Raw genomic sequence first — 56,299 nt, forward strand, 5'->3', positions numbered from 1 at the left:
TTGGTCAACTGGTTGACTGGAGTACCAAGAGCAAAAACTCGGGTTTCTCGTTTCGCGGCTCTAGCGCCAGATTAAGGAAGGCGTGATCCCAGTCAGGGTTCGCCAACAGTATCGGTAGTTGTTCCTCACCCATCACCATGTCTAGCCCCGCGCAAGTGTTTATCTGCTACGCGCACAAAGTCAGCTATTCCTCGATCGCCTGCTGATGCACCTGGCACCGCTGGAGGAGGAGATTAGCGTTTGGTCAGATCAGAGATTGGAGATTTTTCAAGAGGGAGGGGACAAGCTCTACTTCAACACCTCGCTCTGCGAGTCTTTAACTCAGTAGCGATCGCATTCCCCATACACAGATCACTCCAGTTGCCATTGCCAAGAGCGAAACGCGGGTTTTCCAGGCAACGAGAATGGTGGCGATCGCTGCCACCACTTCTGGCAGTCCACCTCCGACAATATTGGGCGCAACGATAGAAACCAGTACCGTTCCAGGAATGTATTCTGACCAGATTTTTACTTTTTCGGATAGGGTAAAACGCTGCACAATCCACAGTCCGCCTGCTCTGGTGGCATAGGTGACGACTGCCATTCCCAAAATCACCCAAAACGCTTCAGGACTAATCTGCATGGCGTAAAGCTCCTACAAAACTGCCGATGATTCCGCCGATGAGGATGTACCAGTTGCCCGGAAGCCAATGAGAAGTGGCGATCGCGGCGATCGCAGCAACCAACCACGGCAAAAAGTCAGACTTGCCCCGCCACAGTGTCACCAACAGTGCAATAAATACAGCCGTGAACGCAAAATCCAAACCCCATTGGGCAGGATCATCCAGGGCTGCACCGACGGTTTGTCCTAACAGCGTTGAACCTGTCCACGCAATGAAAGCAACAATTCCGCTGCCGATCAGAAATGCACCGTTGAGATTTCCCTTAGAAAACTCACCCATCGTCAATGCCCAGCTCTCATCAGATAAGAAAAACAGCGCTCCATAGGCTTGCCAGGGACGAAGGCGCAAGAACCAGGGACTTAGCGCCGCGCCCATCAGGATGTGTCGCAGGTTAATCACCAAAGTGGTGAAAATGATAGTGATAGCAGGCAATGGAGTTTGCCAAAGCTCAACGGCAATAAATTGAGACGCTCCAGCAAAAACAAAGCTACTCATAAATAGCGCTTCAGCTAAACTCATGCCTGCCTGACGCGATAAAGCGCCAAACACTAAACCATAGGCAAAGATGCCAATGGCGATCGGAAGGGTTTGCTTGATGCCAGCCATCAATCCTGCTCGATCAAATGTGACAGATGCTTCCATAAGCTGCAAACCGCTAGAGCAATGATGAACTCTAGCTTACAGACATCCGCAATATGATTCTTGAAGAATATTGCCCTCTTTGGCGTAAAACATGTGGCAGGGAATACGCCTTGTAGCGACTTACTTAAAAAGCGGAATTATCCAAGCAGCCGTAATGCTAACCAAAATTGCTAATTCTAGAACGGGCATCGCTTGAACTGCCTGAAACCAGGCTGTCCCTGAACTTTGTCGCAGGTTTGACCACCAGCTAGAGAGATGGGTAGACCACAGTTTAGGACTATCCTGCTCACGAAATCGCCAGTTCAGCATGGACAGCAATAGAGGCACCCCACCCACTTTTGCATTCATCAGAAGGTGAAGAGCGATCGCCACCACCACAATCACCCAAGAAATTAAGTGTGCGTAATACCAGGCGTGGTTGAGTTCTCCTCGTGGCAACCATTTCTCACTCATCATCTTGCCGCTAAACAGAGCAAAGGTGAGTGCAATTAGTGTAAAGGTGTTAGTGAACCGATTGAGTGTATACCACCAAATGGGTTTACCCACTTTAGACAGTTGAGGAAAAGAATCAGGTTGAACCAGTCGCCTTTGTCCTCGATGAAATGCATAAACCACAAAGGCAGGAAAAATCAATAAAGTCCACAGTCCAAAAGTTCCATGTATTCCTTCAATTTCCCGATAGTCAGGAAGTGGAATTTTTCCCCAACGCCCGTCATAGGTGTTGTAAGTCCAAAAAGCGGTGAGAACTGCACAAATGAGAAAAAGCCCAGTGAGTCCATGCAAAGTCCGCAGGAGGAATGGTTGATATGGCTGACTTGGTTTCATAGAACAAAGCTGTCTGTCATGCTGTAGTGGAGGCTAACTTCTTGCAGAACACCCAGATTATCTATATGACTAGTCATATACTAATATGAAAATATATCGGCTTCGAGGGTGTTACTCATCTTCCCCTTTCGTTTAGTGAATTGCTTATGTCTCTTGCCCATGTCATTCTCGGTTTGCTCCAACAGCAAGAGCGGACGGGCTATGACCTCAAAACTGAGTGCTTTGATGATTGCATTGCCCATTTGTGGCCGGCTGACCAGGCGCAGATTTATCGCACTCTAGATAAGCTAGAGGCGCACGGCTGGATTAGCTGCACAGTTGAGATCCAGCACGATCGCCCCAATCGCAAAGTCTATCGCATTACCCAGTTTGGGAAGGAGGAGCTAACCCAATGGCTTCAGACCCATCAGCCTCTACCAATTTTGCGAGAACCGCTGCTTGCTCAACTTTACTTTGCGGCTCAGCTACCCGATCAGGCGATTGTGGAGCTATTGGAGCAAGAATATGCAGCACGGCGCGAAAAGCTAGCTGAGTGTGAAGCTATTCAAATTCCATCCGTGGATGATCCAGCTGCGTCTCGCGACCCCAAAATGCATCAGTTGGTATTAGATTTAGTGACCCGACGAGAACAGACCTATTTAGATTGGCTGAGGGATGCGATCGCAACAATTCGTACTGAGTCAGCCTAATTCCATTGACGCTGTTGTTTGAGTGGTTAACCATATGAATGAGGCATTTGCATCTAATGATATGCAAAGCAGCATTCATTCACCGCTGGTTTCAAATATGTCACTACTTACAACGGGTGATCCGGCTCCCTGGTTTGTCCTTCCTTCAACCTCAAATCCAAACTACATCTTTGATACGGTTGGTGGACATCGTGTCATTCTTTGCTTTCTAGGTAGCTCAAAGCTAAAAGTATCAGCAGCTGTATTAGAAAAATTTTGTAAATTACAGCAGCAGTTTGAACAGTCTGAGACTCCATTTTTTGGAGTTTTCATTGATCCGGACGATGCTTCCCTGGCTCATCTGGTCCAAAATCCTACCTACTTTAAGCTGCTTTGGGATTTTGAGCAGAAAGTGAGCCTGCAATATGGAGTCTGCGGAGTGGGCAATGAGGAAGGGGGCGATCGCCTCCACTACGCTCCGACTACCTTTGTCTTAGACGAAAATCTTCGCGTTCTCCAGGCTTTTCCCATTCAAGACCCGACTCATCACGTCGCACAAGTGCTTGACTTTGTTCAGGCACTACCTGTGGAGGCACCTCGGTTTGCCAGCAGACAGGCTCCGGTTTTGCTCATTCCTAATGTGTTTGACCGTGACTTTTGCCAGCATCTAATTCATCTTTATGAAACCAAAGGCAGCAGAGACTCTGGCTTCATGCGTCAGGTTGATGGTAAAACGGTCGAGGTAATGGATTATGAGTTCAAACAGCGACGCGATTTTCTAGTAGAAGACCCACCTCTACTAGAACAGGTCAATCATCTGATTCTGCGGCGAGTCAAACCCGAAATTGAAAAAGCCTTCCAATTTAGCATCAGTCGATTTGAACGGTATCTGGTCGCCTGCTACGAATCGACCAACCAAGGATTTTTTAATCGCCACCGCGACAACACTACGAAAGGAACTGCCCACCGTCGATTTGCCATGTCGCTCAACCTCAACACAGGTGACTATGAAGGAGGCTGTTTGAGCTTTCCAGAATATGGAAATCAGCTTTACCAACCCGGCGTAGGGGAAGCGATTATTTTTTCTTGTTCCTTACTGCATGAAGCAACGCCCGTAACTAGCGGTCGACGGTTTGTGCTGCTGTCCTTCTTTTATAACGATGAGGATGCCAAGCTGCGCGAACAAAACCGCAGGTACGTTGTCCTCAACTCAGAAACGAACCCTACTCCCAAGGCAAGCAGTACTCAGCCCCAAAAGTCATCGTTAGGATTCCAACCTAAAAATCGTAAAAAGCGCTAATAACTACTAGTTTTCTATAGTTTCCTATTTTTGACGCTTTATTGCTTGCCTGTCTCTCGGCTAGGAGTCAGGCACCTAACCGATTAAATCATCGTCTCTTAAGCAATGCTGTAGACTTTCAAAATTTTCTAAATTGTGTCACAAAAGCACTTAATACTGAACCGAGAAAGCTCTAAATTAAGAACTAAGGGTGTTAAGCACGATAGGGGTGTCGAGGAAAAGAAATTATGCGTCAAGTTTTATTTGTAATTGCTGGCTGTCTAGCTTATTTAGCTTTCAAAAGTTTTGCAGATGCGTCTGTGCTGGTTGTCACCTCTGACCCTTCGCTTAGCGGTCTTTTGGCTTCGTCACCGCTCGAAGCGTTTGTGAATCAGGCTGATTTTGGCAGTAGCCCTGCCCCTGCACCAGATCTCTTATCTTTTGTCATGTATGAGGCAGATCCGGTCGAGTCTTCGGTCAACCTGCGTGACTGGATGCGACTGTTGAATCTGAGCGAACCAAATTCGCCTGAAAATACGCTGGCTCACATCGTTGCCTGCTTATTTACCCGCGACCTCGGTGTTAGCGGCAACCTTGAGGCTTCTGTAGATCGCTGGTTGAGTGAGCAGGGGCAAGCAAACAAATCTGCCTTGCTGCCCTTTGATATGTCTTCTCCTTGGGTGAATACGCTGAGCTTGGCAGGAGTAGACGAGTCACCAGAAGGCGATCGCATCACTTATCACCTGCAAGGCACCATGCGAACCTCCGTCCCCAACGAATTCTTCCCGGTTGAGCTATCGATCGAGATGGTTAACGATGGAGAAGGAGGCTGGCTAGCTGAAGACTTTGAAGTCTCCCCCAATGGTGAATTTGAAGCACTCCCCAATGCTGGATAAGGGGATCAGGGACTAGGAATTGGAGTCAGCCGCACTCTCGCTAACCACCAGGAAACGAGGGAAACTTACTGACTCCATTCATCCCAAGCTGCGCGGGTCACCTTGGCGATAACTTCTTCGCGAGTTGCATCATCAGCTCTAGAATCTGAGACAAAAGCTGCTACTGCCAAATGTCTACCATCGGGCAGCGTCACCAGTCCGACATCATTGGTTGCTGCGGTTATACCGTCTACGGTACCCGATGAACCTGTCTTGTGAGCTACAACCGTTCCTTCAGGCAACAGTCCTTTAATCCGCTGTAAGCCTGTTGTGGTCTCTGTCATCAGTTGCAACAGCAATGCTTGACTAGAGTCTGAAAGCCCTTGACCTTCGTGCAGTGCGTGCAACAAAGCGACTGCTGCATCAGGTGTTGCGTAGTTGCGATACTGCAATGCGCTGTCTTGCCCTAGCTCCTTTTCTGTATCGGCTACAACAATGTCATTGATGCCCAAACCGCGCAAATATTCAGTTACAACTTCCGGCCCGCCAACCAGACGTAACAGCACGTCGCAAGCTGTACCATCACTTTCAGACACCATGTACTTCAGCAATTCCGCCACACTTAGCTCTACCCCTTGCGGATTTGCGTCTCGAATGGGGCTGTGCTGAAAGTCCGAGACAAAATCGTCAGGTTGAACCTGAACTCTCTGCTCCAGGTCTAGCTTGCCTTGATCGACTTGAGCCAGTACAGCCATCCCAATCGGAAACTTGTAAACGCTTTGCATCGGGAATTGGCGATCGCCGTTGAGCGTAACCGTCTCTCCAGTTTCTAGCACCGTGGCTGTAACTCCAACCCGTCCTTGAGCAGTATTGGATATTTGCTCAATCTGGTTATAAAGTTCGTTCTCGCTGTTCTCGCTGGGTGTGGTAACTTCTCCCGATATACCTGTTCTACCGTCCTGGTTAACCGCTCTACTGCTGGAGTCAGTGTTTGTACAGCTAGCGGCTAACAAGGATAGACAAAAGCCGCAAAGCCACAGCTTTTTCAGCATCATTGAATTCATAAACTTCTGGGGAACCAAAACAAACAGCTTGAAGATACATCTACAAAATGCTGGGTTCCAGAATTTATGAAATTATTAGTAGGTTGTAATAACGGGAATCTCAAAATAGATGAGGATGTTCACCTTCTAAGATGGTAAGTAGGTGGACATAAATAAATGGTGCCGTAGGGTGCTGTTAGACGTAAGCCGTAACGCACCGCATCGCAAGGCTTTGATGCGTTACGCGATCGCTAACACATCCTACAAATAATTGGGGCTTTCTACTTATCGAAAACGCTCTCAATTTAAGTCAAGCAAGACACGGTCTAGGTTACATAGTCCGGGCTATGAGGTTGCGAAGCCTTTACTCGCTGTTTTGGTTGATTTCGATGCAGCCGAAGTGAACTTGACGATCTTAGTGTTTGGTTTGGAGCGGTGCTGTTGCTTAGCCAGATAGCGTTCGTTAATTTCAACCAGGCTGCGACAACGTTCATATTCATTCTGAAAAAGCTGATAAACATCTTTGTAAGACAGATGAATATTAAATTCCAATTCTTCAATTTCGAGTAAGTTTAGCGTTATTTCCAGAAGTTTTGTCCTGGTTTTGGTGTCATCGAGTTTAGGTTCTCTACATGTCTGCAACAGTTCAAAGTGTGTCTCGACCGGTACATATGGCTTTATATCAATCGCAAAGTCTTTTGTACCATTACTCCTTGTATAGCTGACAACTCGCCCAACGGCCTCGTACCCGCCAAACCGTTCAAGTTTGTCTGCTGCATGGATATCTTTATCCAAATAAAGCCAAACATGATCCAGTACTCTTATCTGCTCCTGACAACCTTTGTAGGGAACAACCTTGACGTTTCGCAGCAGAAAAGCAGTATCTCCAGTTTTGTTAGCCGTTTCCCAATGGTTTAAACATCCCTGAAAACGAACGGTCTGGCCCAGCCAGTCAGCAAGAGGTCTACAAGCTATCGATGACTTCTGCATCTTGATACTCCCATAACTCTTCTTCTACTTTTGAAAGCAACGTACCCTGCTACTGAACTGAACCTGGCTGAATATAGCTGGATTCCCAAGCGATTCGATCGTCGGAAATCTAGACATCAAAATTACGTAAGAACTAGGCTGATTTCTTCTGCCGCACGGGACGCTTGTAAGCAGACTTCTTCTTGAGTCCGACGATTTGAGCTTCGCTGCTATCAGCTCCAAATTGGGCAACCACAGCATTTTTAGCTTCAAGAATCGTGTTGTGAAACATCCACTCAGATTGGCGGGCAGCATCCAAAGCAGCGCGATATTGAGCTTTGAGTTGGGCTTCAAGCTTCTGTGATTTCAACATCTCAACTTGTGCTTGCTCGATCTGGGAAATTGAGGCTTCTTTGCGGTAAGGGGCATAGTCAGTGATGGTTTGCAATCCTTCAAAAATGTCTTGATCTGCGTTCAGGACACTCGGAGCTAAGCGATTGTTTGTGTTTTGGGTCGTCATTGTTCGGTTCCTTTAGAATTGACTGGATGATGTGAAGGTGCCCGATCGCAGCTAAGGACTAATGAACAAGCGATTGTTTTTAAAGAATCTTAAACAAGAGTGAGCAATGAATTTCGAGGGTTTACTTCGTCTCGACCCATCAATTCGTTCAATTGATGGGTCAATTCGTAGATTCGACGAGTCAATTCGTTCAATCGATGGGTCAATTCATTTACTCGACCAGTCAATTCGTTCAATCGATAGGTCAATTGGTTTACTTGACGAGTCAATTCGTTCAATCGATGAGTCAATTGGTTTGCTCAACAGTTTGCTTGACGAATCAATGTAGAGTTACAGCACTTTGCATTAACTGCACAAGAGGTGAGCAGAGAGGATGTACTGCATATCCCACAATACATTTCCCATTCCGTAAGAAATCTGAGAATATGCGGAAAGATTCGGGCTATCCAGCCGAAGCGACGCATTATGTGGAAAGATTCGAGCTGAGCACTGAATTTCCGGTGTTATGCTGAATCATTCTGCCTAAGATCCCACAGTTGGATCTTAGGCAGAAACGTTCTGTCTAATAAGTTGTTAGCAGCTTAGTAAGCCTAAACGGGATGTATACCGCAAAAGATGCTGACGGAAGCTTCCCTTCAATCATGAATAGCAGTTCAGTCGGCAAAAATAGAGACTTAATGTAGGAGTGGACAATGAAACACTACACCGTGGTCATAGATACCCGCACTGGGGAAGTTGTTAGTAAAAATCCTGTTCCTGATTTCAACAACTTCATAAAATCTAAGCAAGTTGAATATCCTGAGCCACAGTACAGTCTGTCTCTTGTCGAAGAATGTCCCTCCAAAGAATCGCGTACGTTTATTGTTGTCAAGCAGCTTGGAGAAGTAATTTACCGAGCTTGGTACTGTCCACAAAATTGGACTTATGTACAAAGCAGCTATCCAACTTCCATCTACAACGTTCAGGTCATTGAGGAGCCAGCAGAAACTAAATGTACTTATCTGCTAGTTACAGACGCACAAACTCAAGAGGTCGTGAAACAATGCTTGGCTGACAGTTGGACACTAGATGGTCAACCCAAACTTGAACATTTGGCAAAACGTTATCCACCTCTGCACTATAAAGTCAGAGTTTTTGAGGAAGAACCTACGGGTTCCCGCTCCTACGTTGTGATCGCTGATACTCAAACAGGCTCCATTGTTCAAAAAATTGATATCACAAATGGAGATCCTCGATTTCTTGGTGAGGAAGTGAGTGCGTTAAAAGCACAGTATCGAGAGCCTCGTTATTGTGTGGATCGAGTGGTTGATGTTAAGTAGTGCGATCGCTCACCCGTGGGTTGGGTTGATGAAGGAAACCTAACAACTCCTTAGCCACCTACTTCACGCGCTTCAAAGATCGCCAGCTAACCCTCGCGTGCACCGGACAGGATGGCAACTCCTGGCTTCGTTTCAATGTGATCTGCCGCCGGTGACGCTCGCCGTTGTACTGCCAAGTCCTCGATGAAGGCGCAGCTTGGAGGTTGCCCATCGGTATCCAGCGCGATCGCTCATCTTGTAGGGGTCGTCGTGACGCACCTCTTTGCATTCAATTGCGTAATTTCTGATGATATTTACCCGCTTTTGAGTGGGTGTTGAAGTTAAGTTTGGGTTAGAGGATAGAGATATTGAGAGTTTAGATTCTCAAAGGTGAGTGGTTACTTGACGTGCTGTGATAAGAAGTTGAGCGATCGCTCCCATGCCAGTTTTGTAGCCTCTGGATCGTAGCTGTCGTTATTCTCGTTACCAAAGGCGTGCTGCGCCTGATAGCGATAAAGCTCGTGGTTGACGTTACCTTCTTTCAATTGTGACTCCAGAGCATCAACCTGTTCGGGTGGGAAAAAGCTATCCTGCTGAGCAAAATGTCCTTGAAAAGGGATGCTAATCGTGCGGGTATCAGCCGCTTCAGCAGGTGGGACACCATACCAAGAGATGACAACATCAGCTTCTGGAACGTGAACCGCCGCTAACACGGTCAAGGCACCCCCTATACAAAACCCCAGAACTGCTACCTTGGGACTGTTTTGCTGGAGATACTGTACAGCACCGCGAATGTCCTGAGTTGCCGCATCGCCAAAATCAAGTTCGTTCATGAGATGGGCTGCTTCTGCCTCTTCGAGGGTGACTTTTCCCCGATAGAGATCAGGCACCAAAACTCGATATCCTTGCTCGACAAGCTGATCGGCTACGCCTTTGATTTGGTCGTTCAATCCCCACCATTCTTGGATGACAACCACTCCAGGAGCATTACCTTGATCGGCAGCCTCAGCATAGTAGCCAGAGCAGGTTTGTCGATCTGGACGCTGAAAGGTGATAATTTTTCCCATGAGGTGTCTCCTAAAAAGTTAGATCTTTTGCAGACCAGGGTTTTGGGTTATTCAGCGAAACAGCTTGGACTGCCGAACGATTAGCCCAAGTCCTCCCAGCAGTAGAGTTACTACCAGAATGATGATAGGCAACCGCGATGAGTTTTGGCTGGCAGGAATAGTCTGACCGTCACCAGAGACAGTATTTTCAGTAGATTGATTATCTGTCGTTTGAGTTGCTTCCGTTGGAGTGTTCGTCGTTTGAGTCGAGGGATTAGCAACTGGTGCGGCAGTTCCTCTACCGACGATCGCCACATAGCTTAATTCAAAGGGCTGGAAGTCTTCTCCAGATTGGGGCGTACCATTAAGCCGTAGCTCATATTCACCAGCTTCTGGAAAGATTACTTCAGCGCCTGGAATGCCCTGATATTGTTCAGCAGAGATTGCTTCAAGGGTTGGCTCTAGCACCGGAGTTTCCCCTTCAGTGTAAGGAGCAGAATAGATTGTTAGCTTACAGGCACATTGCTCTAACGGCACGATCGCCCCTCCTTCCTGGGTGAGAGCAACCCAAACCTGGGCAGGTTCTCCCGATTTGGGACTGTGGTTTGGTTCGATGTGCCAGAGTCCAGCGACGTTGCCTGATACTTCAACTTTGTGGGCAAGGGTGGGCGTTTCTGCCCATAACAAAAGTGGGGCTGTGAGTAAGACAGGAATTAATCTACTGATTTTTGCTGGGGAAAACATAAAGTTTTTCTAATGCAAGGAATGACCAGAGATGGCGCGATCGCACCAACACCACTAAGAGAGCGATCGCTCCTAACACCACTGCTGCAATCTGATTCACCAGGGATTGCTCAAATCCACCCAGATAGTGAGAGCCCAGTAGAATCGTATGAATAGCAGCCAGAATAAACGCTGGAACGCTGAGCAGATGGAGCGATCGCCAGTGTTTTCCTAATCGTTTCACCATGCGATCGAAACTGGTGAGGGCTAGTGGCGCAAGCAATGCTAACGATACAATGCCTGCCCAACTGCCGATTTGATGAGTCGGTAGCAAAAAGGGAATGGCTTGAACGTTCCAGCCCATCGTGAGTGTGTGACCGATGTGAGCCAGCGCCAAAATGAATGCTCCTACACCCAGGGCACGACGATAGCGGAGAGGTTGCCCCCAAAGCCGACTAATCGGACGGGCAATCAACGCTAGCATCAGGCAAACCAGAGAAGCGTGCCCGGTGTAATCGATCATGTCGCCTGTTCGCAGCAAGGTGAGAATGCCAATGGTAAGGGTGAGCCAACCGCCCATGCGAAAAAGTTGACTGCGGCGATCGCCACTCACCAGCGACCCGACCATGCCTACACCCAGCATCAGCGGCAGCGTTCCTAGCCCAAACGCCAGCATGGTGACACTGCCAATCCAGGGATCGCCTGTCTCTGCTGCCTTAATCTGTGCCGCGTAGAGGAAACCGCAGGGAATCAGCCCCCAAACGATACCCAACAGTGCCGGAGTCCACCAGTGAGACGAAAGTGATAGTTTCACCATGCCGCTGCTGAGGCGGTTGTGCCAGTTCTTTTGGCTCAGCGGATGCAAAAGCGGTAGGTGCGGCACAGATTCCGGGTTGATTTGCGATAGTCCAAACCAGATCAGCAAGATGCCCGTCAGTATCGCCATGCCTTGCCGTAGGACACTATCGACCCCAGCAAACTGTCCACCTGCAATAAGTACGGAACTCAACGCACCAATGCCTGCTCCCACGAGGGCATAGCTGAGCAACCGACCTAGATTGAGCAATCCATGAAAGCAAATTTGCTGTTGCCAGGATGGTTTTTCCTGCTGTTGTGACAGGGAAAAGGCGACAGTGATTGGGCCACACATACCTGCACAGTGTCCAAAGCTTCCCAAAAATCCTAGAGTGGCAATTAGCAGCAAATCCAGCATGGTCAATCTAAAGCAACCGTCGATAACTGAAGTCTCTGGATCAAGCTTAGAGTTTGTTGAGCAGCGATCGCCCCTCTCTGAGTAGAGAAACCAGGTTGTCTGCCGAAGATGGCGATCGTCAACAGGATCGCAGATGACTGTTTCCACACGAACTCCTTCAACTGGATCAGACGTTTATCATCCCCACCAACTCTTCGGTGTTCGTCAAAAAACAGGCTGTAAAACTTCCAGGAAACTTGCAGAATTGGGCGATCGCTCAACCAGTTTGCATCTATTCCACCTGATCGGGATCAAGCCCCATTTCTCTCAGACGTTCTGCTAAACGGTTCACTCGCTGCCGTTCTTGCTCTGCAACTTCCTGAGCGGTTGGCAAGAGAGTCCCCTCTGGGGTTGCCCAGCGTAACCAACGGGTGGTGATGCTCTGATAGGTTCCCTCCCACAGGGTGAGGGTGAGTTTAAGCTGTTCGCTAGTTAATCGCCCCCAATCATCTGGCTCCATCGATTCGTAGAAGCCGTTGTGAGCCGTGAAGCCAGCCAATTCGGTGGTGAAAGGGTCAAACCAGATATATTCTGGGACGCGCAGTTGATCCTGATAAATTTGCTTCTTCTCAACTTTGTCGCGGATGGCAGTGCTTTCTGAGATCAGTTCTATAACTAAATTGGGTGATTTTTCTTCTTCCCAGACGACCCAGCTTTTGCGCTCTTTTCTGGGAACGCCCAAAACGACAAAGAAATCTGGCCCACGGAAATCCTGATTTCGTGCTTGTTGAAGGCTGAAGTAGACAAACATATTGCCGCCGATGAAGAAATCTTGGCGGTCAGCCCAATGTAACTCCAGGGATTCGATCAGCAGACGCATTTGAGCGGCATGGCGAGGTGTTTCCATTGGGATGCCGTCGTCGTAAGGAAGTTCATCTTGAGTCGGAGGGATGGTGACTCCGTAATATTCCAGCTCGCGTCGTCGGGATGATTCGATGTCGATGGACATGGTAGCAACTCCGTGTCTGTAGTCTGCGATCTGCCTGTGAACCAGGGGCTGAACGGCTAATGATGTAGATCCTAACTACATTGTCCCTCGTTCTGCCTGGTGTTTGATCAAGCGTTGCACACTGGCGAGAGTTGGGTTGAGTTCGTAGCTGCGGCGTTCGGGGTGATTGAGGTAGGCAGCTTGCTCCTGCTCGATCATCAGCACATCCTGACGCACTAGTCCGTCTAGCAGTTTTTGAGCCGAGCCAAACATCTTGTTTTTGACAAAGCGGCGAAAGCGTTCGGGGAGTTTGTGCAGACGATGGAAGGCGTTGAGCGAGGTGAAGTGAATCAGGTAAGCCTTGGTGCGGGTTTCGTGGATGGGGCAAAACAGGCAGTAGATTTTGAAATCGTTGCCTAGCGCCGATGCCCAATGGGGGTAAACGTAGCTGACGTCGAGCGGTTCGGGGTGGAGCCGCCGCAGTGCCGGAAAGATGAGTTGCGAGACTGACCAGATTTTGTCGATTTTGTAGTAGCTCTGTGCCTGATAGTGAGCATCAACGCGATCGCCCCCTTCCTCTAACCCCTCCAGCTTTGCCTCAGCCCAAGCCTGATAGTCGTCGTGCAGATGCCCGTGATACATATCCATCAGGTTTTCGATCAGAAAAGAGAAGTGAGCGTTGCACTCAATGATCGAAACGGTGGCAATGTAGTTGAGGTGATCCCATTCGGGCAAGCCCATTGGCTGCACAGTAGGCTGCATTTCTCCACTGATAGATTCCTGCAATCCTTGGGTGCTGGGATAGAGCCAGATGAAACCATCTTGATCCCGCACAGGATAGCGGCGAATTTGGCAGGTAGGTAGCTTCTGGTTGTCTGCCAGGTAAGGGACAGCGGCGCACTGTCCTGCTGAGTTGAACTGCCAGCCGTGATAGGCGCACTCCAGCCAATCACCAATCACCTTGCCTTCGCTCAGCTTGACGTGACGATGGGGGCAGCGGTCTTCTAAGGCATGAATCTGACCTGTGCGATCGCGATACAGCACGATATCTTGATGCCAGAGTGTGGTCCCCACGGGCTGCGTCTGCACTTCACTGCTGCGGGCGACGACATACCAATGGTGAGGGTTGATGCCTACCCGCCGCACATCTCGATGGGTAGAAGAAACGTCCGTGATCATATCTGCAACATTCCTTGAGGATTGACCGAGAGCAGCGATCGCCGCTGAAGCCCTTCCCGGTGGAGGATCTCGTTTGCTGCCAGCAAGCCGCTGCTGATTGCCCGTTCCATTAAGCCGCAGGGGAAGGGCATCTTTACCCAGTCTCCCGCAAATAGTAGGTTGGCGGCAGAGGTGCTGGTCTCCGGGCGATCGGCGTAGCTGTTGGGCGGGAATCCGGCGAAGTTCTTCTGATTCACCAGTTCCCGGTGCAAAACCGTTGCCTGTTGCAGTTCTGGCACAATTTCGTACAGTTCCCGCTCAAAGGTGGTCAGCAAAGCCTGCTGTGTTGGGAACTTGGCTTCTTTGTAGCAATAAGCGTGAAGCTCGACAACGCTACCCCCCGTGCGTTCTGCCCAATCGATGTAATCTTCCTGGATGCGGTGATAGAGGGTGATGCTGTCAGTGAGGCTGTAGCCCGACAGGGAGGCAAAGTTGCTGTGCTGCCAGGGAAAGTCACGGTCAAGCCAGAACCGAGCCACTGCAAATGGGTCAGCCACCGCTAACTGTTTGACCTGCTGTGCCACCTGAGGATGGGCTTCACCTTCAGATAGAGAAAACAAATGTTGAACGCCCGGTACGTCTGCTGCAAAAACATAAAAATCTGCTTCTACAGTTTCGCTCGGCATTGCTTCAGCGGCGATCGCCACCAACTGCACCTGTTCCTCTTGCCGCTGGATCACCTGAAAGCGAGGCAAATCTCGCTGGGCGGGACCACGCTGGACTCGTCCCTGAGCGTCATACATTGCACCATGACAGGGACAGTGAAACGCGCCGTCTTCCTCTTCATGCACGGTGCAGCCCTGGTGAGTGCAGCTGAGGGAAACGGCTTCATTGCTGTTGGCAGCGATCGCATAGACCGCATCGCCCGCGCCAAAGTATTCCAACTGGTCTGTGCTAAGCAGGGGATTGCGCTTTACCCAGAACGGTACTCGACTGCTGCTATTTCCTCGCTGATAGCTGAGGGCTTTCACCTCTCCCTGATCCCAGCGCACGCCGCTGACGGTGACATCTGTGAGAATGGTGCCGCCACTTTGCTGAATCGACTGGGCGATCGGATCTACCAGGCTTCTGCCCATATCCTGACGAGTGCCGTTAAATGCCAGCCCTTCTGGATTGCCAAAGAAGTAAAAGTGAAAGAACTGCATTAGCTCTCCCGCACTCATTACATCGGGTGCATTCAGGCTGGACTTGGCGAAGGGCAGAAAGTAAAGGTCGTACAGCCCTTGAGGAAAGCCTTCTTTCGTCCATTCCGCCACGGACAGATGGTCGAGCCGCTGGAAACTCTTTTGAGCATTGAATCCAGTAATTTCACGAAACACCTGCCAGTGTTCATACTTGGTTAGGTTTAACCCCCAACTCAGGCGATTGGAAGAAGACACCGCCAGATCAACAATATTCCAGGGAAAGGCAGAGTGGCTGGGGCGGAAAACTTCGGGGCGATACTGGCGATCGCGATAAACCACGGAGTAATATTCGAGCGACTTGAAGTTATCCGTTGCACCGATCTCCTGGACTAACCCCTTCAAGTTGTAATACTGCGGGAAAAAGCCGTGGAACCCGTGCTCCATCATGAGCGTTTGGTCGCCCACCTGGATTTCCCAACTGGCAACCTTGCCGCCCAGTTGAGCCGATCGCTCTAAGAGCGTGACGGCAAATCCACGCTGGCTAAGTTCATAGGCACAAGCCAAACCCGCCAAACCACCCCCCACTACAGCAACACTTTTGGGCTGGTTGAGGTAGCGGGGTAAGTCAAGCGTGTCTTGCTGAAAGACAGAAGGCTGGGGTTTGGCGAGGCGAGAGTAGCCGACCAGTCCTCCTACGGTACCGATTCCGAAAAGCTTGAGTAATGTTCGTCGAGAGACGGATTTCAACAGGGCAGAACCTAACGCTTCACTCATTATTTACGAAAACTAAGGCAGGAATGGATGTTTGATGCACTGAGCACTTTAAGACATGAATCATACCAACCCTAGGCGATTGCCCTCTGCTCTATCCATAGCCCAGTCAGAGCCTTATGAGATGAAGGATTCAGCCCTTTCTAGTGAAATCGTTAGCCGATAAAGCTCTTTATCATGTCTCTACATTCGAGAGAATACCCGATTTGTTGATCCCCGCTGTTCAAGCCTGTTTCATAGCGAGAACGGACGATCAAGCCCCACCTAAAGCTCGTAGGATGCGTTAGCGTCAGCGTAACGCATCAAAGCTTTGACAAGACGTGCGTTACGGCTCTGCCTAACGAACCCTACAGCGTTGCGTGATGCTCCTGTGTCTTTCCGCAGTGCCGCTGTGTCTTCTCGCAATGCTGCTGTGTCTCTCCGCGGTGCTGCTGCATCTTCCTGCAATGCTCCTGCGTCTTCCCCCAATGCTACTTTGTCTTTGCGTAGTGCTGCTTTGTCTTCCCGCAGTGCTGCTGAAACATGCAGCGCCTCAAACGTGAGTTGGGTCAAAGGAACATCCAACATAAGTTGAGGGCACGAAACCCAACACAGCCCTTGCTGCTCCTGGATTTCGTGCCCTCAACCTAGCCTATAGTCAACTAACTTGCGTAGTTCCTCTGCTGTAGGGGCGTGGCAGTGCCAAGCCCCTAACCGGAATACCGCACTTTATTAAATTCAGGCTCCTTACTGTTTCGGTTTTGCTGCCTGCGTATCAAAAACCGCGCCAGCGCCATAGGAATCAATATCCATTGCTTCAGAACCACCTCTGACCAGCAAACTCAGCATTGAGCCAAGCTGAAACCAGATGAGTAGCGCAGTCGGCACCACGACGATCGTTGCCAATCCAGCGGCAAACCACCAAACCAGGCTAAATACTGAAAAGCTAGCTGCCATGAAAACCACCAGGCAGACCGTCAAGCCGAAATAAGCGGCGATCGCATGGGGCGTTGCATAGTTGATTTTGGATTGAGACTGACGGTTTGTATCCCACTGAGCGACCTGATATTCCAGGATGTCTTTGAAAATGAACCCAAAGGCGATCGCAAAGAAATTGCTCACCATAATCAGCGTAAACACAGGAGGATTAGTAAAAGGTTCAGGGTTCATGATTAAATGCTCCGCAGGAGTGCCCGTCAGTTAACAAATGTAAAGATCAGTATATAACAAGTCGTTTCATGCTGAAGTTCTACTACAGTCCGATCTGGGTGAATGCTCATCGCATCTAGTTGCTTTGCGAGAGAAGTAGATTCCCTTTGACTCGCCCTCTGATCGACCAGGACACTGATCCTCAAAAGCTGGAAGCTGCTCAACAGCGAGGCACCACTGTGTTGCAATTCCTTAAGAGTGACTCAATCAGCAGACTCATTTTGCTAAAAATTTTTAGTGTGTGCTTTCCGAGTTGCCGTTGTATCAATTGCATCCATTCGGTAGAGAGCCAATTATGCGTCGTATAGGTGTTTCTTCTATTAGCCGTGCTTTTGCAGTATTTGCTTTATTCATATGTCTCTATAGCTTTTTCATCTCGCCCGAAACCGCTATTAAAACTCAGGCTATTTATTGGTTTTGTGTTGCGCTCGTGTCAGCAGCAATTCCATATCTTGAGGAGGTTGTAGCTTATGTACAAAGTATCAAACTCGGCGACATTGAAATTGCATTAAAAGAAGTTGAGAAAGAAATTCAAAGAGTTGATAATAAGGTAGAAAAGTTAGATGGTCGATTAATAGCTTCATTGGGACAGATTCGTCAAAATGAAACAGCCTTATCAAAAGAAGCCCGCGAAGATCGGCAAAAAATTTACGATGAGTCGGCTCAACTTCTGACACTATTGCCTCCTGAAAATAGGATAAATCTCCAAAAACGTCTTACATTGAATCACCTTGACAAGGTAGGTATTGATTTAAAAACTCTAAAAGAGGTGCTTAAAAAACTTGGTTACTATAAAGGAGCAATAGATCAATCCTTTACTCTTGAATTCGTAGAAGCTGTTGAGAAGTTTCAATCTGAGAATATGCCAGGTCAACCTGACGGTATAGTTGCCCCGGTTACCCTTTCTAAAATTGCAGAGTTTCACTCTTAATAGAAATTGCAAAGCCTGTGACCCATCCTTCTGAAAGCGTGCAGCCCATCGCCTCTCTGTTTCGCACTCCGCTTTACGAGCTGTATCGCGAAGCTCAAGCCCGCATTGTCCCTTTCTCTGGATGGGAAATGCCTGTGCAGTACAGCGGCATCTTGCCCGAACATCGGGCTGTGCGTGAGGCAGCGGGGATGTTTGACATCTCCCACATGGGAAAGTTTGCACTGAGCGGCGCAGATGTGATCGACTCGCTTCAGCTACTCGTTCCTTCTGATTTGAGCCGCTTGCAGCCCGGTGAAGCGCAGTACACGGTTTTGCTGAATGCTCAGGCAGGAATCATTGACGATCTGATCGTTTACTACCAGGGAGTAGACGTGAAGGGCAATCAGCGGGTGATGCTGATTGCCAACGCAGCCACAACAGTGAAAGACCGTGATTGGCTGCTGGCAAATCTGAGTTCAGACCTCAACTTTCAAGACTTGTCGCCCACAAAAGTTTTGTTAGCGGTACAGGGTCCAAAGGCAGCTAGCTTACTTCAGGCTTTTGTGCAGGAAGATTTGTCCCAGGTCAAGCGGTTTGGACATTTGGAAGGTACTGTTTTGGGACAGCCCGGATTTTTGGCACGGACAGGCTATACGGGCGAGGATGGCTTTGAGGTGATGGTTGATTCGCAAGCGGGGATTGATTTGTGGCGATCGCTCCTCAAATCTGGCATCACCCCCTGCGGCTTGGGCGCACGCGATACCCTGCGACTCGAAGCGGCAATGGCACTCTACGGGCAGGACATTGACGAAACCACCACGCCGCTCGAAGCGGGTTTGGGATGGCTGGTTCACCTTGACCGTAAAGGCGACTTCATCGGTCGCAAGGTGCTAGAGGAGCAGAAGCAATTTGGCGTAGCGCGAAAGCTAGTCGGGCTACAGATGGAAGGGCGAAACATCGCCCGTCACGATTATCCGGTGCTGTTTAACCAGGAAAAGGTTGGGGTCGTTACCAGCGGTACCGTGTCTCCAACTTTGGGGAAGGCGATCGCCCTTGCCTACGTTCCCACTCACTTAGCTAAGACGGGGCAAGAGTTAGACATTGAGATTCGCCAGAAAGCATATCGGGCGATCGTTGTGAAACGTCCGTTTTATAAGTCGGCAGCAATTCCTACGCTTTGAGGGGCGATCGCACCCATTGCTCTCACCTCTGCTGAAGTTTTTGCTTAGGACACTTGCTTGAGTCACTACAGTTTCAGCAAATCTGAAATCTATGAGCATTTTTGTCCGGCTACTGTAGCTTTTTCGGCTTTTACGGAATAATTTTGTTTGAGGTATTCCCCTCAAATTTTTATTGGCAACCTGCTATGGCGCTCGAATATCCCGAAGACCTAAAGTATCTCGACTCCCATGAGTACGCTCGGCTAGATGGCGACATTGCCACCATTGGCATTACTGCTTTTGCGGTTGATCAGCTTGGCGACATCGTTTTCCTGGAGTTGCCCGACGTTGGCTCAGCCCTGACCAAAGGAGAAACCTTTGGCACTGTCGAATCTGTGAAAGCGGTAGAAGATTTGAACGCTCCGATCTCAGGCACTGTAATCGAACGAAATGACCCAATGGTCGAAGCGCCTGAGCAAGTGGCAAAAGATCCTTACGGTGAGGGCTGGCTGCTCAAGGTGAAATTTGAAGATGCCAGTGAGCTAGACAGCGCTTTGTCTGCCAGCGAATATCAGGCGCAGGTCGAAGGGGAATAGTCTGTTTAGCCTGACCAGACCCAGGCAGCTAAGGCAATTATTCTGCTATTTATTGCAAAGTATTGCAGAATAGTCAGAAATCTGATCAATTCAGATCCGTTCTGAGCTGTCTTTGTTGTCGTTCCCCCTGCACTGCCTCCATGTCTTCAGATTCTCTTGATCTGCATCCCTCGTCCGATTTGAGCCAGTCCGATTCTGATGCGTCATACGCTCAGGTTGACTCGTCTGCCGTCGTCCAAAATGGGAATGGCTCCGCTGCTAATGGGTCAACCAAACAGGTATTTGGTGAGGCGCAAGGGGAGTTTGAGCGCAGGCATATTGGACCCAGTCCAGCGGACGTAGAGAAAATGCTGGAAGCTTTGGCCTTTTCGACACTGGAGGCACTGATCGATCAAACGATTCCGCCTGCAATTCGTCTGCAAAAGCCGCTGGAGCTATCAGGTGGGTCGAGTGAATATGAGGTGTTGCAAGAGTTGAGGGCGATCGCCACTCAAAACCAGATCTTCCACTCTTTCATCGGCATGGGCTACTCAAACTGCATTACGCCCCCGGTGATTCAGCGCAACATTCTCGAAAATCCGGGTTGGTACACCCAATACACGCCCTACCAGCCAGAAATTGCTCAGGGGCGACTGGAGGCAATGCTCAACTTTCAGACAATGGTGATCGACCTGACCGGACTGGAGATCGCCAACGCTTCTTTGCTTGATGAAGCAACCGCTGCTGCCGAAGCGATGACAATGAGCTACGGCTTACACAAAGGCAGTGCCAAAGCCTTCTGGGTTTCCGCAGCCTGTCATCCTCAAACCATTGACGTGATCCAAACTCGCGCCAAGCCGCAGGGGATTGAGGTGATTGTGGGCGATCACCAGACCTTTGAGTTTGATCAGCCTATTTTTGGCGCACTGCTGCAATATCCGGCAACAGACGGCACGATTTACGATTACCAGGAATTTATCCAACGGACGCATGAGGCAGGTGCCCTGGTGATAATGGCAGCAGATTTGCTCAGCCTCACCTTGCTGAAGCCACCAGGGGAACTCGGTGCAGACATTGCCGTGGGCAATACCCAGCGGTTTGGCGTTCCCCTGGGCTATGGTGGTCCCCATGCGGCCTACTTTGCCACGAAGGAAGCGTACAAGCGGCAAATTCCGGGGCGATTGGTGGGCGTTTCCAAAGATGTATCGGGACGACCCGCGCTGCGACTGGCGCTGCAAACCCGCGAACAGCACATTCGTCGGGACAAGGCGACCAGCAATATTTGTACAGCACAGGTGCTACTGGCGGTGATGGCGAGCATGTATGCGGTCTATCACGGGCCGGAAGGGCTGCACCAGATTGCCCGTCGCATTCATCAGCGCACTGCAACTCTGGCAGAGGGTTTGCAGCAATTGGGCTATGAGGTGGGTACGCCATTTTTTGACACGCTGCGAGTAGAGGTAGGCGAGCGGGCTGAGGAAATTTTGGAACGGGCGATCGCCCACCGCATCAACCTGCGTCGGCTGGGCGATCGCGCCATTGGTATTTCCCTAGACGAAACCACCTCTGAGCCAGACCTGCTGCACCTCTTCAAGGTTTTCCTAAAAGGAGAAACGCCCCACTTTACCCCATCGACTCTTTCTCCCCGGAGCAATTTTCAAATTCCAGTCGTCCATCAGCGAACGAGTGCTTACCTGACCCATCCCGTTTTCCACCGCTACCGCTCTGAAACAGAACTGCTGCGCTACATTCATCGGCTTCAGGCAAAGGATTTGTCGTTGACAACGGCAATGATTCCGCTTGGCTCTTGCACGATGAAGCTAAACGCGACTGCCGAAATGATTCCAATTAGCTGGCCCGAGTTTGCTCAGATTCATCCCTTTGCGCCGCTGGCACAAACTCAGGGCTATCAAACTCTGTTTCAGCAGCTAGAGCAAATGCTATCAGAAATCACCGGATTTGCCGGAATCTCACTTCAGCCCAACGCCGGATCGCAGGGCGAATACGCTGGACTATTGGTCATTCGGCAATATCACGAGCAGCGTGGCGAAGGGCACCGTAACATTTGCCTGATCCCAGAATCGGCGCATGGTACTAACCCCGCCAGTGCAGTCATGGCTGGGATGAAGGTTGTCCCGGTTTTTTGTGATGCAGACGGCAACATTGATGTAGCTGACCTAAAAGCAAAAGCCGAAAAGCATCACGAGCATCTGGCAGCGCTGATGGTGACCTATCCTTCGACGCACGGTGTGTTTGAGGAGGCGATTCAAGAGATTTGTGCGATCGTCCACCAGCACGGCGGTCAAGTCTATATGGATGGCGCAAACATGAACGCCCAGGTTGGGCTTTGTCGTCCGGCAGATTTTGGCGCAGATGTCTGTCACCTCAATTTGCACAAAACTTTCTGCATTCCTCATGGCGGCGGCGGACCGGGTATCGGACCAATTGGCGTAAAGCCTCACCTGAAACCCCTCCTGCCAGGTCACTCTGTCGTTGACATTGAAGAAGTCTACTCAGAAGGTGACATTCAAAGTTCAAGATCCAAAGCTCAACCTGCTCGAATCGGTGCAGTTGCTTCGGCTCCCTGGGGCAGCAGCAGCATTCTGCCGATTTCCTGGATGTACATCGCTCTAATGGGGTCGATTGGACTGACTAGAGCCACACAAGTCGCGATTCTGAATGCCAACTACATCGCCAAGCGACTGGAGAATGACTACCCAATTCTCTACAAAGGTAAAAATGGACTGGTTGCCCACGAGTGCATTTTGGATTTGCGCCAGTTTAAGAAAACCGCTGGGATCGAAGTTGATGATATCGCCAAACGGTTGATTGACTACGGTTTCCATCCACCAACGGTGTCCTGGCCGGTTGCCGGAACGGTGATGGTAGAGCCCACCGAGAGTGAGTCCAAGCAAGAGCTAGACCGCTTCTGTGATGCCATGATCGCAATTCGCGAGGAGATTCGCGAAATTGAGCAGGGGAAAGCCGATCGCCAAAACAACCTGCTCAAAAATGCACCCCACACCGCCGAGATTCTCATCAGCGATGAATGGGAACGTCCTTACTCCCGTAAACGCGCTGCCTACCCAACAACCTGGACGCAAGAAAACAAATTCTGGGCTTCAACCGGACGAATCGATAATGCCTATGGCGATCGCAACCTAATTTGCGCTTGTCTACCCATGGAAGACTACACAGAATAGGATAGAGAAACGTAGGTTGGGTTTCATGCTTTAACCCAACGAGCCTAGCTCTTTGAGATGTCATTGAGTTTCCCTAGCTCAGCCCAACCTACAGCGATTCAGGGGAATGATCTTATGGTTCAAAGCCTCCCAATCGGCAATTTGAGTTTGTCCGATGTCGAAACCAAGTTTGACCTGAAGGAAACGCAGGACGAAACTTTCTTCCCGGAATGGCACCAAGATCTGCCAGAACTAACCCAGTCAGAACGGCAAGATCTAGATCAGGTCAAACGCAACTTTCTCTACCAGAACAAATCCCCCCTGGCAGAAGTTGCTGTAAAAATGGTCGTGTTGGCTCCCTTGCTATCAATGGCAGGTTTTTATCAGCCCCCCGTTTCGATTTGCGACCGAAGCTCCGGTTCAAATCACCGCTGAGGATGACGGGCAATTGTTTCGTGGAAGGATTGATGTGCTGGTGCTGCAAGAGCGCTTCTGGATTCTCACTGTTGAATCAAAAGAAGCTGGTTTTTCACTCAAGCAGGCGATCGCCCAAGCACTCGCCTACATGACGGGTAATCCTTACCCTGAACGCCCCGTTTTGGGTCTCGTAACTAACGGTAGCCACTTCATTTTTCTGAAGTTGACTCAACGCGAAATACCCCAATATGCTTTGTCAGATGAATTCTCTTTAATGAAGCGCAGTAATGATCTATATCATGTCCTTAAGATCTTGAAGCACCTGGGAAAATCGCTAGTCTTTTAGGAGAATCTTGACGGAGAAGGACGCATGACAGACTGGTGGCAGATCTTCCCACAGGGGCGGCAAACGCTGACGATTGAAGATGCTGAAGGTGAAAAGGTGGCGATCGCCTACGGGGAAGCCGGAACCGGACAACCCCTGTTTTTACTACATGGCATTGGCAGTTGGAGCTATAGCTGGCGGCACAACGTCAAACCTCTGTCGCAGCACTTTCGAGTCATTTGTCCAGATGCAAAAGGTCATGGCTTCTCGCCTGCCTCCACTGCACCAGAAACAGTTGGGCATCAAATTGTCGAACTAACCCGGATCATCCAGGCATTGACCGATCAGCCTGCCATTTTGGTGGGAGAATCTCTGGGCGCGTTAACGGCTTTGGCAGTAGCACAGGCTCATCCAGAGTTGATCGAACGGCTGGTGCTGATCAACGTGCCGATTTTTCCGCGACAGTTGCCGAGTTTGGGAATGCGATCGCTTGCTGACATTCCTCTAGATCTGGTGCGCTGGTTTGATCAGTCACGCCTGATTCGTTCCTTTGCGCCTGTTGTCCGTTCCATCACCTGGCTGATGCGGCAGGAAGTTGTCGCTGACCCAAACTCCATTACAGATGAGGAAATTTACTGGCTCACCTATCCCTATGTTGAGTTCCCCGGCACAATTACTCAGTTTGCGACGGATTTACAGCAATCGGCGCGAGAAATTCGCAATTTGCAAACCGGACAACCGAGTATCATTCGCACCATCCAGCAAGATCTAGCCAAGGTGGTTTGTCCGACGTTAATTCTGTGGGGAGAGTGCGATCGCTGGTTTCCCGTTGCGGATGGCGAAAAACTTCACGCTCACCTGCCCAATTCGCAGTTTCAGGTTATTCCCAACTGCGGACACAATTCCTCTAGCAGTGCGGCTCCAGTGAATGAAGCGATTCTGTCCTTTATGCAAACAGAGGCGGCTACTCGGTAAGGAGCGATCTCAAGACACAGCCTGTCTGAGGAGGAAATATCTCTACGCTCAAGTTTGTAGCAGATTTGAGAAAAATTTGCTGCTGGCTGACTCAATTCAGACCATAGCCCCAGATTGATCCCAATCTCCAATTTCTATCGCTTTAAGCAAACGCTGAACCCAAATCGGGAGGAACGTCCTGCCAGCGACCAGGACCGATCGCCCGCAATGCTTCCTTCAACACAACGTCTCCGGTATACAGCGCCCGACCTACAATCACTCCCGTTACACCCGTTGGCTCTAGCGCCAGCAGACTGAGCAAATCGGTTGTGGAGCTAATGCCGCCTGACGCAATAACGGGAACCGAAACGGCTTCTGCTAGCTCTCTCAATGCCTGCTGGTTAGGCCCTTGCAGGGTGCCGTCCCGGTGAATGTCGGTGTAGATGATCGCGGCAACGCCTGATTGAGCCATTTGCTGAGCCAAGGCAATCGCCTCTACCTCAGAAGTCTCCAGCCAGCCGCGAGTCGCGACTTTGCCATTTCGCGCATCGATGCCAACGATGATTTGTTGGGGAAATTCCTGACAAAGTTGATTCACCAAATCGGGCTGCTCGACTGCAACCGTTCCTAAAATGGCGTAGCGGACTCCCATCTTGAATAGGTTAGCGACACTTTGGCGATCGCGCAGTCCACCGCCCACCTGAACGGGCACATTCACGGATTGGGCGATCGCCTCAATAGCCTGCCAGTTAACCGGATGCCCTGCCTTTGCTCCATCCAGGTCAACCAGGTGCAGCCGAGTTGCGCCCTGCTCAACCCACTGCTGCGCTACAGCTACCGGATTTTCGTCAAACACCTGAGACTGCTCATAATCTCCCTGATAAAGCCGGACACAGCGTCCTTTGAGCAAATCGATCGCTGGAATCACATCCACAGCTGCTAATCCTCTCTATATCTATCAACCACAACGCGTTAGACCCACTCTTATCTAAGGCTGGGTGTTTTAAGGCGTACCCCGCTCCAAAATACCCAGCTTGATGTAGAAACGGTGTTAGGACTCTGCTTACATTAAAGAAAGCCAGAATCATAAAATTGTGCACCGTTCCGCGCCCATAGTGTATGGTATCCCCTAAACGTATTGAGAGGCTCAGATGTACAGTCAAGAAGGTTATACCCAACTGACGTTTCACTACATTGACGGTCGTAGTGAGTCTTTTACGGTTTACGAACCGATTGAAGACGCTGCCAACCCTCCAGGGCTGAATTTGGAGGTGCGCCACCTGTTAGAAAAAGACTGGTGGATCGTCAACCTAGAGGAACAAACGGTGTTTATCAACATTGATAATGTCATCAAAGTTGAAGTGAAGCCTGCTATTCCTGACCTCAGAGGGGAAGGCGTTTTTTCTAATGCTGACCAGGTGACTACCATTAATCGGATGCGATAAGGATAACCATGCAGCCAAGCGTAAGTCTAATTCGGGCTGAAAGTTACGAAATTCAGCAGCTACGGGCTCATTTAGAGCGGTTGCTAGAGCCTCTGGGCGGAATGGCGGCGTTTGTGAAAGCGGGCGATCGCGTCTTACTCAAGCCGAATCTGCTGACGGGGGCACGTCCCACTAAGGAATGCACGACTCGTCCAGAGGTGATCTACTGTGTTGCCCAAATGGTGCAGGAAGTAGGTGGAAAGCCGTTTTTGGGAGACAGTCCCGCCTTTGGCAGTGCCACAGGAGTAGCTAAGGCAAATGGCTATTTGCCCTGGTTAGACAAATTGGGTGTCCCTATTGTGGAACTGCAAGGCAAGCGCTATGAAACGGTTAGTGCAGACTTTAACCATCTGCTGCTTTGCAAGGAAGCGATGGAAGCCGATGTGGTGATCAACTTGCCTAAAGTGAAATCTCATGTGCAGTTGACGCTAACTCTGGGTGTGAAAAATCTGTTTGGCTGTGTTCCTGGCAAGATGAAGGCTTGGTGGCACATGGAAGCTGGGAAGGACAGCGATCGCTTTGGCGACATGCTGGTCGAAACGGCCCGAGCGATCGCCCCTAACCTGACTATTATGGATGGCATCATCGGTCATGAAGGCCAAGGTCCCAGCGGTGGTGAACCTCGTCTCTTGGGTGTTTTGGGCGCTTCGGCTGATGTGTTCGCGCTTGATCGAGCGATGGTAGAAATCCTCAATGCTGACCCCGCTGCGATCCCCACAGTGGCTGCTTCTCAACGCTTAGGAGTTTGCCCTGAGTTGGAATCTATCCATTTCCCTCATCTCACGCCTCAAGAGCTAAAAATTCTCGACTGGAAGCTACCCGAACAGCTGATGCCGATTGACTTTGGTGCACCTCGCGTGATCAAATCGACCTTCAAGCATCTCTACATTCGGTTCATTAAAGAACCCATTGCAGCTTATGCTTCCCAGGCGCATTTGTAGTTTGAGAGAAGTTATACCAAATCGTCTATAAAGTAGCAGTATCGGTAGGGGCGAAGCATTCGGTTACAATCCTTGCAACTAAAGCACAATTCCTTGACCGAATGCTTCGCCCCTACACCCAATAGTGCTTCTTCCCAAAGCGGATTCCGTATTAGATGATGTTCTGGGAAAAGATTTAACCCTCGGGTAGGGGCGGATTTGACAGAGCCTTTGCCCATAACCGATAGCTTAGTTGCTAGACCTGCCCTTAGGCGGTGTTAGCTACAAACTAGACTCTTCAAGAATTTCCTCAGATTGACCCGGTAGTTCTATCGAAGAGATGATTCTGGGAACAGGCAAGAGATACCGGGTTTTTCCTAGTTCTTCCTGCAATTCTTCTGTTTGGGCTGCGATCGCATTATATTGATTGACCAACTTAGAATACTCAGCGTAAAGCGAATCATACTTGGCGACGGCAGCATTATGGTCACTTGCCATTTGGTTATGCTGCTCAACTGCTTTGGTATAGTCTGCCTGCAAAGAAGCCGGGATTCCGTCTGGATAATCCTGATTAAATGTGGTGATTTTTGACTGCAAGGTCTGAATTTCAAAGCTAGATGAACTTAGCTCCAGCGTCATCTCTTTTAGCCAAGATTCCATCTCTTGCATTGCAGAATGCTTTGCACCAAGTTCTACCTCAAGATTGCTGAGTTTAATCCGGTCGTCCCGCTTATCAAAGTTTTGGACGCTGACAAAAACCAGATTCACGCCGAAAAGAAATGCGATCGCTGTAACCAGTCCAAGTAGCCGAATTCTAAACATCGTTTGCACTCTCTGATGCTCTAACCAATCTTTTAAGCTAGCTACTAGCAAGCCGCCCACTGGCGATCGCTAACAATAGGGATAAGCCAAATGCCAGCCGATACCAAACAAAAACCCAGGTACTTTGGCGCTGCAAGAAACGAATCAACCAGGCGATCGACAGATAGGAAAAGATGAAAGTTGAGATAATTCCCACAATCAGGGCAGGCAAAACATCCAGGTGATTTCTGATCTCGATCGACTGGTAAAGGGTGGCGATCGCCAAAGTTGGCAAACCTAGCAGGAAAGAAAACTTGGCTGCTGCCTGTCGCTCCAGTCCCAAAAACAGAGCCATGGTCATCGTCGAACCAGAGCGAGAAGTTCCTGGAATAATCGCCAGCATTTGCCCCAACCCCACCAAAATTCCGTCCTTGATTTCAAGCAGGTTGAACCCCCGCTTGCGACTGCCAATTTTCTCAGCCAGACCCATCAAAAGCGACATTATGATAGACATGCAAGCAATGACCAACGCCCCCTCTAGTACGGATTGAGTTGCCTCTGGCAAAAGCTTTTTGTAAAGCAACCCTCCTGCCAATGCGGGCACCGTACCAATCGCAATGCCAACAAAAATTTTCCACTCCTCTTGTTCCCAGTTCTTTTTGCGAAAAGCCGTCCAGCTTCCCGTCAAAGTCTGGTAGATGTCTGACCAGAAGTAGATTAGTACTGCAATGACGCTGCCAAACTGAATTGCGTCTACAAAATACTTCTCTCCCAAAACATCCCAGCCAAACACTCGGGTAAACACGAGCAAATGCGCTGTGCTGCTAATGGGCAGGAACTCGGTTATTCCCTGAACAAGCCCCAAAATAACGGCTTGCAGCAGATTTACTTCCCCAGCGGCGACAGACTCGGTTTGAGCAATCAATGAGGGCAGGAAGGATGCGGGCATTAGATCATGAGGTAAAGCAAGTGTGCATTCCACAGACTGAGTCCAACTTGTTAAGTTGGTCATTAGAGTTAAACCTGCATTGATTTCGGCCAAACCCATGCTCACTCCTCAATAAAGTCCAGGTTTCAACAAAATTGCTGCCCTAATTTAAGCTTGAATTGCTGAATGTGTCTGCCTTAAAGCCTCAGCTATACAAAATCTTTTCACCCCAGCACTATTCAAGCGACAGGCTAAAAGATGCCAAATCCCTACGCAAATCTTACGCAGCAATCTGCCTCTATCCCGGAATTTTTAGAGAATCAGGAGCTCGGAAGGTTTTGAGAAGGCGCGTTTTCGGACTCAAAAAACTGCGCTATTGTTGTTAAATATGCCCCCCAGGGGGATAATTTTGTGATATGTTAAAAAAAGTAAATTAATACTCATAATACTTTGTCTTCTTTTACTCCGTCATCGACAGCCCTCTACCAGGCTCGTCTAAAAGAACCCTCTTTAACTGAAGCGCCTTCCGAGAGTTGGGTGGGCGATCGCATCTCACCAAGTCGCATCTCGCAGTCCTGGCGGTTTTTTGCAGCTTCTGTATTTTTAGTATCGGTACCTGTTTTTTTTCAAGCCCCGTTAGTTAGATGGTCGCCTTGGCTTAGCTTAACTCTAACTTTGGCTTGGCTAGGGTTGGGCCAGTGGCTTCAATCTCGCCCTTCAAGTAATCCCTCTAGTAAGCTCTGGGGCGATTTGCTATTGGGGTTCGCTTGGACGTGGCTAGCAGGTTCGATTTACTGGGGTTGGTTTAGATGGGAGCCACTCCTGCATTTGCCGATTGAAGCGGTCGGACTGCCATTCACCCTTTTGTGTCTAGCCAAACAGCGCGGAAAGGTGGGTAACTGGTTCTATCTGGGTTCCTTATTTGGCACAGTCATGACGGATCTGTATTTCTACATAGCGAACCTGATTCCCCACTGGCGACAGCTAATGCAGGTGGAGCCGAGCCAAGCGCAGTCTATTTTGCAGGATGCGGTGGCTCAAATTCAAACTCCCTGGGGAGTCTGTTGGGCTACCTTTCTGATCATCATTCTTCTGGTGGTGGGTTGTTTACCCATCCGCTCTCGACAGCTACACTGGAGAACGTTTAGTGGAGCCGTGTTGAGCACTTTGCTAGTTGATGGTTTGTTTTGGCTAGCTGCTTCCTCCGTCTGAGTCAAGATATGATTTGAGGTATCCTGAGTCGACACGGCAACATAGTTCGCTGAAGACACAGGTCCTTGGCACTGTTGCGCTAGTATGGAATCTCCTGCTAAGGAGCGTTGCGCTATGGCACCGTGCTGAAGTTGGGTCTACAGAGAATTATTGAGGTTAAGGTTTCCAGTATTTGTATTTTGGGAACCTTCGTGAGTTATGGATAGATGCTTCAGGATGCATCATAGGGAAAGATCAGCGGTTCTTAGCCTGTGGTGACTTCACAACCCGTTCCCCATCTGATACTTCGTAACGAGTCAGGTAATCGTTATCTCTCCTTAGCAGGCAGCAATTGCTGGACTGTCGGGCGAGGTGATGATAACAACTTTGTGCTGCCTGATCGCTGGATTTCCCGTAACCATGCCATGCTTCAACGGATGGAGACGGGAGAGTTTTACTTGATCGATTTAGGTAGCCGCAATGGTTCGTTTGTCAACGGACGGCGAGTCAGTGTGCCTGTAACGCTACAAAATGGCGATCGCCTTACCTTTGGGCAGACCGAGTTAGAGTTTTACTGCCCTCCCATCGAGCACATGACTGACGCTTCGATGGGGGGAGTGCCAGATTCAGAAGAATTTACCGCTACAGCAACCCTGCATGTGCGACGGTTGATCTCGGTGCTGGTGGTTGATATTCGTGACTTTACGGTGATGACCCGACAGCTTGACGAGAAAGTTCTGTCTGAGGTGATTGGCACCTGGTTCCGCTGTGCAGGAGACATCATCCGCGAATACGGAAGCTGGGTTGATAAGTACATTGGCGACGCGATCATGGCGGTCTGGATTCATGGCGCTCAGGGCGTTAGCCATGATGAAATGATCCGTATTGCCCATGCCCTCAGCGCTCTACACAAGATGACTAGTCAGCTGCACGAGCGCTATCCTCTACCATTTCCACTACGGGTTGGGGCAGGCCTAAATACGGGCTACGCGATGGTTGGCAATACGGGAACAGGCGATCGCCCTGACTACACGGCTTTGGGTGATACAGTCAATGCGGCCTTCCGACTAGAATCGTCAACTAAGCAAATCGGTATGGATGTTGCCTTGGGCGAAACAACCTACAAATATTTAGCAGCCTCTGGTGCTAACCCCAAACTATTTAATCAATACACCGTCAGTATGAAGGGTTACGACTCGCCGACCTTGACCTATGCGGGCTCTTTTGCTGATCTGAATACTTTTCTGCAGATAACCGGGAAGGTGTAGGGATCAAAGGCTACCGTTTGGGGATCGATTGAAAAATTGGACGGGAAGATTCTCAAGGGTGGCGATCGATTGACCAGCGGAAGTGGTAGTCTCTAAGTAAGCGCTGTGTATAGCTTGCATTGCATAGGTTTGAGTTCAATTGATTTAGATTAATTTGGAGCGGGAGGGATCTTACTAATGAGACGACTGGTTGGCGTAGTGCTGGTTTTAGGTTTACTGGTCGGTTGTTTAGGATGGCTAGGGTTGCCTCAACCAGCCATTGCAGCTAATTTGAGTAGCCTGACCTTCAATTCATCCCCAGTCTTGGCAGCAGATATCCGAAACAGTGTGGATGACAAGATGCTTGAACTGGGTAGAAAGTTGGACTTAAACAACACAAATGTCCGTGCTTTCACCCAATATCCCGGACTGTATCCCACCTTGGCTCGGATGATTGTTAAGAATGCACCTTTTGATGAAGTTGAAGATGTCCTGAACATGCCCAACTTGACCGATCGCCAGAAGGAAATTTTGCAGGCAAATCTGGATAAGTTTACCGTGACCCAGCCAGATGATGCTTTTGTTGAGGGAGGCGATCGCTTTAACAACGGCATTTATCGATAGGACTGGTCAAAACCAAGTCAAATTTAATTCTTTCATCTCTGTCGAATTCGACTCGCTCTCTGTACAGTAGGTTTAATCCAAAAGTTATTTCAGGTCATCCTGCATTGCTTTTGCTACTGTTCTCAGGGAGCGATTTTTAATTGCCACATTCGTTAGATTCTGATGTGCTTGATTTAGCCCTCTCTCAGCCATTTGATGTTTTAGTGGTAGGCGGTGGGGCAGCGGGGCTATATGCAGCACTTTGTTTGCCGGAGCATTTTCGCGTCGGACTGATTACCAAAGATACGCTCTCGCTTTCTGCCAGTGATTGGGCTCAGGGCGGCATTGCAGCGGCGATCGCTCCCGAAGACTCTCCTATCCTACATATCGAAGATACGCTTAAAGCTGGAGCCGGACTGTGTGACCCTGCTGCGGTAAAGCTGCTAGTTGAGCGAGCCCCCCGCTGTATTCAATCTTTAGTCGAGATGGGTGTTGGGTTCGATCGCCACAACGGAGAACTGGCGCTCACTCTAGAAGCTGCTCATTCGCGGCGGCGTGTGCTTCATGCCGCAGACACAACGGGCCGGGCAGTCATCACTACGCTGACGGCACAAGTGCTGAGCCGCAAAAATATTCAGGTGTTCTCGCAAGCGTTTGCCGTAGATCTCTGGTTAGCTGCGGATCGCTGCCAAGGCGTTAGCCTTGGCTACCAGGGAAAAGTAATCTGGCTACAAGCTGGAGCTGTTGTGTTAGCCACTGGCGGCGGCGGACAAGTTTTCGCTCAAACGACTAATCCTGCTTTAAGTACCGGAGATGGTGTGGCAATGGCGTGGCGAGCAGGCGCACAGCTGCGCGACCTGGAGTTTGTCCAATTCCATCCCACCGCATTGACTAAAGCGGGCGCACCCCGATTCTTGATTAGTGAAGCCGTTCGGGGAGAGGGCGCACATCTGGTTGATGAGCAGGGGCAGCGATTTGCTTTTGACTACCATCCTGACGGAGAGCTTGCTCCCAGAGACGTGGTTAGTCGGGCAATCTTCAGCCACCTGCAAAAAACGGCGACTGATTTGGCGACAGCCCATGTTTGGCTTGATCTGCGTCCCATTCCAACCGAAACGATCCGGCATCGCTTTCCTAACATTATTCAGGTGTGTCAGCAGTGGGGCGTAGACGTGTTCCATGAATCAATCCCGGTTGCCCCTGCTGCCCACTACTGGATGGGCGGTATCACAACTGACTTGATGAGCCGCACTTTGATTCCAGGACTATATGCAGTGGGAGAAACAGCTAGCACGGGCGTACACGGAGCCAATCGACTGGCTAGCAACTCACTGCTGGAGTGTTTGGTTCTTGGAGCGCAGCTTGCCCATCTGGAGCTTCAACCCGCTTCAGAATTAGAGAGCGGAAGAGCGGAAGAGCAGGAGAGTGGGGAAGTCTCGCTGGCTTACACTCCAGATGCGGCGGAGGTCGCTCAGGTTGAAATGCTGAGGCAGGAAATTCCTAAGCTGGTTTGGCAGAGTGCTGGAATCTGCCGAGAACAGCGATCGCTTGAAGAGGCGATCGTCCAAGTCGAAACCTGGCAACAAAAATTTGCTGCGCTCTCGCTCACTCAAACTTTGGTAGACCTGCAAGTAGATCACTTCTTGCAGCTAGACGTTCCTAACCCTGACTTGCTGCTGCGAACCTGGGGCGAAACGCGCAATCTTTTAGATACCGCCTATCTGATCCTGAAGAGCGCTGCCTTTCGCACTGAGAGTAGGGGCGGACACTACCGGCTGGATTATCCTCACACAGAACCTGACTGGCAAGTCCACACATTGGTTTGCCATCAAACCTGGCAAACCTCGACCGCTTCTCCCCAACCCTCAAACTTTAACCCCTAACCCCTTTATCTTCCAGAAAAGGCTTTGCCAACAGCAGGCTACAGATCGTCTTCGCGTCTACCGCTTCACCTGATTGGATGGCTTGCTCTAGCTCTTGAGGAGTCATGAGAATAGTTTCCATATCCTCATCTTCGTCTTGGCTGGGTGGAAGCTCAAGCTTCTCCAAGTCCTGGGCTAGAAACGCGTAAATAATTTCATCAGAGTAGCCGGGAGCCAAGAAAAACTCTCCCAACTTTTGCCAGCGATGAGCCCGATATCCAGTTTCTTCCTCAATTTCTCGCTGCACGGTTGCTGCCGGATCTTCGTTCGGTTCGACAGTTCCCGCCGGAAACTCTAGCAGACGACCCTGTGCTGCAAAGCGATATTGCCGCACCAGCACCAGCTTTCCATCGGGAGTGACTGGAACTGCCAGCGCCCCTCCCGGATGGCGAACACATTCCCAATCGCCTTCGACCTGATTGGGCAGGCGCAAACGAGTGACTTCAAAGTTAAACTTTCGTCCCTGGTAGAACAGCCGTTTGCTGAGAAGTTGGGAAGGCTCTTGACCGGGTGGCATGAAGGGGGATGGGGATTAGGGATCGGGGGCTAGGGATTGGATACTGCTCCAAAAGCTTCGTCGCTATTGGACGAAGTTAGCGGCAGCCTGACTGGTGGAGGTGAGGTAGAAGGTGCTGGCGGGTTTCATGGCTAGACCAACGTCCCGAAGTCCTTTGATTGCTAGCATCTCCTCACTGTCGGGCTTAGCGGGAACTTGAGCGTTCCGGAAGCCGTTGGTTAGCTGGGCTAGAGCTTCCTGCAAAAGCTGACCTGCATCCATTGCCAGCCAGCCCTGATCAGTTTTTTGACGAAACTCAAAGTGCAGGTGGGGCCCAGTCGAATTGCCCGTACTGCCGACACGACCAATCACTTCACCTTGCTCGACCCATTCTCCTGGCTCGACAAACAGTTCAGACATGTGGGCGTAGAGCGTTTCAATGGTTTCGTCGCCGTGGGACATGACGACCGTTAAGCCATAACCGCCCATGAAGTTAGCGATCGCCACTTTTCCGGTGTAAGCCGCGACGACAGGGGTGCCCATAGGTGCGCCAATGTCGGTGCCCTGGTGCAAGCGATAACCACCAGAAATGGGGTGCAGCCGCCAGCCAAAGGCAGACGTGATTACAGAGGGAATCGAGAGCGGAAACATCAGGCTGACGTTGCCATTTCCAGGGAGAGCGGAAGGGCGAATGGTGCGGCTAAAGTATTCTCTGCCTGAAGGGGTGGTGCCGCCGATGGTCACGCCGCTAGGTCCAATGCTGACTGGACCTAACCGCAGAGTACGATCGCCACTTTGCGAGGCGGCTACGGTTTGAGAATTGCAGATGCTAGCGGGTACATTTTGACCGCTCGCTACCGTTGCCTGACAGCCTGTTGAGCGCTCAGAGAAGACTACCGCAGGCTGTTCATAGCCTTGGGTTGCGCCGATGCTGTACTCGGTCGAGTCAATGTAGCTGTTTTGCTCGACTGCCGGAGCAGAGTTGGATGGACTTAAATTGGATGGACTTAAACTGTCTGCTGTAATGGGTGTGTCGCTAGACAGCCCAGGCACCACAATCGTCGAAGCATCGGGTGCAGGTTGGCTGGAGGCTTGACTGGGAGAAGAACTAGGGGCAGGGCTTGCTGCTGGGGGTTGCGTCACAACAGGAGCCGGAGCAGGTTCAGGTTCAACCACGACTGGAGCGGGAGGTACAGACTGCGGGCTGCTTTCAGCAGGCATTAGCAGGTCTTGAGCGCTGGGAACAATCACTTCCGAAGCATCAGGGGTTTGGGCAAAGGTGACCATACTGCTGCTGAGGATGCCTAAGCCACCTAGCCAGCCAATTCCCCGAACTAGTAGCGATCGCTGAACGGAAGATTGGGTTGAAATTCGAGTATTACGTCGTTGAGTCATCACTGCGTCCGCTACGTTAAAAACTTGCCCTGAGCGATTTAGGCTAACTGTTTAAGTCTTATTTATATTGCACTCAACCTATGATGATGCAACAAACCGGGTGAGACTTCCTCCAGGTGGTCATCATTCTAGTCGTCTACTTGGGGCATTCGGTTCCATCAGCATGGAATTACGATGATTTGCCAGCAGACTAGACTGATGCACTATTGCCCAGATTGCCATACCCCAGACTGATTGTACCGGGCTTGAGGCTAATTTCGGTTGAAGTAGCGGGATTTTCCTGGTTCAAGCAAACTTGCAGGTCGCCTGTTGCAGAAACACCCGTGACCTGTGCGATCTGCTCTGCCCCAGGCTGATCGATTGTAACAAGGTGCCCAATGCTAGTCAGGAGTGCCTGATAGCGCGGCAAGATTGCTTCGATGCCATGCTGCTGCCAGAGCTGATAGCCAGCCATCATGCCTTGCAGGGCGATCGCCGCCAGCATTTCTAATGAAGAAATCGCCGGATCGGGCTGCTTCAGAATTTCCTGCAAGTTAATTCCTGTGGGTGGGACTGGATTCTGCCAGTTGATCCCCACACCGACGATCGCTTGTGTGATTTGCCCCTGCTGCATTCGCGTCTCAGTCAGAATGCCACCCAGCTTGCGTTTCTGCACAACCAGATCGTTCAGCCATTTTAGCCCCACTGGAATGCCGTAGTTTCGCAATGCTGATGCAATGCCCCAGGCACTACAGAGTGTCAGTTGAGCGCTATTTTCTACAGGAAGATGGGGGGTAAGCGCCAGAGATAAGTACAAGCCGCCTGGAGAAGACTGCCACTGTCGCCCCCATTGCCCTCGCCCAGACTGTTGCTGAAGGGCGATCGCCACGGTGCCTTCGGTTGCGCCCTGGTCTAGCAAATTCCAGAGCACACGATTAGTTGAATCAACGGTTTCAAATAGGTGAACTGTAAACGACGGCTCATTGGCTTGAGACAATTCTTGCCCTGATCGAATCTGATCGCGGCAATGCGATAAGGCGGTTTTGAGCTGATCTGGATCGAATCTCAAGGGTGAAGTCAGCCTGAATCAATGCGGGTTAGACTAGCATAAATTTTGCCCCCTTCACCCATGACAACTTCTGTAGCAACCTGGCAGTGGCAAACTTGGCAAGGGCTGCCATACCTGACCTGTAGCCTCCTAGAACCCTGGTCGCACGGTTTTTTTACCCAGCAGTTTTCACCACGATCGCCCGCTGAATTGGTGAAAGTGCTTGATCCGGCAGTTCCGGCTTATCGCATCCACCAAGTTCACGGCAACAGGGTGCTGAGTCCCTCGGAAGTCGAGCAGTTTCAGCAGGAGCAAATGTCCTCTGAATCAGGCGATGGAATTGAAGTGATCTTTCCCCCTGCGGATGGCTTGCTGACGGAGCAAGCAGGACAGGCAATATGGGTCTGTAGTGCAGACTGTGTGCCTGTGCTGATTGCAGACGTTGAAACTGGGCAAACAGCAGCAGTTCATGCAGGCTGGCGCGGTACAGCAGGTGCAATTGTGCCAGAAGCGATCGCCCGCCTGCGGACACAGGGCAGCAAACTGCACAATTTAAGAGTCGCAATGGGGCCTGCGATCGCTGGAGAAGTTTACCAGGTGTCAACTACGGTTGCGGCTGAGGTTGGTGCAACCGTGGTGCAGGATGTGGTTAAAACAGAACCTACTCCAGAGCCAGAGGTGATTTTGGCAGCGCTGAGAGAACTGCCAGAGTCTCCTTTATTAAGTGACCCCCAACCGGGACGGGCACGGCTAGATGTGCGACGAGTCAATGCGCTTCAGCTTGAGCAAGCGGGCATTCTCACAGAACACATTGCGATCGCTCCCTACTGTACCTATCAGCACGCTGAGTATTTCTTTTCCTATCGTCGCGATCGGCTCAAAAAAGTGCAGTGGGCAGGAATTGTGAGTCGGAGACTGCCCTAGCCCCTAGCCCCTCTTCTAGTCACGCCAAAGAGCAATCCCACCCAGTAAACCCATGATGTTTTCCACGATGGCGACGTTAGCGGGCAAGTTAAGCGTGACTTGTCTGGCTTCGCCACCGCCGATGTAGAGGCGCTCGTAATTAAATAGATGCTCTAGAGTGGCGATCGCTTTTTCTAGACGACGATTCCAGCGCTTTTTGCCAATCGATTCTAAGGCTGTCCGTCCAAGCTGCTCTTCGTAGGTTTGATCTTTGCGAAACGGGTGATGTCCCATTTCTAAGTTGGGTACCAGTTTCCCATCGACAAATAGAGCAGAGCCAAAACCCGTACCCAGCGTGATCACTAGTTCCACACCTTTTCCGGAGACGGCTCCTAAACCCTGAATATCAGCATCGTTCGCGACACGGGTAGGTTTGCCCAGTTTTTCAGTCAGGGTTTTCTCCAGGTCAAAGCCGACCCAGGAAGTATCAAGATTTACGGCAGTGTCAATGATGCCCTGCCGCACCACGCCTGGGAAACCGACAGAAACCCGATCGAAAGCTTGAGCAGATGCAAGCTCGGCGATCGCCCCGACAATTTTTTCTGGCGTAGCAGGCTGAGGTGTATCTACCCGCGATCGCTTGTTCTGAGGCTCGCCTGTCTCGTTCAAAACCAGCGCTTTGACTCCGCTCCCACCAATATCAACCGCTAAAGTTTTCATTCCAAAGTTTATAAACTGTGAGGATACCCTATAGCCGTTCAAAATGGGTAGGATTCGCCCTGAAGGAGGTACTTCTCACAACTACCCATCTTTTAACTAATTTAAGCAATTAGTTTCAGAACAGCCATATCGATCCTAGATCATTTTCCTAGATCATTTATTAAGATGAACGAATTGGGAAAGACCAATCCCTGTGGGGATTTGCCTCTCGCAACTCGTTTCACAATTGATTTGAGATTGCTACAGTTTAGCGATAATAAAAGTCGTAGTCACTGAGAGAAATGATTCTAGAACGGACTGCGTGATAGTAGAATCTGGCTTTTTCAGTGACAACTCGAAGAGCTTTAAGTACCGCTTTTTCTAATAGCGATTTCTGTGGATGTTCAATCTTGTATTGGGTGTCAAAATATTCCTGCTTGGCTTTTGGTTCGGCTTCTCCGTTAGAGATTTTTGCCTTCTCAATTTTGTCATCAAAGAATTCAACCCCTTCCATTAAATCGTGCCTGACTGGCAGACCGACTTTGGCTGCAGCTAACCCCATTGCTGTGCCGCATCCACGATAAATGCCGTGTAGCTCAAAGTAACGGGCGATCACTTCAAACTGCTCTAGAAATTCAATTTCTTTTCCTGCATCTTTCTTCAACACAAACAGGAATTCGTAGACCCATTTAACGTTTTTGTCCTCTAGATTGACGTCTAACTTTTGAGACAAATATCTCAATCGTTCCAGCCATTGAAGCCTAATTTTTCTGAGGCGATCGCTTTTCACGTCTACACGCAGCTTTTCCTGTTTAATAATGCTGGAGCAACTTCTAGCTGTAATTCCTGGAAGCCACTCATGGTCCTGAGGAAAAGGTGCCAAGATGCGAACGTCCGAGTCAATATTGACACAGTAATCAAACATGGATAACGCCTTCTCTAACAAGCATTTTCTGTCATTGCTGTGGTAGAAAAAGTGTCTTCGATGCTGAACGGGAATAACATTACAGCAGTCCGCAAAAGCTTTTGGCTTATCTGTAAAAATGAGAAAAGGAGTACCAGAGGAATACTTCTCTAAATCCTTTGCTAGCTCCCTTGCCAAAGCTCGATAAGTTGAGCCATAGGCCAAAGTGCAAAAGCAAAAGGTTTCTTGCTTCTGAGTCATTTCTCTTATTTACAACCTATTAAAATTACTGATGGAGAGTGGTAAAACGATCTAAATTTAATTTTAGTTGCTTCAATAGACCGCACCCTAATTGACCATATCAAATTAGGTTATTTGAACCTGCTCAAGATGGAAGTCTACCAAAAGATAGAATTTGTCTTCTAATCAAGTCTATGGGTTGAATTTTATAGAGATAATCAATGCGCTGTGGCTTACTACATCTCATCCTGTTTTGATTGGAATCGATAAAAGACGTATCCATCCCGAAACGGATAGTCATCTGAGACGTGTTGAATAATTCCCTGGTCGAGCAGGATTTGCCCTAGATGGATAGCTTCTTCACGAGTACAGTTTTGGGTTTGCACTAACCATGCCACGGCTTCTGAACCAATAAAGCAAGCCGGATAAAGGTTTTGGCGATACCAGCGATCGCTCACCTCCACACCAGCCGATCCTTGTATAGCTGTGGCGATCGCCTGAATCTTTTCATCGGTCAACAGTTCCGCAGGGGCAATGGTGGCCGATCGCTCACTCGCTTCAGCGGTGTTTGTTGCACTGCCGATGAGGGACAAAGTGGGTTTGTCAGTGTCGCCATTGGAGAGTTGGGGAGAATTTTTGGCATTCGCGGCAGGAAGCTGTCGCCACAATGCAACGAATTCTTCGAGGTGGGGCGATCGTAAGTGCAAATCTCGTTGGGGAAAAGGAACCGTGATGCCGTATCGCCTTAAGCTTGTCTCAATCCGATAGTACAAATCGCTTTTGACGCGAAACTGCTTTTTGGGTTCGCCCGTCCAGACCATTAGCTCAAAGTTCAGCGCACTATCTCCAAGCCCCTGAAACCAAACCTCAGGAGCGGGTCTGACTAAAACATCGGGGTGACTACGGGCAGCTTCTAGCAACGCAGCCTGGACTCGATTTGTATCAGAATCGTAGGCAATGCCCACGGGAATCCGAATTCGCGAAACCGGATCGCCATGACTCCAGTTGACTACTTCGGTTTCCAAAAATCGGGAATTGGGCACGATGATTGTCACCTGATCGAGCGTGCGAATTTCGGTACTGCGCGCCCCAATGCGTTCGACGGTGCCCATCAGCTCTGCGACTTTGACAAAATCTCCGACCTGAATTGGGCGTTCCAGGGTAATAATCAAGCCGCTAATAAAGTTGTTGGTAATATTCTGAATACCAAAGCCAATTCCCACACCCAGGACGCTGGCAATGATGGCTAGAGAACTAACATCTAAGCCCCAGATCTGCAGCAGGACGATGAGCCCTAGAAAAGCTAGCGTGTACTGGGTCAAGATAGCAATGACATCCTGAATCCGGAGTTCTGCACCCGTTCTGCTGAGGATGTAAAACCGGAATAGCCGAGTAACGGCACTGACTGCAAACCAGAGCCCGACGGTGAGTGCTAACAGCAGCAGCAGTTGCAGCGCTGAGTAATTGCCTTCTCCTAAACCCACGATGGGAGTGTTGAGGAAGTTAAGCAGGGAATAGCGCAACCCCCTCATCTCCGGGAATAAATCGGTGACATAGAAAGCGACAGCCGACCAGAGCCCAATTTGAATGCCTAATAGAGCAAGCTGCAAAAATAGTCGAGCAGACCGTTCTCTCGGATGAAATAGAGCATCTGGATCGCCTAACCAGTCGCTCAGACGGTGAGACAGCCATTTCCCTAGAAACCGCAGCCCCAGGTGAAAGGCGATCGCCACTACTAACACGACCGCACTAAATATTGCTGCCTGTCGAAAGTAAGCGGGCGATCGCTCTAACTGTCCCCGACGCAAAGCTGCCTCAATGTCACTTCGCCAGAGAGTCGCCTGACTTAAAGGGTTGATGCCTGTGGTGACATCACCGTCAGTGACCGTGATCAGGTTGCGGTTGCTGGCTTCACTCCGAATGATCGTCAGCTTGTCATCACGCTCTACCCGAATGTCAGTAGGCTCAGCCGATCGCACTTCCTGCCGCAGCGCTTCGTTAATAATTTCAGCCCGCTCAACGGCCGTTAGATTTCCCGATCTGCCGATTTGAAATAGCTCAACTCCATCCACTACCACGGGTGCTTTAACCGTCTGAGTCGCTAACGGAACTTGAGCTATTCCTGGAAAAGTCAAACTCAACAGCAGCGTTAGCGCTCCCAGCAACAGCCACAACCAACGACGGTTCCGATGCAGGAGTTTGGGAAGGGGTGATGGCAGCATAGAGAGAAATTAGTTGAAGGCGGGGAGAGCATTATGGGTTATTAGTCGTCTGTCAAGAGATGGCTTTGCTCCGCCGCTGCATTTGGAACGCGGGGGCGCAGTTGTTCTAGTAAAGTGGTTGCCACAAACCAAACGCCTAACCCCATCAGCAGCAAAACACCCAACCCCACCAGCCACATTAGCAGCGTATTCTTCTGCAATGGGTTTCCCTGGGCATAGTGAGTGTGTTCTCGGACATTCAGTTCCGTTGAGTTGCTGTCATCAAATTGGGTCAGGGCTGCAATGATTTTATAGGGACCGATTCGCAAGGTGTCTTTGCTAGACAAAGGCTGGCTGCCCTTTTCAATCAGGCGACCGTTAAGGTAGGTGCCATTGGCGCTGCGGTCGGTGATGTAAAGCTGGCGCTCGGCAAGGGTGATTAGGGCATGAAAGCGAGAAACCTGTTTGTGAGGTAGCTCTAACCGCGAAACGGCTTTTTCGCCCAGGTTTTCGGGCATCTGATCCATTTCTCGCCCCAGTGCGATCGGCGGAACTAAAACTGGCTGCTGTAGCTCACCCGTCACTGGGTCTTCCCACGTCAGTTGCACGTAAAGAGATGCGTCGTCAGACATAGCAAGGTTTCCAGCGATTATTTGCAAGTTGGACTCACTTCTGAAAGTAACCTATATAGTGCCAATCATCTAATGATTAGGACGAAAAGAGGTGGGGTCTTGCGCCGTCTCTTTTCGCCCTAATTTGATAACTTTTTGATGACTTACGGCTATAACTGAGACTGAAACTCAGCTCAATATTCTGCGTCTTAAGTCAGGGAGGATGCTTTTAGGAAGTGCCTGTCTCCGAACTGCACTAGAAAATTCTCCGGATTTGACCAGAATCATCGGCTAAATTTGAGCGAAGGCTGCGATCGCCCTGCTATTTCCAACCCAGCAAGTGAACATTTTACGGCTGTTTCAACCTATCGATCCCGACCGACCTCTAGGGGGACGCTACAAAGTCATTAGCCAGCTCGCAGCAGGTGGCTTTGGTCAAACCTTTTTGGCAGAAGACCTGCATTTGCCTGGAAATCCTCGCTGCGTGGTCAAGCAGCTTCAACCTCAGGTCAAAGATCCAACCAGCCTGCAAATTGCGAGACGGCTATTTGACACCGAAGCTCAGGCTCTCTATAAACTAGGTAACCATGACCAGGTTCCGCGACTGCTGGCTCACTTTGAGCAAGACCAGGAATTTTATCTAGCTCAAGAGCTGATCGAGGGAGAGCCGCTAAGCGAGGAAATGAATGGGCAACCCTGGCGTGAAAGTCAGGTGATTGCTTTGCTGCGAGATACTCTAACGGCACTTGCCTTTGTGCATCAGCAAAACGTCATTCATCGTGACATTAAGCCGTCTAACCTGATTCGACGCAAGTCAGATGGCAAGATCGTGCTGATCGATTTTGGAGCCGTGAAGCAAGCTAGCACAGTGCTGGTGAACCCCGAGACTGGACCCACCCAAACTATCTCGATTGGCACGCATGGCTATATGCCCAACGAGCAGTTGGGTGGAAATCCTCGTTTTTGCAGCGACGTTTATGCTTTAGGGAAACTGGCAGTTCAGGCGCTGACTGGGGTGCCGCCGAGGATGCTGCATGAAGATCCCCACACTGGCGAAATTTTGTGGCGCGATCGCGCCCCTCACGTCAGCCCACAATTGGCTGACATTATCGACAAAATGGTGCGCTATGACTTTCGCGCCCGTTACCCGACAGCAGCGCAAGCTCTAGCAGATGTGCAACAGTTGCCCGTTCCTGCTGATGAGTCGGTTGTGCTGCCAGTCAAGCAAGTGGTTGTCGAAACTCCTATCGGAACGCAGTCAGCTCAGGAAGCAGATATTCCCACGGCAACAGCTCCTACACTAGCCGCTAGTGAGTTACTGGGTAAACCTTCCGCTCAGCCAACCGAATCGCTGTTGCCCCCTCCCCCTTCCCGTCCTGCTCCATCGCCCGCTCCCTTGCCTGCTGTTGCCTTGGCGACTCCTACACCTCAGCGGGCAGGCACTTCTTCAACCGGACTTCAGTCAATCTTGACGCAAATTCAGACCCTAAGACCCATTCCCGTGCTGGTAGGAGCGGGTGCCGTAATCTTAATTTTTTTAGTTGGCAGAACGGTTACAGCTCCTCGTGCTGAGCAGACGGCTTCTAACAACTCCGTTCCTAGCGCTGTGGCTGAAAGTCCAGAGAACTCAGAGTCTGACGCGGAAGCACAAGTTACGGCTCTGCTGACGGAGGGCGATCGCCTGCGACAGGCAAACCAATACCAGCCCGCCCTAGATCAATATGATCAGGCGATCGCTCTTAACCCCGACAATTCTGAAGCTCACTGGGGACGCTGCTATAGCCTGGTTTACATGCAGCAAATTGACTCCGGCATTACAGCCTGCAATCGCGCCCTAGAAATTCAGCCTGAGTATCCAGAAGCACTGTGGCTCAAAGGATATGCTCTAGATCAAAAGCAACAGCACACCGAGTCCTTGAAGCTATATGACCAGGCGATCGCGCTCAAACCTGACTTTGCTCAAGCCTGGAGCAACAAAGGAACGGCACTGCTGCTGTTAGAACGTCCTCAGGAAGCGATCGCTGCTTTCGACCGCGCCACCGAACTCGACCCCAACCTGGCAGAAGCCTGGAACAATCGAGGAGCCGCCCTTTGGAGCCAACGCCGGTTTGACGAAGCAATCAGCTCTGTTAATAAGGCGATCGAGGTCAGGCCCGATTACCAGGATGCGATTAATCTGCGAGAGCAGATGCGGCAGCAGTTAGGGAGATAAGAGGCTAGGAACTCTCAGTCCCCAACTGCAAACCTTAACCTAAACGCAATCTTCAAATTACCTTGTCTTTAGTTGAGCAGCCTAATGTAGTGTACAGAACATAGGCTAGCAACTCACATGCTCCATTCTTTTGCTCTAGAGGCTTCTCCTCAGCCCGATCTGCGCCAGCTTCTAGAAGACCTTTACCGAGGAAGAAGTTTGCACCCCTACTGTAGCGGTCAGGCAATACCCATGCTGCCTCATGAGATTTGGGTTGTTTGCCGGGGTGTGGTACAGCTTGGAACACTCTATGACACAGGCGACGAAGCTTTGATCGGTTTAGCCTGTCCCTCAATGCCATTTGGATTGTCACTCGCTCTAATTCGCCCCTATCATGCAGTTGCGCTGTGTGATGTTGACCTGATGCGCTTGACGCTGAATGAGGTTGAGCAATCGCCCATGCTAGCTCAGGGAATTTTTCGTCACGTCACTCGACGGCTGCGCCAAACAGAAGCGATTTTGGCAATGGTAGGCTATCGTCGCGTTGAAGATCGGTTACGTCATCTATTGCTACTGTTGAAGCAAGAGGTGGGTCAGCCTATAGCAGGAGGAACTCGACTGACAGTCAGGCTAACGCATCAGCAGCTTGCAAATACAATTGGGACTACTCGCGTCACAGTCACTCGTCTATTAAGTCAGTTAAGGGAAGAAGGCTGGTTGATCATTGACAAGCATCGACACATTGTCCTTTTGCCTCATGCAAAGGTATAGCAATTGGTCATGGGTCAGTGATTTAGGGATTAGGTAACGGACGAGAAAATCAGATAACAGTCAAACAACAGTCAAATAAGAACAACAGAAGCAGGGAACACTAGACTGACAGCACACTTCTAGCAACTCTATCTTACGAACGAGCAAGCTCGCTGGATGCTGAAGTGTTTGAGGCTTCAGCGGGGGGCTCAGATGGAATCGGCTTTAAGATGACTGCCTCGTAGGGAACCACACCTGATGATTCGCTTTGGATGCAGCGAGCAGCCTGCATCGATAAGTCAAGCGATCGCCCCTCGATATAAGGGCCACGGTCGTTAATTCGCACGACGACCGACTTGCCGTTTCTCAAGTTTGTCACTTTAACAAAGGTGTCAAAGGGTAGAGTGCGATGGGCAGCCGTCAAATCATGTTGATTAAACACTTCGCCCGTTGCAGTAATTCGACCATGAAAATAAGGTCCATACCAGGATGCAAGTCCCCCGAAGGTTTGCTCCGTCTCGACTAGCCCCATCAGGTAATCGCGGGTTTCTGTCACTGAGAGCGTTTCTCCTCCTAATGCCGTGCGGAGGTTGTTGACCCAGGAGATTGCCAGTTGTTTGCTGTCGTGGTTGATGTCGTCTGCCAGTTGATCATTCACCACAAACAGTACTTCCCCTTCTGCCTTAGCTCCGGGTTGACTGTCTATAACCGCAGGACGCACCGCAGATGGAGACAAGTCACGGTCTTGCAAAGCTTGTCTGATCTGATTCGCAATTTGACTGGCGTGGGTCTGACTGGGAACTTCTGCAACCAGATGCCCTTTCACCCGAATCTGAAATACAGTCTCGCTGTTGGGTTGATTGGATGCTGCACTGGATTGAGACGCGTCGCACTGACTCGCCGATTGAGCCGCTGCACTAGCAGTATTAGCAGAACTGTAGCGGCCAGCCCGCATCACTGTAACTGAAGGAATACCAGCCCACAGATTTTGGCGCACGACCTGGGGCAAGTTGGGCAAGTTGTTTAACACTTGCAGGATTTTGCGGGAAGAATCACTCTCTGCGCGATCTGACTTGGTGCTATCCTGCATGGCAATGCGGGAAGCCCCTCGCGAGCCTTGAGCAATCACCCAATTTGAGGTATGGCTTGGGGCAGCCATTGCGATCGCCGATTGACTATCTCCGCCAGGACGAACCAGAGAGTAGCCTGCTACATTCCACCACGAAGAATGCGAGCCTGGACGAGGCGAATTTAAGCGTAAAGATTCTATCCCCCCATTCAAATTTGTCTTCAAATTTAGCAAGGCTGACCAGGGACGGGCAGCATCAGGAGCTGAAACAGTTCGATTAGGGGTTTGATTAATTGAAGGATATGAGATGGAGTTACTTACCACAGCAAAGGCTTTGTCAGAAAGCACCCTGAATAACTCGTCCGGAGCTTTAAAAAAGCTATGGGGCGAGAAAAAACTGCCGATGTAAGAAGCAATCCAAAGAAATCCAAGAAAGTTCATGAATCAAGAATGTTACGGTAGATTGCGTTAAATTGGCACAGTATTCGATTATACGGTTTTAGAGACAAGACAAATCCTCCCCAGGAAGAATTGACGATCCCCGTCGATTTTTCCCAAAGGCAACTAATTACTCTCAGTTTGAAGATAATTTTGGCTAAATCTGCTGATTTGCTCACTCAGGAAAGCTGGGACTCAAGTTTGAAGCAGCGCTTGCAAACGCACCTGCATCAACTGGTTCGCGATCGCCACCCCTACCTAGCAAGTGCGGGGCATTTTTTTGTGAAGCAATACATTCGTCAGCAGTTGGCTCAGTGGGGAGAGGTAGAAATTTACGAGTTTGAGTTTCAGCAAAAATGTCACCAAAACTTAATTTTGAATCTGCCGGGTCAATCGGTTAGACAAAGGGCTCCGATTCTGATTGGCGCACATTTTGACGCGGTTCCTGGCTCTCCTGGTGCAGATGATAATGCAACTGGGGTAGCAGTTTTGCTAGAGTTAGCGCGATTGTTTGCGGCTAAGCCAACCCCCTGCCCGATTCGCTTAGTTGCGTTTGACCTGGAAGAAATAGGGCTTGCTGGCAGCGATCGCTATGCTGCACATCTGCACCAGCAAAACCAACCCTTACGTCTGATGCTGTCGTTGGAAATGTTGGGCTATTGCGATCGCACCCCCAACTCCCAACGCTACCCTGCCGGACTTGCACGATTTTATCCAAATCAGGGCGATTTTATTGGGCTAATTGGCAATCTCAAAACGATCCCTGATTTGATTCGGCTGAGCCGTAGCATTCGTCAGGTCGGCGTACCGTGTGAATGGCTCCCTGCCGGAAATCGAGGCATGATGGTGCCCGATACGCGTCGCAGCGACCATGCCCCCTTTTGGGATCGGGGCTACCGAGCACTCATGGTCACTGACACCGCAAACTTGCGAAATCCGCACTATCACAAAGAGAGCGATCGCCTCGAAACCCTTGACCTCGATTTTCTTACAGGGGTTTGCCAAGGACTCAACTATGGACTTCGCCAACTGTAAGGTCGCAAGCAAAAATTTCAACAAAGAAAGACAATCTGATCAAAACAGATATCCCCAGATAGGCAACCTATATTGATTAATTTGAGGGCTAAGTCATACCCTCTCGATTCACCTGCCAAAAACAGTCAGGTTTCAATCCATCCACAATTCTATGGAGTTGGTATGTCCTACGTTAATGGCACGATGATGCAATTCTTCCATTGGTACATTCCCCCGGATGGAAGCTTATGGAATGAACTCAAACACAATGCAGCAGATCTAGCCAAAGCAGGTTTCACCGCTCTCTGGTTGCCTCCTTCTTATAAAGGAAGTGGGGGTGGCTATGACGTTGGCTATAGCGTTTACGATATGTTTGACCTGGGCGAGTTCGACCAAAAAGGTTCGGTTGGCACCAAGTATGGCACCCGTGACGAATACCTCGCCGCAATCAAAGCAGCCCAAGCCGCAGGTATTGAAATTTACGCTGACGGTGTATTCAACCACAAGAACGGTGGCGATGAAATCGAAGAAGTTACAGCTATCCCGGTTGCCTTTGACAATCGCAACTGTGAAGTAAGTGGCTCCCAGCAAATTAAAGTTTGGACACATTTCAAATTTTCGGGACGGAGCGACAAATATTCCAGCCTCAAGTGGCACTGGTGGCACTTTGACTCGGTAAACCACAACGCAGATCGCCCCGGTGACAGCACAATTTACCGATTTAAAGACAAACAGTTTGAAACTGGGGTAGACCCTCGACTGGGTAACTACGACTTTCTAATGGCTTGCGACCTGGATATGGGAGTCGATGAAGTACGAGGTGAACTTAAGTATTGGGGTGAGTGGTTCCTTGACACGACCGGAGTGGATGGGTTTCGCCTTGATGCCGTAAAGCACGTTCGCGCCTGGTTCTTTAATGAATGGCTCGACCACGTCCGGCAGCACACGGGACGCAATCTCTTTGCAGTAGGTGAATATTGGGCAGACGATGCAGAAGCGCTACATTGGTTTCTTAAAGAAACTGGTGGGCGGATGTCGCTGTTTGACGTGCCGCTACACTACAACTTCAGCCAAGCCAGTAAGTGTGGCGGCAGCTATGACATGCGGCAAATTTTGGATGGCACGCTAGTCCAGCAACAGCCTGCCCTGGCAGTCACTTTTGTAGAAAATCACGATTCTCAACCGCTCCAGGCACTCGAATCGGTGGTTGAAAGTTGGTTTAAGCCGCTTGCCTACGCAATCATTCTTTTGCGATGTGAAGGATACCCGTGTGTATTTTACGCCGATTACTATGGTGCACATTACACCGATAGGGGTTACGAGATCTGGCTAGACAAGCACGGCTGGCTGATCGACAAATTTCTCTATGCGCGCAAGCACTTTGCCTATGGTGACCAGTACACCTATTTTGACCACCCTGATGTAATCGGCTGGACTCGTCTAGGCGACGAGGAGCATCCCAAAGCAATGGCTGTGTTGATGAGTGATGCTGCAGGCGGTAGCAAATGGATGGAAGTCGGCAAGCCCAATACCACCTTTTATGACTTGACCGAACACGTTGACAAACTGATTCAAACCAATGAGCATGGCTGGGCAGAATTTTGCTGCAACGGCGGGTCTGTTTCGGTTTGGGTAGAGAAGTGAGGGTGTTTGGGGTTTAGAGCTTCTAAACCCCAAACTTCAAGTTTCTAAAAATGTAACCAATTTAACTCCTGCCCTGCTGAGATGTCACATTAGGAGAGTGAGCGTTTAAGCGCTGAACCAATTCCGATTTAGCGCCATCTTAGTGAGGAGAATGATTATGAAGTCTGCATTTATGCCGCTGTTATCGCTACGCAAAGTTCGCTACGTTTTGCCTGTGGCGATCGCCACCACTCTACTCAGCTTACCGATGGTTTCGCCTGCTTTAGCTCAGGAACAGCTAACCAGAACAGTCACGGTAACGGGACGTGGTATTGAAAACATTCCAACTACGATTAGTCAGGTACGTTTGGGCGTTGAGGTTCAGGGCAGAACGGCTGAGGAGGTGCAGCAGGAGGCGGCACAACGCACAAATGCAGTTGTGGAATTGCTGCGATCGCGCAATGTCGATAAACTCACCACCACCGGGATTTACCTCAGCCCTCAATACAACTTTGAAAATGGCACGCAAGAGTTAGTTGGCTATACGGCTTCTAATACTGTGAGCTTTGAAATTTCGACTGAGCAAGCGGGAGACATTTTAGATGCCTCAGTCAATGCGGGTGCGACTCGGATTGATGGCATTAGCTTTACGGCTGAGGAGGAGGCAATCGCCACTGCCCAAAATCAGGCTTTGCGAGAGGCAACCCAGGAAGCTCAAGAACAGGCGGATGTAGTGCTTGGTGCACTGGGACTAACCCGTGATGAAGTAGTGAATATTCAAGTGAATGGTGCAGTGCCCCCCATGCCTCCGATTCCATATGGCAGAGCAGCAAGTGAAGCAGTAGCTTTATCTGATGCACCAACCCCTGTTGTCGGTGGCGAACAGCAGGTCGAAGCCTCTGTAACGCTTCAGATTAGCTACTAGGAGAATCAGGGGCTAGGGCTAGGGGTTGAGGGCTAACTCTCTAGCCCTCAACTCCAATTAGAAGGCAATAAACTTCTCAGAGCGTACCTGGTTTGGGTTTGCTCCCATAGAGAGAATAAATTCGTAGATTTCGGAAACGCGATCGCCCACTCCGCAGATGTCAATTTCAAACTGAGAGAGGTCTAGGTCTTGAGCAACTAGTGCTGATTCTGGGCTGCAGTGAATTGCTTCTACGTAGTGGAACGGTCGCCATGTTTGTTGGAGCGATCGCCAGTAATCGTGATACGGCAAACAATCTGCTGTCTCCGGGTTTGCCAAGACTAACCACACAGGTTGGCTGTAGCCACAGTCTCGCAGCCAGTCAATTTGGCTCTTCAATGGGGCAATTCCTGACCCTTCAGCAACGTAGAGACGAGGACGTTTTGGCAGTTGATTGAGCGTCATTAACCCGTAAGGCCCTCGCACTGGAATTGTTGCCCCAATTTCTAGATCTTGTATGTAAGCAGAACTCCAACCTACCCGAGATACACATAGCTCGACTTTGGGGCAGCGCTCTGGAGAGGAGGCGATCGAGTAGATTTTGCTAAACTTGCGTCCGTCTCGTTCAAACTTGGGCCAAACAGATTGCCCAGGCAAGAACCTAAACTCTGGATTGCTCAGATGTACCCAAATAGATTTGATCGTCGGGGTAATGTAGCTAGAATCCAATACCGTAGCGAGACAGTCCATCGGTGCCGATGGACGTAAACATTCCAAACTTTGCATTCACTTAACCCGTGCATCGCGGGTTGGACACAGAACAAATGCTTCAGATAGGCATCCTGACTTAAAAGGAGCGATTAGACCAATTTGAGCTAATCCCTTTTTCACAGTTGCGGCACAGTGCCGGATTTTCACCGAACTTTCCCCAAGTTGAACGTGAGGTTCAACTCTGGTTGGGCTGATCCCCCAACCAATCTAGAAGCCACTGGGGCATTCTAGCCCAAGTCGTTACCCCAATGAAGTAGAGCGATGAATCTTTACCTGTAGCTGCCTATACCGGTTCTTGCTTGAGTGGATACAAAGCACGGGATACAGCAGGGGCGTGGTGCACCACTGCTGTATCCCGTGTAATTGAGAATTGCTATAGATGAAGGACGCAACGAAGCTCAATCTCCTTCGATATCTAGACAGCAGGTTGCTTAAGAAATTCAGATTTCAAGATGGACTCAAGACACCTGGATTAGAATCAGTCCAGTTACAGCAAACGAAACGTGTCTTAGATTTTCAACATGAGCAACTCAGAAGCGTGGTACATCGTTAAGCAAAGCAGTGGACAGTGCGAAATTTTGCCGCACCCACCAGCAGAAAAAGATTTAATAGGAGCCGAAAAGTGGGGGCCGTTTGCCTCAGAAACAGAGGCGATCGCCCGTCGAGTCGGCTTAATTCGCGCGGGTAAGTGCCAGCCCGCTTAGATAGTGCTGCTGGTTAGAGCTAGAAGATTATGACCAACGGATTACTGCGACTGCGGAACCGTCTCTGCCCTCTGGTTTTGCCTTTCGGCAGTGATGCGTTCGTTCAGCACTTGCAATGCCCTAGCATACTGAGGATCGGCTGTGGTGCCAATCTGGGTGCGATCGTCTAGAAGCTGCTCCTGCTGCTCTTCGGTTAGCTCAATCTCCACATCGGGTGCGATGCCGGAGTGGTTGATGTCTCGACCGCTAGGAGTTAAATATTTTGCAACCGTGACCGCAATTCCTGAACCATCGCCCAGTCCTCGCACAGACTGCACTAACCCTTTACCAAAGGTTTGAGTTCCGACTAGTACGGCGCGATCGTTATCTTGCAGCGCACCTGACAAAATTTCGCTGGCGCTAGCTGATCCGCCATCTACTAGCACCACTAGAGGCTTATCGGTCAATGCCTGACCATTTGCACTCTCTTGATCAGATATGCCTTGGCGATCGACTGTCGAGACAATTACCCCGCCATCTAACCACATCCGGGCAATATCAATGCTGGAATAGAGCAATCCACCTGGGTTGGAACGCAAGTCTAGAATGTACCCCGTCACATTTTGTGACTCCAGGTCTTGAATCGCTGCCTGCATTTCCTCAGCCGCATTAGCGCTAAACTGCGTCAGACGAATATAGCCAACTCCGCCGGTTGAGCCTTCTTGATAGCTGTAGCGAACTGGATGTAGCTCAATCTGCGCCCGCTGCAGCGGAAACTCAAGCTGCTCTTCACCTCGACGAATAGTTAGTGTAACCTCCGAGCCAGCCGGTCCGCGAATGAGATTAACAGCCTGGTTGACATCCATTCCTTCAGTGCTTTGACCATCGATCTGGACGATGACGTCTTGCGCCAAGATACCCGCTTCAAAGGCAGGCGTATCTTCGATGGGGGAAACGACGATTAGCTCGTCCGTTTCTTCGTCTTGAGCAAGCTGAATTCCAACTCCTGTCAGCTCTCCAGACGTATCGATCTGCATGTTCCGGAACTCTTCCGGGTCCATGAAGCGAGTGTAGGGGTCTTCAAGCTGCTCCAGCATGTCTCGAATGGCATCGTATGCTTCTTCGCGGGTGCCATAAGAACGCTCCAGATAGTCCTGGCGAACAGCCCTCCAATCGACTTGATTGAAGGTAGCATCAACGTAGTTGCGATCAATTAATTGCCAGACTTCATCAATCAGCTCTTTGGGACTCTCCTGCAGGAAGGCTTGCCCACCCGACATGTGTACACCTGCGCCAGTAACGACCACAGCAGTAACTGCTACTGCTGTTGCACCGAGGACAAGCCCACGCTTTGTGATCACCATAGTCTGAAATTGAGGAGAGACTGCAATTGGAGTACGCTCAATCTAACACAGGCAAGGCTGGACGGCAGGTGCGATGTGCCAACAATCAACAAATCTGGGGATGATCTGAACTAATTTAAAGACTCAGTTAAGGTTCGACCCAACGCCCATCTGCCTTGATTAAGCCAATCAACTCCTCGACCCCTCGATCCTCCGGAACCTTCTTGATCTCTTCGCGCCCACGATAGAGCGAGATGTAGCCTGGTTGCTTGCCGACATAACCATAGTCAGCGTCCGCCATCTCGCCAGGACCATTGACGATACAGCCCATTACTGCGATGTCTAGACCTGTCAAGTGTTTGGTCGCTTCACGAACTTGATGTAGCACTTCTTCCAGGTTAAACAAGGTGCGGCCACAAGAAGGGCAGGCGACATATTCCACCATTGTTTTCCGTAGTCCCAAAGCTTGCAAGATGCTGTAGCAAACTGGGATTTCTTTTTCTGGAGCTTCTGTTAGAGAAACGCGAATCGTGTCGCCAATGCCGTCTGCCAGCAAAGTTGCAATTCCTGCCGTGGATTTAATTCGCCCATATTCGCCGTCTCCAGCCTCAGTCACGCCCAGGTGTAGAGGGTAGTCCATATTCGCCTCATTCATTCGCTTGACCATGAGACGATAGGCTGCGACCATCACGGGCACTCGTGACGCTTTGAGGGAAATGACCAGATTACGGAAGTCTAATGATTCACAGATGCGAATGAATTCCAGAGCAGACTGCACCATGCCTTCGGGTGTGTCGCCATAGGTAAACAGCATTCGTTCTGCTAGGGAACCGTGGTTGACTCCGATTCGCATTGCCTTTCCCTGATCTCGTAGGGAAATGACTAAGGGTTCCAGGGTTTCGCGAATTTTTTCGCCAATTTCGTCAAATTCGGTTTGGCTGTATTCAGTGCGATCGCCCGATGGCTTTTCAAATACATAAAGCCCTGGATTGATTCGCACTTTATCGACATGTTTAGCCACTTCCAGCGCGATTTTCATGCCGTTATGGTGAACATCGGCAACCAATGGCACAGGCTGGTAGGTTTGAATCAGCTTCTGTCTAATTTCTCCGACTGCTTTAGCGTGAGCCAGACTGGGCACCGTTACCCGCACAATTTCACACCCTAGCTCATGCAGCCGGCGAATCGCTGCAACAGATCCATCTACATCCAGTGTGTCCTCGTTGATCATCGACTGCACGACGACAGGATGATTCCCTCCAATGGTGACGCTACCCACTGCGACAGGACGAGTTTTGCGGCGATGAATCGTGGTATCGAAAGCGGCTGAAGTGCTGGAAGCACCGGGAACAACTGAATTTTGCAGAGTCTGCATATACGATTGGGCTAATTGTGGTGGTTAAGACTATCGAAATAACAAGCCTCTGCTTTCCAGATTGCCACAGATGGTGTGCGTTTGGCTCTTACTCTTTTCTGGGTAAAAGATTGGTCTACAAAGGGATTGATTAAGGTAATTTTACTGCTGTAGCAATTCAAAAGTGGGGTGTGAAAGGTGCATCTCGACGGTGGACGCCTTTCCCAATCTACTTTTGCTCTATCTTAAATTGCGATAAGTCGATTGAGATGAGCTAACATAATCGCAAGCAAAATTAAAAACAATTCTTGAGGTAATGGTATGGGTGTGAGGTTCAAGAGTTTACTTGGTACGTTAGCACTAGTTGCCTCCTTTACGGCGATCGCTGACGTGGCTAGTGCCCAAGAAGTCAGAGGTGATGTACAGACACTTCCAGAGGCTTTCGAGCGGGCTTTCTTCCGCAACGATCGCAGCTACTACGAAAATCGATCGCTGTTTCGGCAAGCCAACTACATTTTGGGACAGGGTTCAATTATTCAAAATGGTTTCCCCGAAAACGAAATTACTAGAGACGCTAATTTGGTTAACCGGATTTATGACGAGGCACTAGCCATTCAGAGCACGAGCGATCCATTAATTCGCACGGCTGACCTGCCTACCCCTTACACCACATCGCTGCAACTTCTTCCAGTTCAGGCTCCACAAACGACACCATCCACGTCATTCTCACCGCCTCCTGTGCAGAGTGCTCCCTTTAGCACACCCGTTGCTGTACCTGCTGCTCCTGGACCTGTTCCAGCACTCTGGTAGTTAAGGCATTCCTGAATTTGAGTTTGAAATAGAGCGTTGGACAAAGCTTCCACGCTCTATTTTTTATGGCAACACTGTCGTGCATCCAGTCAAGAGCAGGACAACTGGGAAAAGGGTACGCCAGAATTGAGAAGCGAATTCAACTGGAATATGCTGCTCGAAATCGCTGCGACTTTACTGTTGGGAACCTGGCTCTTCTGGTTGGGAATGCGCTTGGGAAAAGTGCTGCTTCGGCAGGGCGTTACTGCTAACGACCTGTTCAAAGGAAAAGCTCTCCTCTCTTTTATATTTCTTGGTGTCTATGTTGGACTGTTGGTGCTAGCGCTGAATCTCCCTCAGTGGCAGCTTTTGCCCCTGGACTGGCGAGTACATGGAATGCGAATTAGCTGGACTGCGATGCGGATACTGCTGCTGGGGTTTTGCGGTACAGCTTTTGTTGTCAGTTGGCAAACCGCAAAAACGCAAGTTTTGGCAGTGATTTTGATTGGTTTGCTGGGTGTCGGTGGGTTTAGCGGAGTAGAAGCTTATGTATTGGCTCCAATTCACGCCTCTTTAGGAAATAACCTGCAAGCCAACGGAGTGTACAAGCAAACGTCTGCTAGCAGTTGCGCCCCGGCTGCCCTGGCAACGGTGCTGCGTCTATGGGGAATTGATGCTACTGAATCAAGCGTTGCCCGTCTAGCGGGAACTAGTCGTCTGGGAACCTCGATGCCACAGTTGATCATGGCAGCTCGTGCTCTGAACATGGATGGACTGGAGCTAAGTCCAACTTGGGAGCAAATGCAGCAGATTAACCGACCCGGAATTTTGGGAGTTTGGCTATTTGATGGAATGCGTAAAGCCCCTCATGCGGTAGCGCTTCTGGCTCTGGATACTGATACGGCCACGATCGCTGACCCTGCTAGAGGCAGAATTTATCACTTGAACCGAACTCAGTTCAATCAGGTTTGGCGGCAGCAATATGTGCCAATTTTTTCGCCAACTGAAACCCTTTTAACTCCTGAACAAGCGGCTGAGCAGCTTGCTCGATTGGGCTATTTCAGTCAGGTGTCAGGTGAGCTGAGTCAGGCTATTCGCAGTTTTCAGACCGCAGTGGGAGTGAAAGTGACGGGGGAGCTAGATCCTGAAACTGTCTTGTTAATCAGCGGTTCTAGTCTGAGTAGCGTACCAACTCTCACCAAACCCTCTTTAGAAATCGTCCAAATCGTCTCTTGAGTATCGGC

At 50.0% G+C, this 56,299-nt stretch carries 57 protein-coding genes and 1 riboswitch (1 of these 58 cut by a window edge); of the genes, 27 read left to right on the top strand and 30 right to left on the bottom strand.

Annotated features, from left to right (window positions below; all coding sequences use genetic code 11):
* Window positions 1-316: 316 nt before the first annotated feature.
* The 3 genes from H6F88_RS12945 to H6F88_RS12955 form a co-directional block, all read right to left on the bottom strand.
* Window positions 317-622, bottom strand: coding sequence for an AzlD domain-containing protein (locus H6F88_RS12945; RefSeq protein WP_190643165.1), 306 nt, complete (start codon window positions 620-622; stop codon window positions 317-319).
* Window positions 612-1,304, bottom strand: a complete 693-nt coding sequence (locus H6F88_RS12950) for an AzlC family ABC transporter permease (RefSeq protein WP_190643166.1) — start codon at window positions 1,302-1,304, stop codon at window positions 612-614. Before H6F88_RS12950 ends, H6F88_RS12945 begins: the two co-directional genes overlap by 11 nt.
* 120 nt (window positions 1,305-1,424) lie before the next feature.
* Complete coding sequence (locus H6F88_RS12955; RefSeq protein WP_190643167.1) at window positions 1,425-2,129, bottom strand: cytochrome b/b6 domain-containing protein; 705 nt, start codon at window positions 2,127-2,129, stop codon at window positions 1,425-1,427.
* 146 nt (window positions 2,130-2,275) lie between these two features.
* Between H6F88_RS12955 and H6F88_RS12960 the strand changes: the two genes are divergently transcribed.
* The 3 genes from H6F88_RS12960 (at window position 2,276) to H6F88_RS12970 (ending at window position 4,972) form a co-directional block, all read left to right on the top strand.
* A complete protein-coding gene (locus tag H6F88_RS12960) occupies window positions 2,276-2,818 on the top strand; it encodes a PadR family transcriptional regulator (RefSeq protein ID WP_190643168.1) in 543 nt (180 codons plus the stop codon).
* Window positions 2,819-2,915: 97 nt separating this feature from the next.
* Window positions 2,916-4,097, top strand: a complete 1,182-nt coding sequence (locus tag H6F88_RS12965) for a 2OG-Fe(II) oxygenase (RefSeq protein ID WP_190643169.1) — start codon at window positions 2,916-2,918, stop codon at window positions 4,095-4,097.
* 227 nt (window positions 4,098-4,324) lie between these two features.
* The gene (locus tag H6F88_RS12970) at window positions 4,325-4,972 is read left to right on the top strand and encodes a hypothetical protein (RefSeq protein ID WP_190643170.1); all 648 of its coding nucleotides are present in this window, start codon (window positions 4,325-4,327) and stop codon (window positions 4,970-4,972) included.
* A 65-nt stretch (window positions 4,973-5,037) separates the two neighbouring features.
* On the opposite strand, the gene bla is transcribed toward H6F88_RS12970, so the two are convergent.
* The 3 genes from bla to H6F88_RS12985 form a co-directional block, all read right to left on the bottom strand.
* Complete coding sequence (gene bla, locus H6F88_RS12975; protein WP_190643171.1) at window positions 5,038-6,015, bottom strand: class A beta-lactamase, subclass A2; 978 nt, start codon at window positions 6,013-6,015, stop codon at window positions 5,038-5,040.
* Window positions 6,016-6,339: 324 nt separating this feature from the next.
* Complete coding sequence (locus H6F88_RS12980) at window positions 6,340-6,984, bottom strand: hypothetical protein (protein ID WP_190643172.1); 645 nt, start codon at window positions 6,982-6,984, stop codon at window positions 6,340-6,342.
* 133 nt (window positions 6,985-7,117) lie between these two features.
* Window positions 7,118-7,483, bottom strand: coding sequence for a hypothetical protein (locus H6F88_RS12985; protein WP_190643173.1), 366 nt, complete (start codon window positions 7,481-7,483; stop codon window positions 7,118-7,120).
* A gap of 106 nt (window positions 7,484-7,589) precedes the next feature.
* Here H6F88_RS12985 and H6F88_RS12990 point away from each other — a divergent pair, with 106 nt between their 5' ends.
* Window positions 7,590-7,811 carry a hypothetical protein gene (locus tag H6F88_RS12990; protein WP_190643174.1) on the top strand — a complete coding sequence of 74 codons (222 nt, stop codon included), beginning with the start codon at window positions 7,590-7,592 and terminating at the stop codon, window positions 7,809-7,811.
* Between the two features lie 364 nt (window positions 7,812-8,175).
* Window positions 8,176-8,802, top strand: coding sequence for a hypothetical protein (locus H6F88_RS12995; protein ID WP_190643175.1), 627 nt, complete (start codon window positions 8,176-8,178; stop codon window positions 8,800-8,802).
* Between the two features lie 132 nt (window positions 8,803-8,934).
* Here the strand turns inward: H6F88_RS12995 and H6F88_RS34005 are convergent, their stop codons facing one another.
* The 9 genes from H6F88_RS34005 to H6F88_RS13035 all read right to left on the bottom strand — a co-directional run bounded on the left by H6F88_RS34005 (window position 8,935) and on the right by H6F88_RS13035 (window position 16,992).
* Window positions 8,935-9,060, bottom strand: coding sequence for a hypothetical protein (locus H6F88_RS34005; protein WP_277882175.1), 126 nt, complete (start codon window positions 9,058-9,060; stop codon window positions 8,935-8,937).
* A gap of 119 nt (window positions 9,061-9,179) precedes the next feature.
* On the bottom strand, window positions 9,180-9,848 hold the full coding sequence (locus H6F88_RS13000) for a dienelactone hydrolase family protein (RefSeq protein ID WP_190643176.1): 669 nt from the start codon (window positions 9,846-9,848) through the stop codon (window positions 9,180-9,182).
* Window positions 9,849-9,899: 51 nt separating this feature from the next.
* Complete coding sequence (locus H6F88_RS13005; protein ID WP_190643177.1) at window positions 9,900-10,571, bottom strand: hypothetical protein; 672 nt, start codon at window positions 10,569-10,571, stop codon at window positions 9,900-9,902.
* A complete protein-coding gene (locus H6F88_RS13010) occupies window positions 10,546-11,763 on the bottom strand; it encodes a sulfite exporter TauE/SafE family protein (RefSeq protein ID WP_190643211.1) in 1,218 nt (405 codons plus the stop codon). Before H6F88_RS13010 ends, H6F88_RS13005 begins: the two co-directional genes overlap by 26 nt.
* A 271-nt stretch (window positions 11,764-12,034) precedes the next feature.
* Window positions 12,035-12,751: a Uma2 family endonuclease gene (locus tag H6F88_RS13015; RefSeq protein WP_190643178.1), complete on the bottom strand. Its 717-nt coding sequence runs from the start codon at window positions 12,749-12,751 to the stop codon at window positions 12,035-12,037.
* Window positions 12,752-12,826: 75 nt separating this feature from the next.
* Window positions 12,827-13,909: an aromatic ring-hydroxylating dioxygenase subunit alpha gene (locus H6F88_RS13020; RefSeq protein WP_190643179.1), complete on the bottom strand. Its 1,083-nt coding sequence runs from the start codon at window positions 13,907-13,909 to the stop codon at window positions 12,827-12,829.
* On the bottom strand, window positions 13,906-15,846 hold the full coding sequence (locus H6F88_RS13025; RefSeq protein ID WP_190643180.1) for an FAD-dependent oxidoreductase: 1,941 nt from the start codon (window positions 15,844-15,846) through the stop codon (window positions 13,906-13,908). The genes H6F88_RS13020 and H6F88_RS13025 overlap by 4 nt, the downstream gene beginning before the upstream one ends.
* Window positions 15,847-16,107: 261 nt before the next feature.
* Window positions 16,108-16,410 carry a hypothetical protein gene (locus tag H6F88_RS13030; protein ID WP_206756443.1) on the bottom strand — a complete coding sequence of 101 codons (303 nt, stop codon included), beginning with the start codon at window positions 16,408-16,410 and terminating at the stop codon, window positions 16,108-16,110.
* Window positions 16,411-16,569: 159 nt separating this feature from the next.
* On the bottom strand, window positions 16,570-16,992 hold the full coding sequence (locus tag H6F88_RS13035; protein ID WP_190643182.1) for a hypothetical protein: 423 nt from the start codon (window positions 16,990-16,992) through the stop codon (window positions 16,570-16,572).
* Window positions 16,993-17,272: 280 nt separating this feature from the next.
* Between H6F88_RS13035 and H6F88_RS13040 the strand changes: the two genes are divergently transcribed.
* From H6F88_RS13040 to H6F88_RS13065, 7 genes are all read left to right on the top strand, one after another.
* On the top strand, window positions 17,273-17,962 hold the full coding sequence (locus H6F88_RS13040) for a peptidoglycan-binding domain-containing protein (RefSeq protein WP_190643183.1): 690 nt from the start codon (window positions 17,273-17,275) through the stop codon (window positions 17,960-17,962).
* Window positions 17,963-17,979: 17 nt separating this feature from the next.
* Window positions 17,980-19,122 (top strand): glycine cleavage system aminomethyltransferase GcvT, encoded by a 1,143-nt coding sequence (gcvT, locus tag H6F88_RS13045; RefSeq protein WP_190643184.1) that lies wholly within the window; start codon window positions 17,980-17,982, stop codon window positions 19,120-19,122.
* 185 nt (window positions 19,123-19,307) lie between these two features.
* Window positions 19,308-19,697 carry a glycine cleavage system protein GcvH gene (gene gcvH / locus H6F88_RS13050; RefSeq protein ID WP_190643185.1) on the top strand — a complete coding sequence of 130 codons (390 nt, stop codon included), beginning with the start codon at window positions 19,308-19,310 and terminating at the stop codon, window positions 19,695-19,697.
* Window positions 19,698-19,837: 140 nt separating this feature from the next.
* A complete protein-coding gene (gene gcvP, locus H6F88_RS13055; protein WP_190643186.1) occupies window positions 19,838-22,879 on the top strand; it encodes an aminomethyl-transferring glycine dehydrogenase in 3,042 nt (1,013 codons plus the stop codon).
* A gap of 114 nt (window positions 22,880-22,993) precedes the next feature.
* Window positions 22,994-23,293 carry a hypothetical protein gene (locus H6F88_RS33345; protein WP_242050527.1) on the top strand — a complete coding sequence of 100 codons (300 nt, stop codon included), beginning with the start codon at window positions 22,994-22,996 and terminating at the stop codon, window positions 23,291-23,293.
* Window positions 23,294-23,306: 13 nt separating this feature from the next.
* Entirely contained in the window at window positions 23,307-23,621 is a 315-nt protein-coding gene (locus H6F88_RS33350) for a hypothetical protein (protein WP_242050528.1), read from the top strand.
* Window positions 23,622-23,645: 24 nt separating this feature from the next.
* Window positions 23,646-24,575 carry an alpha/beta hydrolase gene (locus tag H6F88_RS13065; RefSeq protein WP_190643187.1) on the top strand — a complete coding sequence of 310 codons (930 nt, stop codon included), beginning with the start codon at window positions 23,646-23,648 and terminating at the stop codon, window positions 24,573-24,575.
* A 142-nt stretch (window positions 24,576-24,717) separates the two neighbouring features.
* Here H6F88_RS13065 and hisA read toward each other — a convergent pair whose 3' ends face one another.
* On the bottom strand, window positions 24,718-25,488 hold the full coding sequence (hisA, locus tag H6F88_RS13070; RefSeq protein ID WP_190643188.1) for a 1-(5-phosphoribosyl)-5-[(5-phosphoribosylamino)methylideneamino]imidazole-4-carboxamide isomerase: 771 nt from the start codon (window positions 25,486-25,488) through the stop codon (window positions 24,718-24,720).
* A 217-nt stretch (window positions 25,489-25,705) separates the two neighbouring features.
* On the opposite strand from hisA, the gene H6F88_RS13075 reads away from it, so the two are divergent.
* Both H6F88_RS13075 and H6F88_RS13080 read left to right on the top strand, forming a co-directional pair.
* Window positions 25,706-25,999, top strand: coding sequence for a hypothetical protein (locus H6F88_RS13075; protein ID WP_190643189.1), 294 nt, complete (start codon window positions 25,706-25,708; stop codon window positions 25,997-25,999).
* Window positions 26,000-26,007: 8 nt separating this feature from the next.
* Window positions 26,008-26,979, top strand: a complete 972-nt coding sequence (locus H6F88_RS13080) for a DUF362 domain-containing protein (RefSeq protein ID WP_190643190.1) — start codon at window positions 26,008-26,010, stop codon at window positions 26,977-26,979.
* A 261-nt stretch (window positions 26,980-27,240) separates the two neighbouring features.
* On the opposite strand, the gene H6F88_RS13085 is transcribed toward H6F88_RS13080, so the two are convergent.
* Both H6F88_RS13085 and H6F88_RS13090 read right to left on the bottom strand, forming a co-directional pair.
* Window positions 27,241-27,780, bottom strand: a complete 540-nt coding sequence (locus H6F88_RS13085; RefSeq protein WP_190643191.1) for a hypothetical protein — start codon at window positions 27,778-27,780, stop codon at window positions 27,241-27,243.
* A gap of 37 nt (window positions 27,781-27,817) precedes the next feature.
* Window positions 27,818-28,807, bottom strand: a complete 990-nt coding sequence (locus H6F88_RS13090) for an undecaprenyl-diphosphate phosphatase (protein WP_242050529.1) — start codon at window positions 28,805-28,807, stop codon at window positions 27,818-27,820.
* Between the two features lie 330 nt (window positions 28,808-29,137).
* Between H6F88_RS13090 and H6F88_RS13095 the strand changes: the two genes are divergently transcribed.
* From H6F88_RS13095 to nadB, 4 genes are all read left to right on the top strand, one after another.
* Window positions 29,138-29,899, top strand: a complete 762-nt coding sequence (locus tag H6F88_RS13095; RefSeq protein ID WP_199313453.1) for a DUF3120 domain-containing protein — start codon at window positions 29,138-29,140, stop codon at window positions 29,897-29,899.
* A 251-nt stretch (window positions 29,900-30,150) separates the two neighbouring features.
* Window positions 30,151-31,146 carry an FHA domain-containing protein gene (locus H6F88_RS13100; protein WP_190643192.1) on the top strand — a complete coding sequence of 332 codons (996 nt, stop codon included), beginning with the start codon at window positions 30,151-30,153 and terminating at the stop codon, window positions 31,144-31,146.
* A 177-nt stretch (window positions 31,147-31,323) separates the two neighbouring features.
* Complete coding sequence (gene psbU, locus H6F88_RS13105) at window positions 31,324-31,749, top strand: photosystem II complex extrinsic protein PsbU (protein ID WP_190643193.1); 426 nt, start codon at window positions 31,324-31,326, stop codon at window positions 31,747-31,749.
* A 140-nt stretch (window positions 31,750-31,889) separates the two neighbouring features.
* Entirely contained in the window at window positions 31,890-33,611 is a 1,722-nt protein-coding gene (nadB, locus tag H6F88_RS13110; protein WP_199333587.1) for an L-aspartate oxidase, read from the top strand.
* Here nadB and H6F88_RS13115 read toward each other — a convergent pair.
* The 3 genes from H6F88_RS13115 to H6F88_RS13125 form a co-directional block, all read right to left on the bottom strand.
* Window positions 33,601-34,167 (bottom strand): NUDIX hydrolase, encoded by a 567-nt coding sequence (locus tag H6F88_RS13115; protein WP_190643194.1) that lies wholly within the window; start codon window positions 34,165-34,167, stop codon window positions 33,601-33,603. The two genes, nadB and H6F88_RS13115, sit on opposite strands and share 11 nt — an antisense overlap.
* 63 nt (window positions 34,168-34,230) lie before the next feature.
* Window positions 34,231-35,541, bottom strand: coding sequence for a M23 family metallopeptidase (locus tag H6F88_RS13120; protein ID WP_190643195.1), 1,311 nt, complete (start codon window positions 35,539-35,541; stop codon window positions 34,231-34,233).
* Window positions 35,542-35,731: 190 nt separating this feature from the next.
* A complete protein-coding gene (locus tag H6F88_RS13125; RefSeq protein ID WP_190643196.1) occupies window positions 35,732-36,589 on the bottom strand; it encodes a biotin--[acetyl-CoA-carboxylase] ligase in 858 nt (285 codons plus the stop codon).
* Between the two features lie 60 nt (window positions 36,590-36,649).
* On the opposite strand from H6F88_RS13125, the gene pgeF reads away from it, so the two are divergent.
* On the top strand, window positions 36,650-37,492 hold the full coding sequence (pgeF, locus tag H6F88_RS13130; RefSeq protein WP_190643197.1) for a peptidoglycan editing factor PgeF: 843 nt from the start codon (window positions 36,650-36,652) through the stop codon (window positions 37,490-37,492).
* Between the two features lie 15 nt (window positions 37,493-37,507).
* Here the strand turns inward: pgeF and H6F88_RS13135 are convergent, their stop codons facing one another.
* The 4 genes from H6F88_RS13135 to H6F88_RS13150 form a co-directional block, all read right to left on the bottom strand.
* Window positions 37,508-38,191, bottom strand: coding sequence for an ROK family protein (locus H6F88_RS13135; protein ID WP_190643198.1), 684 nt, complete (start codon window positions 38,189-38,191; stop codon window positions 37,508-37,510).
* Window positions 38,192-38,438: 247 nt separating this feature from the next.
* Window positions 38,439-39,335, bottom strand: coding sequence for a hypothetical protein (locus H6F88_RS13140; RefSeq protein WP_190643199.1), 897 nt, complete (start codon window positions 39,333-39,335; stop codon window positions 38,439-38,441).
* Window positions 39,336-39,550: 215 nt separating this feature from the next.
* On the bottom strand, window positions 39,551-41,536 hold the full coding sequence (locus tag H6F88_RS13145) for a mechanosensitive ion channel domain-containing protein (RefSeq protein ID WP_190643200.1): 1,986 nt from the start codon (window positions 41,534-41,536) through the stop codon (window positions 39,551-39,553).
* 41 nt (window positions 41,537-41,577) lie between these two features.
* On the bottom strand, window positions 41,578-42,147 hold the full coding sequence (locus tag H6F88_RS13150; RefSeq protein ID WP_190643201.1) for an FHA domain-containing protein: 570 nt from the start codon (window positions 42,145-42,147) through the stop codon (window positions 41,578-41,580).
* Window positions 42,148-42,466: 319 nt separating this feature from the next.
* Between H6F88_RS13150 and H6F88_RS13155 the strand changes: the two genes are divergently transcribed.
* Both H6F88_RS13155 and H6F88_RS13160 read left to right on the top strand, forming a co-directional pair.
* Complete coding sequence (locus tag H6F88_RS13155) at window positions 42,467-44,338, top strand: serine/threonine-protein kinase (RefSeq protein ID WP_199313455.1); 1,872 nt, start codon at window positions 42,467-42,469, stop codon at window positions 44,336-44,338.
* 117 nt (window positions 44,339-44,455) lie between these two features.
* A complete protein-coding gene (locus tag H6F88_RS13160) occupies window positions 44,456-45,088 on the top strand; it encodes a Crp/Fnr family transcriptional regulator (RefSeq protein ID WP_190643202.1) in 633 nt (210 codons plus the stop codon).
* Window positions 45,089-45,221: 133 nt separating this feature from the next.
* Here the strand turns inward: H6F88_RS13160 and H6F88_RS13165 are convergent, their stop codons facing one another.
* A complete protein-coding gene (locus H6F88_RS13165; RefSeq protein ID WP_242050530.1) occupies window positions 45,222-46,577 on the bottom strand; it encodes a septal ring lytic transglycosylase RlpA family protein in 1,356 nt (451 codons plus the stop codon).
* Window positions 46,578-46,727: 150 nt separating this feature from the next.
* Between H6F88_RS13165 and H6F88_RS13170 the strand changes: the two genes are divergently transcribed.
* From H6F88_RS13170 to H6F88_RS13180, 3 genes are all read left to right on the top strand, one after another.
* Complete coding sequence (locus tag H6F88_RS13170) at window positions 46,728-47,609, top strand: M28 family peptidase (protein WP_242050531.1); 882 nt, start codon at window positions 46,728-46,730, stop codon at window positions 47,607-47,609.
* Between the two features lie 162 nt (window positions 47,610-47,771).
* Window positions 47,772-49,232, top strand: a complete 1,461-nt coding sequence (locus H6F88_RS13175; protein ID WP_190643203.1) for an alpha-amylase — start codon at window positions 47,772-47,774, stop codon at window positions 49,230-49,232.
* Window positions 49,233-49,479: 247 nt separating this feature from the next.
* Window positions 49,480-50,136, top strand: a complete 657-nt coding sequence (locus tag H6F88_RS13180) for an SIMPL domain-containing protein (protein ID WP_347277697.1) — start codon at window positions 49,480-49,482, stop codon at window positions 50,134-50,136.
* A 57-nt stretch (window positions 50,137-50,193) separates the two neighbouring features.
* Here H6F88_RS13180 and H6F88_RS13185 read toward each other — a convergent pair whose 3' ends face one another.
* Window positions 50,194-50,901, bottom strand: a complete 708-nt coding sequence (locus tag H6F88_RS13185) for an FAD-dependent oxidoreductase (RefSeq protein WP_190643204.1) — start codon at window positions 50,899-50,901, stop codon at window positions 50,194-50,196.
* A 28-nt stretch (window positions 50,902-50,929) separates the two neighbouring features.
* Window positions 50,930-51,086, bottom strand: a riboswitch (cobalamin riboswitch).
* Window positions 51,087-51,407: 321 nt separating this feature from the next.
* Between H6F88_RS13185 and H6F88_RS13190 the strand changes: the two genes are divergently transcribed.
* Entirely contained in the window at window positions 51,408-51,590 is a 183-nt protein-coding gene (locus H6F88_RS13190) for a transposase (RefSeq protein ID WP_190643205.1), read from the top strand.
* A gap of 41 nt (window positions 51,591-51,631) precedes the next feature.
* Here H6F88_RS13190 and ctpC read toward each other — a convergent pair whose 3' ends face one another.
* Together ctpC and ispG are read right to left on the bottom strand one after the other, a co-directional pair.
* Window positions 51,632-52,933, bottom strand: a complete 1,302-nt coding sequence (ctpC, locus tag H6F88_RS13195; RefSeq protein WP_190643206.1) for a carboxyl-terminal processing protease CtpC — start codon at window positions 52,931-52,933, stop codon at window positions 51,632-51,634.
* A gap of 127 nt (window positions 52,934-53,060) precedes the next feature.
* Window positions 53,061-54,287 carry a (E)-4-hydroxy-3-methylbut-2-enyl-diphosphate synthase gene (gene ispG, locus H6F88_RS13200; protein ID WP_190643207.1) on the bottom strand — a complete coding sequence of 409 codons (1,227 nt, stop codon included), beginning with the start codon at window positions 54,285-54,287 and terminating at the stop codon, window positions 53,061-53,063.
* 300 nt (window positions 54,288-54,587) lie between these two features.
* Here ispG and H6F88_RS13205 point away from each other — a divergent pair, with 300 nt between their 5' ends.
* Entirely contained in the window at window positions 54,588-55,076 is a 489-nt protein-coding gene (locus H6F88_RS13205) for a hypothetical protein (protein ID WP_190643208.1), read from the top strand.
* 36 nt (window positions 55,077-55,112) lie between these two features.
* Window positions 55,113-56,291, top strand: coding sequence for a cysteine peptidase family C39 domain-containing protein (locus H6F88_RS13210; RefSeq protein ID WP_199333588.1), 1,179 nt, complete (start codon window positions 55,113-55,115; stop codon window positions 56,289-56,291).
* Here H6F88_RS13210 and H6F88_RS13215 read toward each other — a convergent pair.
* A protein-coding gene (locus tag H6F88_RS13215) for a LapA family protein (RefSeq protein ID WP_190643209.1) crosses the window boundary here: on the bottom strand, window positions 56,265-56,299 show its end. It continues 211 nt past the right edge of the window; 35 of the gene's 246 nt are visible here — the last part of the coding sequence; the start codon falls outside the window, past its right edge — the gene reads right to left on this strand; its stop codon occupies window positions 56,265-56,267. The two genes, H6F88_RS13210 and H6F88_RS13215, sit on opposite strands and share 27 nt — an antisense overlap.

The sequence above is a fragment of the Oculatella sp. FACHB-28 genome (assembly GCF_014696015.1).
GTDB lineage: Bacteria > Cyanobacteriota > Cyanobacteriia > Elainellales > Elainellaceae > JAAUTN01.

What these genes read in the sequence shown, in the direction of transcription:
- H6F88_RS12945 (WP_190643165.1), bottom strand. Translation starts at nt 622, where the DNA reads ATGCAGATTAGTCCTGAAGCGTTTTGGGTGATTTTGGGAATGGCAGTC.
- H6F88_RS12950 (WP_190643166.1), bottom strand. Translation starts at nt 1,304, where the DNA reads ATGGAAGCATCTGTCACATTTGATCGAGCAGGATTGATGGCTGGCATC.
- H6F88_RS12955 (WP_190643167.1), bottom strand. Translation starts at nt 2,129, where the DNA reads ATGAAACCAAGTCAGCCATATCAACCATTCCTCCTGCGGACTTTGCAT.
- H6F88_RS12960 (WP_190643168.1), top strand. Translation starts at nt 2,276, where the DNA reads ATGTCTCTTGCCCATGTCATTCTCGGTTTGCTCCAACAGCAAGAGCGG.
- H6F88_RS12965 (WP_190643169.1), top strand. Translation starts at nt 2,916, where the DNA reads ATGTCACTACTTACAACGGGTGATCCGGCTCCCTGGTTTGTCCTTCCT.
- H6F88_RS12970 (WP_190643170.1), top strand. Translation starts at nt 4,325, where the DNA reads ATGCGTCAAGTTTTATTTGTAATTGCTGGCTGTCTAGCTTATTTAGCT.
- bla (WP_190643171.1), bottom strand. Translation starts at nt 6,015, where the DNA reads ATGAATTCAATGATGCTGAAAAAGCTGTGGCTTTGCGGCTTTTGTCTA.
- H6F88_RS12980 (WP_190643172.1), bottom strand. Translation starts at nt 6,984, where the DNA reads ATGCAGAAGTCATCGATAGCTTGTAGACCTCTTGCTGACTGGCTGGGC.
- H6F88_RS12985 (WP_190643173.1), bottom strand. Translation starts at nt 7,483, where the DNA reads ATGACGACCCAAAACACAAACAATCGCTTAGCTCCGAGTGTCCTGAAC.
- H6F88_RS12990 (WP_190643174.1), top strand. Translation starts at nt 7,590, where the DNA reads ATGAATTTCGAGGGTTTACTTCGTCTCGACCCATCAATTCGTTCAATT.
- H6F88_RS12995 (WP_190643175.1), top strand. Translation starts at nt 8,176, where the DNA reads ATGAAACACTACACCGTGGTCATAGATACCCGCACTGGGGAAGTTGTT.
- H6F88_RS13000 (WP_190643176.1), bottom strand. Translation starts at nt 9,848, where the DNA reads ATGGGAAAAATTATCACCTTTCAGCGTCCAGATCGACAAACCTGCTCT.
- H6F88_RS13005 (WP_190643177.1), bottom strand. Translation starts at nt 10,571, where the DNA reads ATGTTTTCCCCAGCAAAAATCAGTAGATTAATTCCTGTCTTACTCACA.
- H6F88_RS13010 (WP_190643211.1), bottom strand. Translation starts at nt 11,763, where the DNA reads ATGCTGGATTTGCTGCTAATTGCCACTCTAGGATTTTTGGGAAGCTTT.
- H6F88_RS13015 (WP_190643178.1), bottom strand. Translation starts at nt 12,751, where the DNA reads ATGTCCATCGACATCGAATCATCCCGACGACGCGAGCTGGAATATTAC.
- H6F88_RS13020 (WP_190643179.1), bottom strand. Translation starts at nt 13,909, where the DNA reads ATGATCACGGACGTTTCTTCTACCCATCGAGATGTGCGGCGGGTAGGC.
- H6F88_RS13025 (WP_190643180.1), bottom strand. Translation starts at nt 15,846, where the DNA reads ATGAGTGAAGCGTTAGGTTCTGCCCTGTTGAAATCCGTCTCTCGACGA.
- H6F88_RS13030 (WP_206756443.1), bottom strand. Translation starts at nt 16,410, where the DNA reads ATGTTGGATGTTCCTTTGACCCAACTCACGTTTGAGGCGCTGCATGTT.
- H6F88_RS13035 (WP_190643182.1), bottom strand. Translation starts at nt 16,992, where the DNA reads ATGAACCCTGAACCTTTTACTAATCCTCCTGTGTTTACGCTGATTATG.
- gcvH (WP_190643185.1), top strand. Translation starts at nt 19,308, where the DNA reads ATGGCGCTCGAATATCCCGAAGACCTAAAGTATCTCGACTCCCATGAG.
- gcvP (WP_190643186.1), top strand. Translation starts at nt 19,838, where the DNA reads ATGTCTTCAGATTCTCTTGATCTGCATCCCTCGTCCGATTTGAGCCAG.
- H6F88_RS33345 (WP_242050527.1), top strand. Translation starts at nt 22,994, where the DNA reads ATGGTTCAAAGCCTCCCAATCGGCAATTTGAGTTTGTCCGATGTCGAA.
- H6F88_RS13065 (WP_190643187.1), top strand. Translation starts at nt 23,646, where the DNA reads ATGACAGACTGGTGGCAGATCTTCCCACAGGGGCGGCAAACGCTGACG.
- H6F88_RS13075 (WP_190643189.1), top strand. Translation starts at nt 25,706, where the DNA reads ATGTACAGTCAAGAAGGTTATACCCAACTGACGTTTCACTACATTGAC.
- H6F88_RS13080 (WP_190643190.1), top strand. Translation starts at nt 26,008, where the DNA reads ATGCAGCCAAGCGTAAGTCTAATTCGGGCTGAAAGTTACGAAATTCAG.
- H6F88_RS13085 (WP_190643191.1), bottom strand. Translation starts at nt 27,780, where the DNA reads ATGTTTAGAATTCGGCTACTTGGACTGGTTACAGCGATCGCATTTCTT.
- H6F88_RS13090 (WP_242050529.1), bottom strand. Translation starts at nt 28,807, where the DNA reads ATGGGTTTGGCCGAAATCAATGCAGGTTTAACTCTAATGACCAACTTA.
- psbU (WP_190643193.1), top strand. Translation starts at nt 31,324, where the DNA reads ATGAGACGACTGGTTGGCGTAGTGCTGGTTTTAGGTTTACTGGTCGGT.
- H6F88_RS13115 (WP_190643194.1), bottom strand. Translation starts at nt 34,167, where the DNA reads ATGCCACCCGGTCAAGAGCCTTCCCAACTTCTCAGCAAACGGCTGTTC.
- H6F88_RS13120 (WP_190643195.1), bottom strand. Translation starts at nt 35,541, where the DNA reads ATGACTCAACGACGTAATACTCGAATTTCAACCCAATCTTCCGTTCAG.
- pgeF (WP_190643197.1), top strand. Translation starts at nt 36,650, where the DNA reads ATGACAACTTCTGTAGCAACCTGGCAGTGGCAAACTTGGCAAGGGCTG.
- H6F88_RS13135 (WP_190643198.1), bottom strand. Translation starts at nt 38,191, where the DNA reads ATGAAAACTTTAGCGGTTGATATTGGTGGGAGCGGAGTCAAAGCGCTG.
- H6F88_RS13140 (WP_190643199.1), bottom strand. Translation starts at nt 39,335, where the DNA reads ATGACTCAGAAGCAAGAAACCTTTTGCTTTTGCACTTTGGCCTATGGC.
- H6F88_RS13145 (WP_190643200.1), bottom strand. Translation starts at nt 41,536, where the DNA reads ATGCTGCCATCACCCCTTCCCAAACTCCTGCATCGGAACCGTCGTTGG.
- H6F88_RS13150 (WP_190643201.1), bottom strand. Translation starts at nt 42,147, where the DNA reads ATGTCTGACGACGCATCTCTTTACGTGCAACTGACGTGGGAAGACCCA.
- H6F88_RS13160 (WP_190643202.1), top strand. Translation starts at nt 44,456, where the DNA reads ATGCTCCATTCTTTTGCTCTAGAGGCTTCTCCTCAGCCCGATCTGCGC.
- H6F88_RS13165 (WP_242050530.1), bottom strand. Translation starts at nt 46,577, where the DNA reads ATGAACTTTCTTGGATTTCTTTGGATTGCTTCTTACATCGGCAGTTTT.
- H6F88_RS13175 (WP_190643203.1), top strand. Translation starts at nt 47,772, where the DNA reads ATGTCCTACGTTAATGGCACGATGATGCAATTCTTCCATTGGTACATT.
- H6F88_RS13180 (WP_347277697.1), top strand. Translation starts at nt 49,480, where the DNA reads ATGGTTTCGCCTGCTTTAGCTCAGGAACAGCTAACCAGAACAGTCACG.
- H6F88_RS13185 (WP_190643204.1), bottom strand. Translation starts at nt 50,901, where the DNA reads ATGCAAAGTTTGGAATGTTTACGTCCATCGGCACCGATGGACTGTCTC.
- H6F88_RS13190 (WP_190643205.1), top strand. Translation starts at nt 51,408, where the DNA reads ATGAGCAACTCAGAAGCGTGGTACATCGTTAAGCAAAGCAGTGGACAG.
- ctpC (WP_190643206.1), bottom strand. Translation starts at nt 52,933, where the DNA reads ATGGTGATCACAAAGCGTGGGCTTGTCCTCGGTGCAACAGCAGTAGCA.
- ispG (WP_190643207.1), bottom strand. Translation starts at nt 54,287, where the DNA reads ATGCAGACTCTGCAAAATTCAGTTGTTCCCGGTGCTTCCAGCACTTCA.
- H6F88_RS13205 (WP_190643208.1), top strand. Translation starts at nt 54,588, where the DNA reads ATGGGTGTGAGGTTCAAGAGTTTACTTGGTACGTTAGCACTAGTTGCC.